This is a genomic window from Paraburkholderia podalyriae (assembly GCF_014397785.1).
Lineage (GTDB): Bacteria > Pseudomonadota > Gammaproteobacteria > Burkholderiales > Burkholderiaceae > Paraburkholderia > Paraburkholderia podalyriae.
Map to the genome: position 1 here is coordinate 55775 of NZ_VZQQ01000007.1, position 56360 is coordinate 112134.

The following is a 56360-nucleotide window of genomic DNA, read 5'->3' on the forward strand; positions in this document are numbered from 1 at the left end:
CACGTGCGTGCCTTCATCGTTCGCGGCGGCGGCGCGGACTATCACGACCAGGCCGGCGGACACTGGATCGACGATCACATCGCAACGCCGATGGCGCGTTATCCCGAGTATCGCCAGAGCCGCCAGTCGTTCGGCATCAACGTGCTCGGCACGCTGGTCGTCGAGATCGAAGCGAGCGACGGCACGGTGGGCTTCGCGGTGACGACCGGCGGGGAGATCGGCGCATTCATCGTCGAAAAGCATCTCGCGCGTTTTCTCGAAGGGCAACTCGTGACCGACATCGAGAAGATGTGGGATCAGATGTACTTCGCGACGCTGTACTACGGGCGCAAGGGCATCGTGCTCAACACGATTTCCGGCGTCGATCTCGCGCTGTGGGATCTGCTCGCGAAGGTTCGCAAGGAGCCCGTATATCAACTATTGGGCGGCCCGGTGCGCGACGAACTGGTGTTCTACGCGACCGGCGCGCGACCTGATCTTGCCAGGGAAATGGGCTTCATCGGCGGTAAGCTGCCGTTGCAGCACGGTCCCGCGGAAGGCGACGACGGACTCAGGCAGAACCTCGACAAACTCGCCGACATGCGTTCGCGCGTCGGCGACGACTTCTGGCTCATGTATGACTGCTGGATGAGCCTCGACGTGCGCTATGCGACGCGGCTCGCGCAAGGCGCGCACGAATACGGCCTCAAATGGGTCGAGGAATGTCTTCCGCCCGACGATTACTGGGGTTACGCCGAACTGCGCCGCAACGTGCCGCGCGGCATGATGGTGTCGACCGGCGAGCACGAGGCGACGCGCTGGGGCTTCCGGATGCTGCTGGAGATGGAGTGCTGCGATCTGATCCAGCCGGACGTCGGCTGGTGCGGCGGCATCACCGAGATGATCAAGATTTCCGCGCTCGCCGATGCGCACAATGTGATGGTGGTGCCGCATGGGTCGTCGGTGTACAGCTATCACTTCGTGCTCACGCGTCATAACTCGCCGTTCGCCGAGTTTCTGATGATGGCGCCGAAAGCCGACGAAGTCGTGCCGATGTTCAATCCGCTGCTGCTCGACGAGCCGGTGCCGGTGAACGGGCGCATGAAGGTGCCGGACACGCCGGGCTTTGGCGTGCGGCTCAATCCGGACTGCGCGCTGGTGCGGCCTTATCAGCATTGAACGTTTTGAACGTGTGCCGAACGGCGAACCCCCGCAAAGGAGACTAAGGTGCTGCTCAAGGACAAAGTCGTGATCGTCACCGGCGGCTCGCGCGGCATCGGACGCGCGATCGCGGTGGCCTGCGCCCGCGAAGGCGCGGACGTGGCGATCAACTACTGGGGCGACAACGACGCATCGTATGGCCGCCGCTCGGCGGTCGCGGAAGTGGTCGGCGAAATCGAGGCGTTGGGCCGGCGCGTGATCGCGGTGGAGGGTAACGTCGCGGCGCGCGAAACCGGTCAGGAGCTGGTGCACCGTACCGTCGACGCGTTCGGCAAGCTCGACGTGCTCGCGAGCAATGCCGGTATCTGCCCATTCCACGCGTTTCTCGACATGCCCGCGGACGTGCTCGAATCGACGGTCGCGGTCAATCTGAACGGCGCGTTCTTCGTGACGCAGGCCGCCGCGCAGCAGATGAAAAAGCAGGGCACCGGCGGCGCGATCGTCGCGACGAGTTCGATCAGCGCATTGGTGGGCGGCGGCATGCAGACGCATTACACGCCGACCAAGGCCGGCGTGCATTCGCTGATGCAGTCGTGCGCGATAGCATTGGGGCCGTTCGGCATCCGCTGCAACTCGGTGATGCCCGGCACGATCGCCACTGATCTGAACGCCGAAGACCTCGCCGATGAAGCGAAGAAGGCTTACTTCGAGAAGCGCATTCCGCTCGGTCGCCTCGGGCATCCCGACGACGTCGCCGATTGCGTCGTGTTCCTCGCGTCGGACCGCGCGCGCTATGTGACGGGCGCCGCGCTGCTGGTCGACGGCGGCCTGTTCGTGAACCTGCAATGAGCGACGCGCGATGCGGGCGTCAATTGACCGTGGCGGGCGTGGTCGGCGTGCCGGGGGCGGCGGCCGGATTGTCGCGCGTGAGGTTGCGCGAGAAGCCGCGCAGCAGCTCGATCAGACGCAGCGCCGGCTCCGCGAGCGGCTCTTCCTTGCGCGTGAGAATGCCGAAACCCGCGAGGCTCTTGCCGATTTCGAGCGGCAGCGCGACCAGCAGGCCGCCGCGCACATGATCGCGCACGACCGACTCCGGCAGCATCGCGACCGCATCGTAATTCTCGAGCAATTGCAGCGTCGCGAAGATCGACGCGCATTCAGTCAGATTGACCGGCGTGGCGAGCCCCGCGCGCGCGAGTTCTTCCTCGAACAGCACGCGCGCCGGACTCGTGACCGGTTGCGCCACCCACGGCCACGCAACGAGTTCGCGCAACGTGATGCGGGCGCGCCGCGCGAGCGGATGCACGGCACGCACGACGAGCAGCAGCGTTTCGCGCGCGAGCGGCTCGAACGTGAAGTCGTTGTGCTGCAAAGGACTGGTCAGACGCCCCAGCGCGAGGTCGACCTCGCGGCGATGCAGCAATTGGACGACCTGGTCGCTCGTTTCGCCGAGGATGCGCACGTTGAGCAGCGGGCTTTCGGTCTTCAGCACGGCGACCGACATCGCCAGCAGATCGGGCGCGGCGCCCATGATCGCGCCGACGGTCAGCTGTCCGTGACCGCCGCGGCGTTTGACGTCGAGGTCTTCGGCGAAGCGTGTCAGCTCGGCGAGGGCACGGCGCGCGTAAGCGAGCGTGACGACGCCGAGCGGCGTCGGCGTCATGCCGCGCGCGTTGCGCTCGAACAGCAGGAAGCCGAATGCTTCCTCGATGTCGCCGAGCATGCGGCTTGCGCTCGGTTGCGCGACGTTGACGGCCTCCGCGGCCTGGTGCAGGTTGCGGGCGTCGTCGAGCGCGACGAGCAGGGCGAGATGCTTGAACTTGAGACGATTGACGAGGGCGACGGCGGCTGAATGTTGGCTCATGGTGCCAGTGTGGGGGCCAGTGCGATTCGGTTTGTGGATCGCCCAATCCCAACAACGGATTGAGAGGCTATCGACGCAGGAATTATAGTTCGTTGAATGGCGCGACAGGAGACAGGCCGCAATGGAGACAATCGCTTTCCGGATGGTGCTCAACCCCGGCATGCGCGAAGAATACGAACGGCGTCACGCGCAGATCTGGCCCGAGCTCGTTGACGCGTTGCACAACGCGGGCGTGCGCGACTACCGGATTTTCTTCGACCCCGACACGCATCATCTGTTCGCGCTGCTGTCGCGCACCAGCGATCACACGATGGACCAGTTATCGCAACTCGACGTGATGCGCAAATGGTGGGATTACATGGCTGACATCATGCAGACCGCGCCGGATCATACACCGCTGTCGCAGACGCTCGAACCGGTCTTTCATCTCAGTCATTGAGTCGCGCTGAACCCAGCTTGACCCCGCGACGACGCACGAACCTCGAAACGCTTTTCACCCGAACAAGGTGCCGCATGCAGGTTGTCGATTCGCATATCCATCTGTGGGATCTGAAGACGCATCGCTATCCGTGGCTGGAGAACCCGGGCGTGTCGTTCGTCGGCGATGCGCGCGATCTGAAGCACGACTACCTGCTCGACGATCTGCTCGGTGAGGCGGGCGACATCGACGTGCTAAAGCTCGTGCACGTCGAGGCGAATCACGATCCGGCCGATCCTGTCGAAGAGACGCGCTGGTTGCAGTCGATTGCGGATCGCAAAGCTTCGCGCGGCATGCCGAATGCGATCGTCGCGGGCGTGGATCTGTCCGCGCAGAACGCGCCCGCGTTGCTCGAAGCGCATGCTTCGTTCGCGAATACGCGCGGCATCCGGCAGATTCTGAACGTGCACGACAATAAGCTGTTCGATTACGTCGGCCGTCATTACATGCGCGAGTCGCAGTGGCGCGAGCATTTCGCGTTGCTGCGCCGGTACGATCTGTCGTTCGATCTGCAACTCTATCCGTCGCAAATGCAAGAGGCGGCCGCGCTCGCGCGTGCCCATGCGGACACGCTGTTGATCGTCAATCATGCCGGCATGTTCGTCGATCGTCATAGCGTGGCCGGTTACCGGGCGTGGCGCGAAGGCATGCGCTTGCTCGCGGCATGTCCGAACATCGCGGTGAAGATCAGCGGGCTCGCGATGTTCGATCATCACTGGACCGTCGAAAGCCTGCGGCCGTACGTGCTCGAAACGATCGATACGTTCGGCGTCGAACGCGCGATGTTCGCGTCGAACTTTCCGGTCGACCGGCTGTTCGGTTCGTACACGGATTTGTGGAGCGCGTATGCGGCGATCGTCGCCGATGCGAGCGAGGCTGAAAAAGACGCGCTGTTTCGGCGTAACGCGGAACGCTATTACCGAATCTGACGCCGCGCGCGCACGGACCAAGAACCATAGAAGCAACCGCTCAGGAGACACGCAGTGCAGCCATCCCATTCCGCGGTGCCGCGACTCGAGTTGCGGCACGCGAGCAAATCCTTCGGCCGGGTGCGCGCGTTGTCCGACGGCGATCTCGTGCTGTGGCCAGGCGAGGTGCATGCGCTGCTCGGCGAGAACGGCGCGGGCAAATCGACGCTCGTCAAAATTCTCGCCGGCGTGCATCAGCCCGATGCCGGCGAGTTGCTGGTGAACGGCGAGCCACGCCGCTTCGCAACACCGGCCGAAGCACGCGACGCCGGGCTTGCGGTCATCTATCAGGAGCCGACGCTGTTCTTCGATCTGTCGATCGCGGAGAACATCTTCATGGGCCGGCAGCCGGTCGACCGCTTCGGCCGCATCCAGTACGACACGATGCATCGCGAAGTGGACGGATTGCTGGCGTCGCTCGGCGTCGAGCTGCGCGCGGATCAACTGGTGCGTGGTCTGTCGATCGCGGATCAGCAGGTGATCGAAATCGCGAAGGCGTTGTCGCTGAACGCGAGCGTGCTGATCATGGATGAACCGACGGCCGCGTTGTCGCTGCCCGAAGTCGAGCGGCTCTTCGCGATCGTGCGCAGGCTGCGCGAACGCGACGTCGCGATTCTGTTCATCACGCACCGCCTCGACGAAGTGTTCACGCTGACGCAGCGCGTGACGATCATGCGCGACGGCGCGAAAGTCTTCGACGCACTAACCGCCGATCTGACCACCGACGCGATCGTCGCCAAGATGGTCGGCCGCGATCTGGAAACGTTCTATCCGAAGGCCGATTGCACGCCCGGCGACGTGCGTCTGTCGGTGCGCGGCCTGACGCGCATCGGCGTGTTCAAGGACGTCTCGTTCGACGTGCGCGCGGGCGAGATCGTCGCGCTCGCGGGCCTCGTCGGCGCGGGACGCAGCGAGGTCGCGCGTGCGATCTTCGGCATCGATCCGCTCGACTCCGGCGAAGTATGGCTGGCCGGCAAGCGGCTCGACACCGGCAAGCCCGCGGCCGCGGTGCGCGCTGGGCTCGCGCTGGTGCCGGAAGATCGTCGCCAGCAAGGGCTCGCGCTCGAACTGAGCATCGCGCGCAATGCGTCGATGACGGTGCTCGGCCGGCTCGTGCGGCATGGCCTCGTTTCGACGCGCAGCGAAACGCAGCTCGCCAACAAGTGGGGCACGCGTCTGCGCCTGAAAGCGGGCGACCCGAGCGCGCCGGTCGGCACGCTGTCGGGCGGTAACCAGCAGAAGGTCGTGCTCGGCAAGTGGCTCGCCACCGGCCCGAAAGTGCTGATCATCGACGAACCGACGCGCGGCATCGACGTTGGCGCGAAAGCCGAGGTGTATGGCGCGCTGGCCGAACTCGTGCGCGATGGCATGGCCGTGCTGATGATTTCGAGCGAGCTGCCCGAAGTGCTCGGCATGGCCGATCGCGTGCTCGTGATGCACGAAGGCCGCATCAGCGCGGAAATCGCGCGCGCCGACGCGAACGAGGAGCGCATCATGGGCGCCGCGCTCGGTCAGGGACTCTCACCATTGGGACGTGCAGCATGATGCGCCATTCGACCCATCCCGCGCCGGTGCGGCAATCGCTGCCCAAGCGTTCCGCCGCTTCGTCGGGCGGTCTCGTCGCGAACATCGCGAAGAGCCGCGAAACCACGTTGTTCGTCGTGCTGATCCTGCTGATCGTGGGGACCGGGCTCGCGAAGCCGCAGTTCCTGAATCTGCAGAATCTGCGCGACGTGCTGCTGAACGTGTCGATCATCGGTCTGCTGACGGCCGGCATGACCGTCGTGATTCTGATGCGGCATATCGATCTGTCGGTCGGCTCGACGGTGGGTGTCAGCGCATACGCGGTGGGGAGCCTGTACGTTGCGTTTCCGCATATGCCGGTGCTCGTCGCGCTGGCCGCGGGGCTCGCGATCGGGCTCGTCGCGGGCGGCATCAATGCGTTGCTGGTCGCGGTGGGGCGCGTGCCGTCGCTGGTCGCGACGCTGTCGACGCTGTATATCTTTCGTGGGGCCGATTACGCGTGGGTGCACGGCGGCCAGATCAACGCGACCAGCCTGCCCGACGCGTACTCGCGGCTCGCGACCGGCACGCTGCTCGGCATCCCGACGCTCGCGCTGATCGCGATCGTCGTACTTGCCGGCCTGTCGGTGTATCTGAAGCAGTTTCGCGGCGGTCGCGAGCACTACGCGATCGGCTCGAATCCAGAGGCCGCGCGGCTCGCGGGCGTGAACGTCGAGCGGCGCGTGATGTCGGGCTTTCTGCTGTCCGGCGCGATTGCGGGCTTTGCCGGCGCATTGTGGCTCGCGCGCTTCGGCACCGTCGATGCCAGCACCGCGAAGGGCATCGAATTGCAGGTCGTCGCGGCGGCGGTGGTCGGCAGTGTCGCGATTACGGGCGGCGTCGGCACGATCCTCGGCGCGACGCTCGGTGCGCTCGTGCTCGGCGTGATCAGCATCGCGCTCGTCGTGCTGCACGTGTCGCCGTTCTGGGAGCAGGCGATCCAGGGCGCGCTGATCGTTGCCGCGATCGCCGCCGATACGCTGCTGGCCCGCTCCGTCGCCAAACGCATGATGAGGAAACGCGATCATGGCTAAACCCGATTCCGCGCTGCTCACGCGCAAGCGCGAAACGCCGCTGCAATGGGAAGTGTTGCTGGTGATCGTGCTGATCGCGTCGCTGGTGCTGGGGCGCTGGCTGTCGCCGGTGTTTCTGAGCGGCGCGAACCTGAGCAACGTGCTCGCCGATCTGACCGAGATCGCGCTGATGGCGCTGCCGATGACGCTGATCATCGTCGCCGCCGAAATCGATCTGTCGGTCGCGTCGGTGCTGGGCGCATCGAGCGCGTTGATGGGCGTGCTGTGGCACATGGGCCTGCCGATGCCGGTCGTGATCGTTCTGGTTCTGGCTGCGGGCGCGTTGGCGGGTCTGCTGAACGGACTCGTGATCGTCAGGCTGAACCTGCCGTCGCTCGCGGTCACGATCGGTACGCTCGCGCTATTTCGCGGTCTCGCGTATGTGCTGCTCGGCGATCAGGCGGTCGCGGATTTTCCGGCCGCTTATACGGCGTTCGGCATGAACACGCTCGGGCCCACGTTCATTCCGTTGCCGTTCGTCATCGTGATCGTCGCCGCCGTGCTATTCACCGTGTTGCTGCAAGCCACCGCGTTCGGCCGCAGCCTGTATGCGATCGGCGCGAATCCGACCGCCGCCGCGTTCTCCGGCATCGAGGTCGCGAAGATCCGCTTGCGCCTGTTCGTGCTGTCGGGTCTCGTCAGCGCGCTCGCCGGCATCGTCTATACGTTGCGTTTCACGAGTGCGCGCGGCGATAACGGCGAAGGCTTCGAGCTGTCGGTGATCGCGGCGGTGCTGTTCGGTGGCGTCAGCATTTTCGGCGGACGCGGCTCGATGGTCGGCGTGCTGTTGTCGCTGCTGATCATCGGCGTGCTGAAGAACGCGTTGACGCTCGACGACGTATCGAGCGAAACGCTGACCATCGTGACCGGCGTGCTGCTGCTCGCGTCGGTGCTGATCCCGAACCTCGTCGCGCGCTGGCGTGCGGCGCGCGACCGGCGTTTCATCGCGAAGTCCGCCGCCGCGTCTTCTTCATCCCCGACCTAGCTTCCCCTTTCTATCCAACAACAACGCAGGAGACACTTCATGTTCAAACCTCTACGTCACACCGGTATGGCTGCGCTCTGCGCCGCGTTGCTCGCGATCAGCTGCGGCGGCGCGTTCGCCGCGGACCTGAAAAGCGGGCTGAAGATCGCGTTCGTGCCGAAGCAGATCAACAACCCGTACGAAGTGATCGCCGACGACGGCGGCCTCGCCGCGATCAAGGAATTCGGCGGCGTCGGCAAGGCGGTCGGGCCGTCGGATGCGGGCGCGTCGTCGCAAGTGTCGTACATCAACACGCTGATCACGCAGCGCCAGGACGCGATCGTGATTGCCGCCAACGATGCGAACGCGGTGGTGCCCTATCTGAAGAAGGCGATGGGCCAGGGCATCAAGGTCGTTACGTTCGACTCCGATACCGCGCCGGAAGGCCGCCAGCTGTTCGTCAATCAGGCGAACGCGGAGGGCATCGGCCGCGGCCAGGTGCAACTGGTGGCGAAGCTGATGGGCGGCGAGGGCGAGTTCGCGATCCTGTCGGCGACGCCGAACGCGACGAACCAGAACACGTGGATCAAGTGGATGCAGGAGGAGCTGAAGAAACCGGAGTACTCGAAGATCAAACTCGTCAAGATCGCGTACGGCAACGACGACGATCAGAAGTCCTTCGTCGAAACCCAGGGTTTGCTGCAGGCGTATCCGAACCTGAAGGCGATCGTCGCGCCGACGACGGTCGGCATCGCGGCGGCGGCGCGCTATATCTCGTCGTCATCGAGCAAGGGCAAGGTCGCGGTGACGGGGCTCGGCACGCCGAACCAGATGCGCGCGTTCGTGAAGAACGGCACCGTGACCGCATTCCAGTTGTGGGATCCGAACGAGCTCGGCTATCTCGCCGCGTACGCGGCGGCGTCGCTCGCGTCGGGCAAGATCACGGGTAAGGAGGGCGAAACGTTCGACGCCGGCAAGCTCGGCAAGCGCACGATCGGCGCGCAAGGCGAGATCATTCTCGGACCGCCGACCACGTTCGATGCGAGCAATATCGACAAATACAACTTCTAGCGCGAGCTCGAGCGGCAACGCAGGCTGTCCGCATCAGCGCCGCTGGCGGCGCGCGGACAGTCGGCACATCGCCGTGAGCTTTCGCGTGCGGTCCGCTTAGCGGCGGATCGCAAAACGCCGCGCATAAGCGGCGGATGGCGAGCCGCTTCCCCACACTTCGCCATCGATCAATTCGCGTGTCACATCCTCGCGCGGCACCGCCACGTTCACGCGCGCGGCAGCCTCGCGATACAGCTGTGTCTGGTTGATGCTCGCGGCGATCGCTTCGTAATCGTTGCGCGCATCGACGATTCCCCAGCGCTCGAACTGCGTGAAGAACCACGCGCCTTCGAATGGATGCGGATAGTTGACCGCGCCGTCGTCGAAGAAACGCATCGGCAGGCGGCGTGGGTTCACCGGGTCGAGCGGGTCGCCGAGCCGCGCGGCGATCAGCGTCTCGTCGATACCGATGTAATCGGGCCGCGCGAGCCAGCGCGCGATCTCGTCGCGATGTCCGGCACCATCGAGCCAGCGGCACGCTTCGAGCATGGTCTGCACGAGCGCGCGCGTCGTGCGCGGATGCGCGTCGACGAAATCGCGTCGGCAGGCGAGCACCTTGTCGGGATGCTCGGGCCATATCTCGCTCGAATCAGCGATCGTTCTGCCGACGCCATGCGCCTCGGCCATCGCATTCCACGGCTCGCCGACGCACAGGCCGTCGAGCCGGTCTTCGGCGAGCGCGGCGACCATCTGCGGCGGCGGAATCGCGACGCTGTCGATGTCGCGCAACGGGTCGACGCCTTGCGCCGCGAGCCAGTAGTACAGCCACATCGCGTGCGTGCCGGTGGGGAAGGTGTGCGCGAACACCGGCTTGCGACCGAGCGTCGCGAGCGCCTCGCGTAAGGTGCCACCCGAGGTGCGGTGCTTCGCGAGCGCATCGGCGAGCCGATTCGACAGCGTGATCGCCTGGCCGTTGCGGTTCAGTACCATCAGCACGGCCATGTCGGTGCGCGGGCCGCCGAGGCCGAGCTGCACGCCGTACACGAGGCCGTAGAGCGTGTGCGCGGCATCGAGATCGCCCGATAGCAGCTTGTCACGCACGGCGGCCCACGATGGCTGACGGCACAGTTCGAGCGTCAGTCCATGCGCGTGGCCGAACTCGAGCAGCTTTGCGGCGATCAGCGGCGCCGCGTCGGACAACGCGACGAAGCCGAGCCGCAGATGGGTCTTTTCAGGCGGCCCCGCAAAGGGCGCCGCGGTGACGGGAGTGGCTGGATTCATGAGCGCATCATTTGAGCGAGCCGGCCGACGCGACGACCTCGCGCGCGACCTCGGCGAGTTTGACGCCCTGGTTCATCGCGCGTTTGCGCAGACTCGCGTAGGCGGCCGGCTCGGTGAGTTTCTGCTGATCCATCAGCAGGCGTTTCGCGCGATCGATCAGCTTGCGCTCGGCCAGTTCGTTTTCGGCCTGCGCGAGCCGCTCGCGCAATTGCGACTCCTGCGCGAAACGTGCGAGCGCGACTTCGAGAATCGGCGCAAGCCGTTCCGTCGCGAGGCCTTCGACCAGATACGCGGTGACGCCGGCGTTGACCGCTTCGCGGATCAATTGCTGGTTCGCGTCGTGGCTGAACATCAGCACAGGGCGCGGCGCGGTCGCGTGCATCACGGCGAGCTGTTCGAGCGTATCGCGCGACGGCGACTCCGTATCGATGATGATGACGTCGGGCCGCTCGTCCTGCACCGCGCGATGCAGCGCCTGCGGCGATGCGGTGCCCGCGAGCATCTCGCAACCTGACAGGGCGAGCGCGTCGCGCAGATCGCCGATGGGTTTGTCGGTGTCGGTGACAAGAAGAACACGCAGCATGGAGTCGGTGGAAAGGACAACTGACTCCTGATAAAGCAATAGCTATGCCAGTCCCAGTGCGGCGGGGCTTGGCGAGGCTTGTCGGAGGTTGCGCGCGCGAATGGCGCGGACTGATCGGGCTTATTGCGGGCGATGGCTGCGAATCATCGACGAAAGCGGCAATGTGGTCCCGCGGTTCGCGCTGCACCGGCGCGGGGCATGCAAGACCGCAGACGCCCGATGCACCGAAGCGGCGCATCGCGTGCGCCGCGGCCGATGCCTCAAAGCCAGCGCGAATCACTGCGCGGCGAAAACAGCAACGTCAGCGCCATCATCGCGGCGATGCAGCCGGCGAGGAGCGGGTGGTCGAACACAGGTGCGCAAAAGCGCGGGTGGGGAGGATTTGGGGTGTTTGGGCGGTCGGGGAAGACGCCGATTTCGCGCGCTGACACGGCGAGGCTGACGGACCGGCTTGATGCGGAAAGCGTAGTCGGGAGGTATTGCGCGAGTCTGAGGGCCTCGCGCTTACGCCTGTAGTTCGGGCGGCCTGCCCGCGTCACCTGCACGAGGGTACGCGGCGCGGCGCCGTTACCGCTGCTTACCTCCGCCGCGCCCCATGCTGCGCCGGCCGTGGCGCACCGCCACCGCTCGAACGCTCGTCCTTGTGGCGGAAATTGATCCGCCCCTTGGTCAGGTCGTAGACCGACAATTCGAGCGTTACGCGATCCCCCGCGAGAATACGGATATGGTTCTTGCGCATGCGTCCGGACGCATAAGCGCCGACCACCACGCCGTTGTCGAGCGTCACGCGGTAGCGGCTGTCCGGAAGCACTTCGTCGACGATACCGTCAAGTTCAATCAGTTCTTCTTTCGCCATGCATAACTCCTGGTCGATGGGATAAAGGGGAAATCGGCCGCGGGCCATTGCGAGCGGCGCGACTGTGGATTCGTTGAACAAGCAGCGGCGCCCGAAAGCACGCTGCGCGACATGAGTGACGCGCCGATGACGCCGCTCAAAGATCGGCGACCGATTGGCCGCTCACCTCGCCGTCGATCAGCCGTTCCGCATGCGCCATGCACGCGATGCGCGCCTTGCCCATGCCGTCGAACGGAAACAGATACTGCAGGCGAAACACCCGGCCGTCGGCCGCCGGATTGGCGCCGACGCGGCAGATGCGCACCGACGCGTCGTAGCCGGCGCCCGGATTGCGGGTCGGTTGCGCGCCCGCGGGGCGGCGCGGATAAACGAGCGGGTGAATTTCGTAACCCTTGTAGGTCTTGATGGCTGGAATCATGAAAAATGTGTCCTGTATTGCGAGGTCCGCGCGCCGCGTGAATGGCGCCGCTTCTGAAAGCGCACCTTCGACGCGTTGCGACGAGAACCGGCGACGCAGCACCGATGGGCGCGCCGCGACAAAATGGTTGGCACAGGCCTGCTAGACCTGGCGGGCTCAATGACAATGGCTCGAGCGGTCGCGCGAAAACGCGGATTCGACCGAAACGCCGAAGCGGCGCGTCAATTCGCGCGCCGTACGCATGATGCTGAGCCGCTCGGTGTACTTCTCGCGACGGCGAATGCATGCGGCGCATTGCCGGAGTGACGGGACCGCCGATAAGCGGCGGTCGAACTGTCGGGGGTGGTGCGGAGATGCCGGTTTGAGACTGCCTGGTGCTGCCAGTGCTATATGGGTGCGAGGTGCAACTATTGCAACATAATGCCTGAAATAGGACTGATTGGATAGTGCAAACTTCAGCGCGCGGCCAGAACGCCCGGCTGGCGGGGCTTCGCGGCGAACACGACGACTCTTTATCGCATGAAAAGAATGCGCTAGCGAGGTAGACGAAATTCCCTTCGGCGTTGATTCGCGGCGCCAGCGCGAGGCCGCTACAATGGCGGCTTCCTGAATTGCGGACCGAGCGCGCGCGCCGGCGTCCGCTGCGGGCGCCTCGCAGCGTCGTCATTCGCTAGCGCGCGCCGCCTTCATCGAACCTCGCGTTTTTTCCATGCGCAACCCGAACGTGTCTCCTGTCAAAGACTTGCTGCTGAAGCGCTACGCGCCGATCGCCGACGGCATCGCCGCGCTGCTCTATCCGTGCGCCGAAGTGGTGATTCACGACCTGCGCGATCAGACCGTCGCGTATCTGGTGAACAATCTGTCGCGGCTCGAGGTGGGTGCGCCGTCGGTGCTCGACGACGCGCACTTCGCGGCGCGCGGCCAGACCATCGGTCCCTACGAGAAACTGAACTGGGACGGCCGCCGCATGCGCTGCGTGAGCAACATCCTGTTCGACGACGACGGCAACCCCGCCGGCATGCTGTGCGTGAACTTCAACATCGCGGTGTTCGAGGACGTGCGCTCGACGCTCGATCTGTTCATCAAGGGCGGCACGATGACCGAGGCGGCCGCCGACGACCTGTTCCGCGACGACTGGCAGGACCGCATCAACACCTATCTGCACACGTGGTTGCGCGACCGGCAGATCGGCATCAATGCGCTGACGCGCGAACACAAGCGTGAAATCGTCGAGGCGCTGCACGCGCAGGGCGCGTTTCGCGGCCGCAGCTCGGCCAACTACGTCGCCGCGGTGCTGACGATGGGCCGCGCCACCGTCTACAAGATCCTGAAGCAGATGAAAGAGGGCGGCTAATCTCGGGCGCGCCGCGCCTGCAAATGCTTCGATGCCGCCCAGAATGAGGACATACACGATGCGCTACCGACACTACAAAGGCGGCATTTACGAACTGGTTTGCGAGGCCACGCTGGAATCGGATCAGACGGTCACGATGATCGTCTACAAGGCGGCCAATGGTACGATCTGGACCCGTCCAGCGACGGTATTTTTCGAGCGGGTGGAGCACGAAGGCGTCGAGGTGCCGCGCTTTGCGCCGCTCGATGAGTTCAACAACGAGGCAGACGCGTCCCACGCGGGCTAACGTACGCTGCCGAAACCACAGGAACAGGAAAACCGAATGCGTCTTTTGCTTGCCATCATTCTGCCGTGGTTGCAGTTTTTCACGATCGGCCGTCCGTTTGCGGGCATCATCTGCCTGCTTCTTCAGATCACGCTGATCGGCTGGGTGCCGGCGGCCATCTGGTCCGTGTATGCGCTGAGCCAGTACAACACGGACAAGAAAATCGCCCGAGCAATGGGCAACGGGCGCTAGGACGCGGCGCCGAAGCCGTCTGCGAGCGGGGCGCCTGGCCCTCTCGCTCGCGCTCCCACTTACCGTGCCGGTATCACGACCGCATCCGGCACTTCGATCACCAGGTCGGTTTCCGCCATCGCCACGCACGGCAGGATATAACCGTCCGCCTTTTCCTCGCGGCTCACGCCGGGCCATTCAATCGAGTAGCGCACCCGCCCGGATGTCACGCGGCACAGGCATGTTCGGCACGTGCCGTTGCGGCACGAACGCGGCAAACGCAGATTCGCGAACGCGGCGGCTTCGAGAATCGTCAGCGAATCGGGCGCTTCGAAGCTCTGGCCGAGAGGCTCGACGCGAACCACAGGCGGGCGGGTGGGGACGGACATCGTATTGATCAGTGGCTGGGTGCGCGACACTTTACACGGGATCGGATGCGGGCAAGACGAATCGCGAGCGAGCCTGAAATGCCCGTTCGACGAGTCGGATTCGCGCAGCAGAAAGTAAAACTTGCACCTGGGCCGAACTCGTCTAAAGTGAATCAATTCACCTCCGCGTGGCGCGAACTGACTATGCCGCGTTCAGGTGACGGCCCGCGTCGACTGCATTGGACAAGGAGGAAAGAGCGGCGGACGCGACAGCAAGCAATCAGCGCGCCCATTACCCGAGCGCATCGTGCGCGCACTCTTCCAGGTGACTCCCATGCAAATCCATTTTCCGAACGAAGCGCCTGAATATTCAGGTCGCGAACTTACCCTGGCGTTTCCGGCAATGGTCGATGGGCAAAGGGTGGAGTGCATGATTACCGCGGAAGCGCTTGAAGATCATTTCGGCGCGGCGTCTTCCCGGCTGGAGGACATGATCGTCGCGTTCGACACGCACCGGCCGCGCATCGAGGCCGCCACGCGCCGGCTGTTGTCGGAAACGCGCGCCCGGTGTCTGGTGCTAAGAAGCGGTTACGTGCGTTTTTATGAGGCGAACTCAAACGATCCGCCGCAGCGTCCGATCCTTGAACACCAGATGGTGCGCGATCGCCGCGAGCGCATGTAGTCCGATTACCCAATAGAAGACGTTGCCGAGCCACTCGTGTGCGTCCTTCAGGAGCGGCCGCGCGATCGAATCCGCACGGATCAGCGTGAAGCCGATGTCCGTCCATGCGAGCGACACCGGCCGCCCGCCCGCGTTGACCATCAGCATACCGAGCAGTGGCTGCGCGAAGATGAACACGTAGAGCGCGAGGTGCGCGGCGCGCGCGAGAAAAGCAAGCAGCCGGTTGCTTTCCAGTTCCTCCGGCGCGCCGGCCCACAGTCTCCATAGCAGCCGCAACACGGCCAGCCCGAGCACCAGCGTGCCCGCCCAGTAATGCACGCCGGTCCACAACGCGCGACTGTCGGAGCCGCGCGGGCCACGGATTTCGATGGCCAGATACGCTAGCGCGACCAGCACAAAAGTCACCCAGTGGAAAAAGATCGCGGGTTTCGTGTAACGGTCCGTGGTGCGGTGATATGAGGACATGGCGGCTGGGGCGACCGGTCTATCGCGACCCGGTCTATCGCGACCCGGTCTATCGTCGTTCGAAAGATCGGATGATAAACGCTCCCCGAGCCCGACGACACATTCGACCACCCCGCCGCGCGAGCTCCGGTGCTCACTCGCTGCCGAGATAGAAATACCGGAACAGGAAAATCGCCGCGATGATCCACACGACCAGCTTCACCTGGCGCGCCTGGCCCGTCAGCAGCTTGAGCCCCGCGTACGAGATGAAGCCGAACGCGACGCCGTTCGCGATCGAGTAGGTGAACGGCATCATCAGCGCGGTCAGCGCGGCCGGCACGACTTCGGTCGCGTCGTCCCACGGCAGGTCGAGCATTTCGCGCAGCATCAGGCACGACACGTATAGCAGCGCGGGCGCGGTCGCATATGGCGGCACGACTTCGGCGAGCGGCGCGAAAAACAGCGCCGCGACGAACAGCACGGCGACCGTGATCGCGGTCACGCCGGTACGGCCGCCGGCCTGCACGCCCGACGCGCTTTCGATATATGCCGTCGTCGACGACGTACCGAGCATCGAGCCGGCGAGAATCGCGGTGCTGTCCGCGAGCAGCGCGCGGTTCAGCCGATGCATCTTGCCTTCCACCAGCAGCCCCGCGCGGTTCGCGACGCCCATCAGCGTGCCGGTCGCATCGAACAGCTCGACGAGGAAGAACACCAGCACCACGTTCAGCACGCCGCTCGACAGCGCGCTGCGGATATCGAGCTAGAACAGCGTCGGCGCGATCGACGGCGGCGCGGACACGATGCCGTGAAACTGGTTGCCGCCGAAGAAAAAGCTCAGAATCGTCACGCCGACGATACCGGTCAGGATCGCCCCGCGCACACGCATATGATCGAGCGTGACGATACCGAAGAAGCCGATCGCGGCGAGTACGACGTGCGGGTCATGCAGATTGCCGAGCGTGACGAGCGTGGCCGGATTGCCGACCACGACGCCGGCCGACTTCAGCGAAATGATCGCGAGAAAGAGGCCGATGCCGCCGGTGATCGCGATCCGGATCGAGTGCGGAATGCCCTTGACGATCACCTCGCGCACGCGGAACAGCGTGACGATCAGGAACAGGCAGCCGGAAATGAACACCGCGCCGAGCGCGGCCTGCCACGTGTAGCCCATGCCCTTCACGACCGTGTACGCGAAGTACGCGTTCAGGCCCATGCCGGGCGCGAGCGCGATCGGGTAATTCGCGTACAGACCCATGATCAGCGACGCGAGCGCGGCCACGAGGCAGGTCGCGACGAACACCGCGCTCTTCGGCATGCCAGCGTCTCCGAGAATCGCCGGGTTCACGAAGATGATGTAGGCCATCGTCAGGAAAGTGGTCGCGCCGGCCAGCACTTCGGTGCGCAGGTTGGTGTCGACGGCGTCGAAACCGAAGTAGCGTTTGATCGAGTCCATGTGGCGGGTTTTCTCTCTTTCGTCGTTCAGACAGTGTTTTTGTGATCGAGGCGGTGACCGCGCGGCGGCGTTACGGCGGAATTGTAAGCACGAATGGCGGTGCCCCGACGCCCGCGGCGGCGCCAGCGGGCCGCCCAGGCCCGTCAGGCGGGCGGTTTGCGGTGCGACTGGGGCGCCTGCGCATCACCGCGCGGCGCCTGACGCGCGAGCCAGCGATCGAGTTCGCCAGCAAACACCTTGCCATCGCGCGCGCTGAAGGCGGCCGGCCCGCCCGTATCGACGCCGCTCGCGCGCAACTGGTCGAGCATCGAGCGCATGCGCAGACGTTCTTCGATCGTGCCGGGCGTGTACCAGTTGCCGCGTGGATCGAGCGCGTGGGCATTTTTTGCCAGCACGGCGGCGGCGAGCGGGATGTCGGCGGTGATCACGAGGTCGCCCGCGACCACGCGCTCGACGATCAGCTGGTCGGCGGCGTCGAAGCCGGACGGCACCTGGATCGCGCGGATCAGCGGCGACGGCGGCACGCGCAGGAACGCATTGGCGACCAGCGTCAGCGGCATGCTGGTCCGGCGCGCCGCGCGATAAAGCATGTCCTTGACGACGGCCGGGCAGGCGTCGGCATCGACCCAGATTGGCATGGTGGGGTTCCGGCTGAGTGCGGCTGGTTTGCTGCGTGGGAGTTGGAGGGACCGGATGATAGCTTGCCGCGGCGCAAGCCGTGCCCATGCCTCCCCCGGTGGGCGGCATTGAGACTGCGACTACGCATGCCGGGCGCGCTTTACTGCACTGCGGTCGGGGCATTGCCTCGCTGCTCGCGCTGTTGCGCAACGATGCGGGCCGCCCGCTGCGCGTTCTCAGGATAGTTGACCCAGTCCAACGGGTCGTAGCCGGCGGCGAGCCATTCGACGAGCTCGGCGCGGACCTGGGCGCGCGTTTTCGGCGCCGACGGGTCGGCGGGCTGCGTTACCGCTTGCGCGTAGACGGTGCTGATACCCATGGCGGCCAACAGCGCGCCGAGTCCAATGCGGGAAGACAGTTTCATGGCGGGCTCCTGCGGAGCGGAAAAACAGCCGGACCCGGTGGATTTTCGGTGCGCGCCGGGTAAGGCGGTACAAAATATCGTCCGATCACGCCGATGGCTTGTTGAAGCGTTCGATCACCGCGCTCACCAGATCGATCGGCAGCGGAAACACGATCGTCGAGTTCTTGTCGGCGGCGATCGTCGTCAGCGTCTGCAGATAGCGCAACTGCATCGCCTGCGGTTGCCGCGCGAGCATCTGGGCCGCTTCGAGCAACTGCTTCGACGCCTGCAACTCGCCTTCCGCGTGAATCACCTTCGCGCGCCGTTCGCGCTCGGCTTCGGCCTGACGCGCGATCGCGCGGATCATCGTTTCATTGATATCGACGTGCTTGATCTCGACGATCGACACCTTGATGCCCCACGCGTCGGTTTGCGCGTCGAGCACCTTCTGGATGTCGGTGTTCAGCTGCTCGCGCTCCGACAGCAACTGGTCGAGGTCGTGCTTGCCGAGCACCGCGCGCAGCGTCGTCTGCGCCAGCTGGCTGGTCGCCTCGAAGTAGCGCGCGACCTGGATCACCGCCTTCTCCGGATCGACCACGCGGAAATACACGACCGCGTTGACCTTCACCGACACGTTGTCGCGCGTGATCACGTCCTGGGTCGGCACATCGAACACGACGGTGCGCAGATCCATGCGCACCACCTGCTGGACGATCGGAATGATCAGCACCAGCCCGGGCCCCTTGACCTTCCAGAAGCGGCCGAGCATGAACACGACGCCGCGCTCGTACTCGCGAAAAATCCGCACCGACGACGCAATCAGCGCGACCACCAGCAGGAGCAGGATGCTGCCGAAGCCGAATGTGAAGCCGATCATGAGCGTTCTCCTTGTAAGGCGTCGACCGACGTAACGGGCACCACGGTCAGCGTGAGGCCATTGCGCGCTGTCACGCGCACGCTCTGACCCGGCGCGGCCGGCGTGGTGCTCGAGACGCGCCAGCGCTCGCCGTGCACGCGCGCCCAGCCGGCCAGCGGGCCGGCCGCCGCGGGTTCCGGTTCGGGCAGCAAGCCGCCGTCCAGCACCACGCCGACGCAGCCGATCAGCGCCTCCGAGCCCGTCACGACCGGCCGCCGCCGCGCGCGCAGCGCGAGCCGCGATACGCCGAGCACGAACGTGACGCTGAACACGACGACCGCGGCGATCAGCGCCAGCGGGATGCCGAAGCCGGGGACGTCGGTATCCATCAGCATCATTGCGCCGACCACGAACGCGACCACGCCGCCGAAGCCGAGCGAGCCGAAGGTCGGCAGGAACGCTTCGCCGATCAGGAAGGCGATGCCGAGAAAGATCAGCCCGAGGCCGACGTAGCTGATGGGCAGCATCTGCATCGCGAACAGGCCGAGCAGCAGGCTGATCGCGCCGACCACGCCGGGCAGCACGAAGCCCGGATTCGCGAATTCGAAGAACAGGCCGTACATGCCGAGCATCAGCAGAATCAGCGCGACGCTCGGATCGGTGATCACGGCGAGAAAGCGGCTGCGCCAGTCAGGTTCGAGCGTGATCAGCGGCGCGTGCGCGGTGTGCAGCGTGACGCTGCCCGCGCTCGTGACGTACGTGTGGCCGTCCAGCTGGCGCAGCAGGTCCGGCACGTCGCGCGCGACGATATCGACGACGTGCTGCGCGAGCGCTTCCTCATCGGACAGGCTCACCGCTTCGCGGACCGCGCGCTCGGCCCAGTCGGCGTTGCGGCCGCGCATCTGCGCGAGGCCGCGGATGTAGGCGGCGGCGTCGTGGACCTGCTTGCGCAGTTCGGTCGATTGGGTGTCGAGCGGAAGCGCGCTGGCGGGTTCGGACGAAGCGTTGGCTGACGAAGCTGCGGGCGCGGACGCGCTGCCGGGCAGCGTGCGCATGTCCGGCAGTCCCGGCGTGCCCGAGGTGCCCGGCGGCGCGCCGCCGGCGGGCGGCTGGTTGCCGCCGATGCCCATCTGGATCGGAGTCGCGGCGCCGAGATTGGTGCCCGGCGCCATCGCCGCGATATGGCTCGCGTAGACGATGTAGGTGCCGGCGCTCGCGGCGCGCGCGCCGCTCGGCGCGATGAAGGTCGCGACCGGCACCGGCGACGCGAGGACCGCCTTGATGATCTGCCGCATCGACGTATCGAGGCCGCCGGGCGTATCGAGTTGCAGCACCGCGAGTTGCGCGCGCTGGGTGGCCGCGCGCTGCAAGCCACGCACGATGAAATCGGCGCTGGCCGGCCCGATCGCGCCGTTCACCGGAATCACGACGACGCTGTTCGCGGCCGCGGCGCCGACGTTGGCTGCGTTGGCCGCATTGGCCGATCGCAGCGGCGCCAGCGCTTCGCGCGTCGCGAAGCCGAATGCGCATAGCACGCCGAGCACGGCGATGCCGCGCATCAAACGGCCCACGATGCCGCCGCGGATAAGCGGCCTGCGCGGACCGGACTGCCGGAGCGGAAGACGGGGAGTCGTGTTCATCGCTGAGGGCCGCCGCGCCTGCCGGTGCGAACCGGCGGCGCGGGCCGATACCTCGATCAAGGCTGGCCGGGTGCCGCTTAAAGCTTAGTCCGATTCGGCGCGTCGCGTGAGATCGAACCCCGTGGCCCGGGCCGGTCGATAGTCGGTCGGCCGCATGCCGGTCCATTTACGGAACGCGCGATGAAACGCGCTCGGCTCCGCGAAGCCGACGGCGTTCGCGATGTCGGCGATCGTGCGTTGCGTGCGCTGCAGCTCGGCGATTGCGATGTCGCGCCGCAGCGCGTCCTTGATCGACTGATACGTATGGCCCTCCTGTTTCAGATGGCGCCGCATCGTCGCCTCGGCAACGCGCAGGCGCGCGGCCATCTGATCGGCCGCGGGCCAGCCCGACATCGGCAGCGCGCGCAGCGTCTTGCGCACGCGCGCGGCGAGCGAACCCGCATTGCGGTACTTGACGATGAAGCTGCCCGGCGCGTCACGCAGAAACGGGCGCGCCGAGCGGGTGGACTGGATCACCGGCAGTTCCACAAACGCAGGGTCGAGATCGACGTACGACTCGGATTCGTCGAAATACAGGTCTTCGCAGAACATCAGCCGGTATTCGTGCGCGGCTGGCGGCGCGGCGCAGCGAAAGCGCGCTTCGAGCAACGGAATGCGCCGGCCGACGAGCCAGCACACCAGCCCGTACACGAGGATGAAATACGTCGCGTAAGCGAACATCGCCGGCTTGCGCGTGCCCGCGCGTTCGACGAACTTCAGACGCACGCGCCGCGCGTCGGTGTCGATCGTCGCGCCGAGATCGTCGAGCACGAGCCGCATGAAGCCGACCGCGCGCGCGAGCGCCTGCGCGCCGTTGCGCGCGCCGAGCGCCATCTGCGTCATCGCGATGAAGCTGCCGCTTTTCATCGGATGCGAGTCCTGGCCGAAGAACTCGTCGTCGAGCGCGCGTGCGATGCCGGCCCACAGCGCGCCGTATTGCGCCGACGACACACGGCTTTTCGGCGACGCGAGCATCGGCGCGGCGATGCCGGCCGCGTCAGCGAGCGCTCGCGCATCGAGGCCGCGCAGCTGCGCGAGCGCGAGCGTTTCCTCGACGAGACTGACGGAGATCGTGCCTTTGTCGCTTTTCATCGGGATTCGGTTTCTCTTGCAAAAGCGCTCAGCATGAGTCGCTCGTAGTTGATGACGCGGCGGAAAATGACCGGCAGTTATGCACATGCATGGTAGCAGCATGGCAAAAGCGCTCAGCAACAATGAGCGGAGCGAGCATCGAGTGGCGCGAGCCGCGTGCCTACACTTGCCGCATCACCGCGATCGCCAGCACGGCCGCGAGCACCCCACGAGGACGCAGTCATGGACAGCTTCTACACCGACGAACAACGGATGATCCGCGACGCCGCGCGCGACTTCGCGACCGAATGTCTGGCGCCGCACGCGGCCCAATGGGATCGCGACGCGCAACTGCCGGCCGAGGTCGTCGCGCAGATGGGCGAACTCGGCTTCCTCGGCATGATGGTGCCGGCCGAGTGGGGCGGCTCCTACACCGATTACGTCGCCTACGCGCTCGCGCTCGAAGAAATCGCGGCCGGCTGCGCCGCCTGCGCGACGCTGATGAGCGTGCACAACTCGGTCGGCTGCGCGCCGATCCTGAACTTTGGCAGCGCCGCGCAGAAAGACCGCTATCTGCGCGAACTGGCCAGCGGCCGCACGATCGGCGCGTTCTGCCTGACCGAGCCGCAGGCGGGCTCCGAGGCGAACAATCTGCGCACCCGCGCGGCGCTGCGCGACGGGCAGTGGATTCTGAACGGCAGCAAGCAGTTCGTGACCAACGGCGCGCGCGCCGGTCTCGCGATCGTGTTCGCCGTCACCGATCCCGAGCGCGGCAAGCGCGGCCTGTCCGCCTTCATCGTGCCGACCGCGACGCCGGGCTTCGACGTCGGCCGGCCGGAGCACAAGCTCGGCATCCGCGCGTCCGACACCTGCCCGATCTCGCTCGATCGCTGCGCGGTGCCCGAGGCCAATCTGCTCGGCGAGCCGGGCGAGGGTCTGCGCATCGCGCTGTCGAATCTGGAAGGCGGGCGCATCGGCATCGCCGCGCAGGCGGTCGGCATCGCGCGCGCCGCGTTCGATGCCGCGCGCCGCTACGCGAGCGAGCGCGAACAGTTCGGCAAGCCGCTGAAGGGCCACCAGACGATCGCGAACATGCTCGCCGACATGGCGACGCGCCTGAACGCCGCACGCCTGCTGGTGCATCACGCCGCACGGCTGCGCTCGGCGGGGCGGCCGTGTCTGTCGGAGGCGTCGCAGGCGAAGCTATTCGCGTCGGAGCTGGCCGAGCAGATCTGCTCGAACGCGATTCAGATTCATGGCGGCTACGGCTATCTGGAGGACTATGCGGTGGAGCGCCACTATCGCGATGCGCGTATCACGCAGATTTACGAAGGGACGAGCGAAGTGCAGCGGATGGTGATCGCGCGCCACGTTTGACGGCGGCGCTCGTGCCAGCCGTTTGGGCGCAAAATAGCCTGGCCGCCGATGTCTCGTTGAGGCACCGCAGCGGCAACCCGGCGAAAGCCGCCGGCAACAGAAAAAGACCGAGCGAAACAGGAGACGACGATGACAGCAGCGAAAGCCTTTCTCGATGCGCGTGATCTACTAGTGCGCCATCGCACCGACTACGAGCGCGCGTACCGCGAATTCGCGTGGCCGGCACTCGACGAGTTCAACTGGGCGCTCGACTACTTCGACGCGATCGCGCGTGACAACGACAACCCCGCGCTGTGGATCGTCGACGATCCTTCGAGCGACGGCCTGCGGCTGTCGTACGCGCAGATGTCGGAACGCTCGTCGCGGATGGCGAACTTTCTGCGCGGCGCGGGCGTCGGTCGCGGCGACCGCGTGCTGCTGATGCTGCCGAACCGCGTCGAGCTATGGGACGTGATGCTCGCCGCGATGAAGCTCGGCGCGATCGTGCTGCCCGCCACCACGCAGCTATCCGCCGACGACGTGCGCGACCGCGTGCAGATCGGCGGCGCGAAGTTCGTCGTGGTCGACAGCGCGGAGTCGGGCAAATTCGATGCGCTCGACGTGCCGCTCACCCGCTTGTCGGTCGGCGCGCCGCGCGACGGCTGGATCGATGTCGCCGCCGCGTACGAGGCCTCGCCGCATTTCACGCCAGACGGCGTTACCCACGCCAGCGATCCGCTTCTGCTGTACTTCACGTCCGGCACCACGTCGAAGCCGAAGCTCGTCGAGCATACGCATCAGAGCTACCCGGTCGGACATCTGTCGACGATGTACTGGATCGGTCTGCAGCCGGGCGACATCCATTGGAACATCAGCTCGCCGGGCTGGGCCAAGCACGCGTGGAGCTGCTTCTTCGCGCCGTGGAACGCGCAGGCCTGCGTGTTCGTGTTCAACGTCCCGCGCTTCGTGCCGCAAGACACGCTCGCCGCGCTCGTGCGCTTTAACGTGACCACGCTGTGCGCGCCGCCGACCGTGTGGCGCATGCTGGTGCAGGAGCGGCTCGGTGACTATCCGGTGAAGCTGCGCGAGATCGTCGGCGCGGGCGAGCCGCTGAATCCGGAGGTCATCGAGCGCGTCAGGCACGCGTGGGGCATCACCATCCGCGATGGTTACGGCCAGACCGAAACGACCTGCCAGATCGGCAATTCACCCGGTCAGCCGGTCGTGCCCGGCTCGATGGGCCGTCCGCTGCCGGGCTACCGGGTCGAACTGCTCGACGCCGACGACCAGCCGGTAGGCGAAGGCGAAATCGCGCTGCCGCTCGTCGAACGGCCGCTCGGCCTGATGAGCGGCTACGCGAACAACGCCAACGCCACCGCGCAGTCGATGCGCAACGGCTTTTATCGCACGTCGGATGTCGCGCTGCGCCGCGACGACGGCTCCTACGTGTACGTCGGCCGCTCGGACGATGTGTTCAAGTCGTCCGACTATCGGCTCAGTCCGTTCGAACTCGAAAGCGTGCTGATCGAGCACGAGGCGATCGGCGAGGCGGCCGTCGTGCCAAGCGCGGACGCGTTGCGTCTGTCGGTGCCGAAGGCGTTCGTCACCGTGCGTCACGGCTACGAAGCCGGTCCCGAACTCGCGCGCGCGGTGTTCGCGTTCTCACGCGAAAAACTCGCGCCGTACAAGCGGATTCGCCGCCTGCAATTCAGCGAACTGCCGAAGACGATCTCCGGCAAGATCCGCCGCGTCGAGTTGCGGCGCCGCGAAATGGAGCGCGCGGCCGAGCCCGCGCGTCTGCCCGACGAGTACTGGGAAGAGGATTTTCCCGAGTTGCGTTGATTATCTTTATTCCTCGCTATTGCCGTTTGGCGGCCCCGGGTTGAATCGCACGCGTTGAATTCGAGCTTCGGATTCAACGCGTCGGGGCACCGTTTTCTCATCACAGGAGTTTCAGCATGAGCACCCTTGCTTCGAACGAGACCCGCCGCGACGTTGTCACCGAGGTTGCCACCGTCAAACTGCTGATCGACGGCGAGTTCGTCGAATCGAAGACGAACGAGTGGCGCGACATCGTGAACCCGGCCACCCAGGCGGTACTCGCGCGCGTGCGGTTCGCGACCGTCGCGGAAGTCGACGCGGCGGTGCGCGGCGCGCACGCGGCGTTCAAGACGTGGAAGGACACGCCGATCGGCGCGCGCATGCGCATCATGCTGAAGTACCAGGCGCTGATTCGCGAGCATCTGCCGCGCATTGCGAAGACGCTGTCGGCCGAGCAGGGCAAGACGATTCCCGATGCCGAGGGCGACATCTTCCGCGGTCTGGAAGTCGTCGAGCACGCGTGTTCGATCGGCACGTTGCAGCAGGGGGAATTCGCCGAGAACGTCGCCGGTGGCGTGGACACCTACACGCTGCGCCAGCCGCTCGGCGTATGCGTCGGCATCACGCCGTTCAATTTCCCCGCGATGATCCCGCTGTGGATGTTTCCGATGGCGCTCGTGTGCGGCAACACCTTCGTGCTGAAGCCGTCCGAGCAGGACCCGCTGTCGACGATGCAACTCGTCGAGCTTGCGCTCGAAGCCGGCGTGCCGAAGGGCGTGCTGAACGTCGTGCACGGCGGCAAGGAAGTGGTCGATGCACTGTGCACGCATGAACGGGTGAAGGCGATTTCGTTCGTCGGCTCGACGGCGGTCGGCACGCACGTGTATCGCCTCGGCAGCGAGCACGGCAAGCGCGTGCAATCGATGATGGGCGCGAAGAACCACGCGGTCGTGCTGCCCGACGCGAATCGCGAGCACACGCTCAACGCGCTCGCCGGCGCCGCGTTCGGCGCGGCCGGGCAGCGCTGCATGGCGACCTCGGTGGCGGTGCTGGTCGGCGCCGCGCGCGAATGGTTGCCCGAGCTCGTCGCGAAGGCGAAGACGCTGAAGGTCAACGCGGGTCACGAGCCGGGCACCGATGTCGGCCCGGTCGTGTCGCGCGCCGCGAAACAGCGCATTCTCGGTCTGATCGACGCCGGCGTGAAAGAGGGCGCGACGCTCGCGCTCGATGGCCGCGACGTGAACGTACGCGGCTACGAGCAGGGTAACTTCATCGGCCCGACGGTATTTATCGATGTGACGGCCGACATGGACATCTACCGCACCGAAATCTTCGGGCCGGTGCTCGCGGTGCTCAACGTCGCGACGCTCGACGATGCGATCGCGCTCGTCAACGCCAACCCGTTCGGCAATGGCGTTGGCCTGTTCACGCAAAGCGGCGCGGCGGCGCGCAAGTTCCAGAGCGAGATCGATATCGGCCAGGTCGGCATCAACATTCCGATTCCGGTGCCCGTACCGTTTTTCAGCTTCACCGGTTCGCGCGGCTCGAAGCTCGGCGATCTCGGGCCGTATGGCAAGCAGGTCGTCCAGTTCTATACGCAGACGAAGACGGTCACCGCGCGCTGGTTCGACGACGATACCGTCAACGATGGCGTGAACACGACGATCCGCCTGCATTGATGGCACACACGGAGACGACACCATGAAAATAGGCTTTATCGGACTCGGCCACATGGGCGCACCGATGGCGCTGAACCTGCTGAAGGCGGGCCACGCGCTCAACGTGTTCGACCTCAGCGTAGAGGCCGTGCGCACGCTCGTCGACGCGGGCGCGCAGGCGGCTCGCTCGCCGCAGGCCGCCGCGAGCGATGTCGACTGCGTGATCACGATGCTGCCCGCCGCGGCGCACGTTCGCAGCGTGCTCGTCGCGGACGACGGCATCCTCGCCGGCATCGCGCCGGGTGTGCCGATCATCGACTCGAGCACGATCGACCCCGCCAGCGTGAAAGCGTTTGCCGAACTCGCCGCGGCTCAGGGCAACAGCTTCGTCGACGCGCCGGTATCCGGCGGCACGGGCGGTGCTGCGGCGGGCACGCTGACCTTCATGGTCGGCGGCAGCGCAAGCGCATACGAGCAGGTCAAGCCGGTCCTATCGGCGATGGGAAAAAACATCGTGCATTGCGGCGATACCGGCACCGGCCAGGTCGCGAAGATCTGCAACAACCTCGTGCTCGGCATCTCGATGGCGGGCGTCGCGGAAGCGATGTCGCTCGGCGAGGCGCTCGGTATCGATACCAAGGTGCTCGGCGACATCATCAATACGTCGACCGGGCGCTGCTGGAGTTCGGACACATATAACCCGATGCCGGGCGTGATCGACACCGCGCCGTCGTCGCGCGGCTACAGCGGCGGCTTCGGCACCGACCTGATGCTGAAAGACCTCGGCCTCGCCACCGACGCCGCGCGCAGCGTGCGTCAACCGGTCTACCTCGGCGCGCTCGCGCAGCAGCTTTATCAAACCCTGAGCACGAACGGCGCGGGACGTCTGGACTTTTCGGCGGTGATCAAGCTGTATCGCTCGCGCGAGCGCGGCGGTGGCGGGGAGGGAGGCGCGCAATGATCGACCTCGATTACGCCGACGACGGCGCCGTCGCATTGATCACGCTGAAACGGCCGCCCGCGAACGCCTTCACACCCGACGGCCTGCTGCAGTTGCAGCGCAGCGTCGAGCAGCTCAACGCCGATGCGCGCGTGCGCGCGCTCGTCATCACCGGCGACGGCCCGAAGTTCTTCAGCGCGGGCGCCGATCTGAACACGTTCGTCGACGGCGATCGCGAAGTCGCGCGCATCGCGGCGGCGCGTTTCGGCGCGGCGTTCGAAACCCTGCAGAACGCGCGGCCCGTCGTGATCGCGGCGCTCAACGGCTTTGCGATGGGCGGCGGTCTCGAATGCGCGCTCGCGTGCGATATCCGCATCGCGGAGCAGCATGCGGTGCTGGCGTTGCCGGAGACCGCGGTCGGCCTGCTGCCGTGCGGCTGCGGCACGCAGACGCTGCCGTGGCTCGTCGGCGAAGGCTGGGCCAAGCGGATGATTCTGACCGGCGAGCGCGTCGATGCGGCGATCGCGCTGCGCATCGGCCTCGTCGAAGAAGTGGTCGAGCGCGGCGCCGCGCGCGAAGCCGCGTTGAAGATGGCGCAGCGCGTCACCGGTTTGAGCCCGCAGGCGGTCAGCTTCAGCAAGACGTTGATTCATCAGGCGCGGCATGGCGTGCCGCGCGCCGCCGCGCTCGCGCTCGAACGGGAGCGTTTCGTCGATCTGTTCGATGGCGCGGATCAGCGCGAGGGCGTCAACGCGTTCCTCGAAAAACGCGCGCCACGCTGGCAGATCGACCATGCAGCGCCGCAGAGCCAGCGATGAGCGCCCCGGGCGCGTGCGGCATTTCCTGAATTCGCCACGGCACCGGGACGCGCATCCGTTGGTGGGGCCGCGCGCCCGCCTGGAGCGCGTCCGATCTTAGGTCTGCCTGGCATCGTGACGTCCAGCGTCCTGCCATCAGCCGCCCGGTGCCGATTGTGGTCTGGCGCACACAGACTACGCGCGCCAATTGACATCTTTCCGGACGCAATCTTAGATAGATAGTTCAGCCCGTCCCGACTGGCAAAGCCTGCTCGCAGCCCTCATCACGGGCGCTCGTCCGACCTGCGGTGCGTTCACGTCACCGTTTCGCGCATTCCAGTGCTCTTGATCGATCAGGAGGCAATGCGTATGGAAAAGCCGTCAGATGAGAATCGCCGCTCCAGAACTTCCGGCGATGAGTCCGATTCCCGCGTCGAACAGGGCCCGCATCCACAAAAGCTGATCCTCACCACGCTCGGCGCAATGGTGGTTCTGGTGGGCAGCGGTGCCTACTGGTGGCTGACCTTTTCGCATCGCGTGCCGGATGCGCATTGCCTTGTGCCAGGCATCGAGTGCGTTCAGAAGCTCGTCGCGGTGATGGAGGAGGTCAGCGACGTCGATCGCACCGCCAGCATGGGCGAGAGCTGGGCGCTTGCGCTGCTGGTCACGGCCTTTACGTTCGTCGTGTTCTATGTGCACATTTGCCGTGCGGAAGAAGAGCGGGCGCGGACTGTCGCGGAGCGTAAATCCGAAGAGAAGAAGCGAATCGCGCAAGAGCAGGGCGAATCGGCTCCCGACATCATCTCCCGCTCGAAAGGCGTGGTCGACGGCCAGTACGATCCGTCGATCGAAGAGATTGCAGCGGAGGTCGAGTGATGAGCACTTCCATCGATGCGATGCTGGCCGACCTGGAGATCATCAGCGCGCTGGTGATGTCCATCGTGGTGCCGACGAAAAACACCGACGGGTCGAATTTCACGACCCCGATCTCGCTGATGGTCAGGCACCATCTGGTCGGCGGGCGCTCGCCGCTTGCCGATCGCGACGTGCGCGGTCTCGTCGACAGGCTCAAGGACTGCGCCGGCGCGCTGTGCAAGGTCGGATCGGGCAAGAAACTGCTCGCCGACCCGCAGTTGATGCAGGGCATTCCAGCCGCGCCTTATCAGGCGAATCAGTTCTATGTCGAGTTGCTAACCGCGGTATCGCTCGGCCTTTACTTCCTCGGCGTGCCGATCGGCGAGCCGTGGGATCTCGTGCAGACCTGGGCCGACGAGGAGGGCGGCGGACTGCCGAACGGCATCTGCGTGGCGAAGGCGATCGGCGACATCGTGCGCTCGTCGCGCAAGTGGCATCCCACGCTGCCGGCGCAAGCCGATGTGAACGAGCGCGCCAGGCGCAGGGCGTCGACGGATCCGATCGTCCATTCGTTCTTACCAATGATCCTGTTTCGCGATCTGATCCTGTGGGGCGGAGGGCAGCCGGAACCGCACAATTCGGGGCTGCCGGAGCATCCGTCGATTCGCAGCCAGACGGCGACCGGACCCACCGAAGGGGACGAGTCGGATGAGCGGTCGCTGCTCGTACCGTCGATCCATGCGTTGGGGCGCTGTTACGAAGTGTTGCAACTACAACTGTATCTACGGGCCGGTTATCCGATTTACTATGCGGTGCCAGAGGACATCCTGAGGGCCGAAATACTGCGCTCGTGCGCGGCGGGAAAATCGACCGAGGACTGCTGGGAAGACATGTGCGCGTTCCTGCGGGAAAAGATCTTCCGCGGCAAGCTGCCCGACGCCGCCACTCTGCAGAAGCAGTGCGTCTACGTGATCGAGCGGACCAAGCCGCCCGCGTGCTTCATCAATCACGATGCGGGGCTCCTGACCTTCGAAGGCATCGATCTCGACGGGGCAAATCGGGAGCTGCCGCTGCCGGCGAGCTACATGCTCGACGAGCGCAGAGAGCGCTACCGCAAGAGAGTACTTTCGTTCAAGCCGGCGGATGACGAAGCTCCGCTGAGGAATCTGTTGAACGGGGCAAGGAACAAGGAACTTTTCAGGCATATCTTTCACGGCTCGAAAGACAATCATCCCGACCCGGCTCACGGCAACGATGCCGCCAACGATGCCGCGGAGGACGCCGTCACGGTGAGGTGACGACGCACTGGGACTCGGGAACGGGAAATGCTAGCATTTTTCACGTTACTCCGACGCGGATCGCATATGGCGAAGCGATCCGCGCCCATTACCCGGCGCGGCGCGCCGTGCGTTGGCTGTTTCGTTGCAACGCCAGCAGGCAACTCCACAGTCAAACCTAGCAGGAAGGCACCATGGACAGGAATCGTGCAGAAGGTACAGCGAAGGAACTGAAGGGCTCCGTCAAGGAAGCGATCGGCAAGGTCACCGGGAATCGCGCGAAGCAGGCCGAAGGAGCGGCCGAAAAAATAGCCGGCAGGATACAGGCGCGAATCGGCGAACAAGCTGAAGAGGTACGAGAGCGTGTGAAGAGTTAGCGCGCCGCGGATTCACGTACTCCCCGCTTCATCTGCCCGGTTTCGGGCGCATTACTTCCGGTACGCAAGCCGTGCGCTGACGCACCGGTGCGTAGCGCCACGCACGTCGTCGGTGCCCGTCACGTCGCGCCCTCGCTCGCGCGGCGCTCGACACACGCGTCGCATCGATTTCTGATACGGTCAAAAGTCAGCCAGCGCGCTGTTTGCGCCGGACCGCATCGCCCATTCGAGGACGCTTCATGCTGGGATTCGACGTCGGCGCGGCCAGGAAAGTCTGGACCGCGTTTCTGATTGCGCTGCTGTTTCTGGTCATCTATTTCGCGTCGACGACAGTGCTCGTCGTCGTGTTCGCGGTGTTCTTCAGCTATCTGATGTTCCCGATGGTGGCGCTGGTCGAACGCGTGAGGCCGCGCCGCGTGCCGCGCGTCGCGTCGATCGCGTTCGTGTTCGTCGTCGTGGTCGGGCTGATCGCGGTGGTCGGTTCGGTGTTCGGCGTGGAACTGCAGGATCAGGCAACGCGTCTCGTCACGCAGTTGCCCGCACTGCTGCGCACCGGCGTGCCGAACCGTCTGCCACTGCCGCATTTTCTCGAACCGCTGCGCGAGCGGATCGTCGATTTCGTGCGCAGCCAGATCGAGACGGGCTCCGACAAAGCCGTGCCGTTGGCGCGCAGCCTCGGGCTCGGTGTCGTCCATGCGGCGAGCAACCTGATCTATCTGGTGCTGATTCCGATCCTGAGCTTCCTGCTGATCAAGGATGGCGAACGGATGCGCGACGCGTTTCTCGCGTTGCTGAACAAGCGGCATCGCGTGCTGTGGAACGAGATCGTCGACGATCTGAATGTGCTGCTGTCGAAGTACGTGCGCGCGCTGCTGTTTTTGTCGCTCGCCACGCTGTTTAGCTACGGCGTCGCGTTCTCGCTGCTCCGCGTGCCATACGCGTTTCTGCTCGCGGTCAGCGCGGGGCTGCTCGAATTCGTGCCGTTCGCGGGGCCGCTTGTCGCGGTGGCGATCACGCTCGTGGTCGCGGTGTTCAGCGGCTACCCGCATCTGTTGTGGCTGGTGATTTTTATCGGCCTGTATCGGCTGTTTCAGGACTACGTGCTCAACCCGTATCTGATGAGCGAGGGCGTCGAGGTCAGTCCGTTTCTGGTGATCGTCGGACTGCTCGCGGGCGACCAGCTTGGCGGCGTCGCGGGGATTTTTCTCGCGGTGCCCGTGATCGCGACACTGAAAATCGTGATCGGCCGGGCGCGCGTGTTTTACTCGTCGTCGCACGAGCAGGGCGAAGCCGCGCGGCGCGCGCTGACGGGCAGCAACGACGACGAAGCGTAGCGCGCGGTTTTTGTTGTTGTTCGAAGTACGCCGCACCGCTCATGCCGCGCGCCACGCGGGCGCACGCTCAGTCGTCGATCGTTTCGTGGACCGCGACCGCGCCCTGTTTCCAGTAGCTGGCCGCGCGAATCCGCGCCCTGTCGACGCCGCGCTCGCCGCACAGATGCTGACGCACCGCGCGGATCGTCGCGGCTTCGCCGGCGGCCCACACGTAGCCTTCACCGTTCTCTGGCAGCGAGGTGTCGCGCACCGCTTGCAACAGCGCTTCGCCGCGCGTGCCGGTGTGGATGTCGGCCTGGCTGCGATAGCACCAGACGAGGTGCAGCCCGGCCTGGGTCGTGAACTCGAGGCGCGCCGACGGATCGGCGACTTCGATCATCGCGGTAACGCGCGTGCCGGCCGGCAACTCTTCGAGACGCCGCGCGATCGCGGGCAGCGCAGTATCGTCGCCGATCAGCAGATGCCAATCGAAGCCGGTCGGAATCATCAGCGAGCCGCGCGGGCCGCCGACGCCCAGATACTGACCCACCTTCGCCTGTGCGGCCCACGTCGCGGCCGGACCCGCATCGTGCATCGCGAACTCGATGTCGAGCTCGCGGGCGTCGCGATCGAAACGGCGCGGCGTGAAATCGCGCGCGGTCGGCCGCTTGCCTTCCGGGAACACCGGGCCGTCAGGGCCGGCTTGCGGCAGCGCCGGTTGGTCGGCGCCGGGCTCGGGGAAAAAGACCTTGATGTGGTCGTCGAACGACGCGGAGACGAAGTCGTGCAGATCGTCGCCGGTAAAGGTCACGCGAATCAGGTGCGGCGTCAGCGCGCGCACCCGCTTGACCTGCAGCAGACGAAACTTCAACGGATGCCGCACGCGATGCACGGCGAGATCGGGGCGCTTGGATTGTTCTTGCATCAGGGTGGTGCTCCGGTTCGTTTCGGGAGGACGCGCGGGTTGTCTGGTGGACGAGCGCGCGCTGTCAGGCGGTGGGCTCGCTGTCGTTGCCGGCCTTTGCGGCGTCGTCGTGGCCGGCTTCGATTTCGTTGGCCGCGCGCATCAGGATCGCCGCGATGCGGCGCTGCTCGTCGGCCGGCGCGTTGTCTCGGCGCAGCAGCGCGTTCTTCAGTGTGCGGCGCGCTTCGTTCAGCTCGGGCACCCAGCCACCTTCGCTGACATCGGCCGGCGCTTCGCCGGCAAACGCGCGCCGCACCGAATCCATCTTGCGTGCGATCTGCGACAGTCGCGCGAGCATCAGCTCGACGCGCTCGCGGTTCGCGGCCAGATATTCGCGGCCCGCATCCGCCAGCTGATAGCGCTTGCGATTGCCTTCGAGCTGCACGGTCACGTAGCCGAGCTCCTCGAGATAGGTCAGCGCCGGGTAGACCATGCCGGGGCTCGGGCTGTAGAAGCCGTTGGAGCGCGTTTCGAGTGCCTTGATCAGCTCGTAGCCGTGACTCGGCTGCGTGTCGATCAACGACAGCAAGAGCAGTTGCAGATCGTCGGAGCTGAATTTGCGGCCGCGCGGGAAGCCTTCTCGGTCGCCGCCGAAGCCGCCCGGAGCGCCGCCGAAACCACCGTAACCGCCCACGCCGCCGGGACCGCCATGACCGCCATGACCGCCATGACCGCCGAAGCGTGAGCCGCGGCCGCCGAAGCGCCGCTCGTGATGGCGGCCGAACGAGTGAAGCAACACGTGGAGCAGGAAGCGGTGCCGGGTATCGGGCGATACGGAGGCGGCAGGGCCGAAGCCGGCGTGACAACGCTCGCGCTCGCCGCGTGCGCTGGAAAAATGATGAGGATGACGCATCTCGGTGCCGGTGAATGTCGTAAGATGCATCTTAAGATATATATCTTAAGATAGTCTGTCAAACGCTTTTTTGCGCTGCGTCACGCAGCGACAGACACAGACGACATCAAGTGGGCGGCGCGGCGGCACGCGCGTTAACTGACGCGGGGTACGCGGTGCGCGCCGTGTTGCGCGACCAAAGCAAGGCGGCACCGTGATCGGACGGTGCTGGAGGAACTGCTGAGCCGCTTCAATGCGCGCCCGCCGCATCCGGCCCGCCGCCGCCCTTGGCCGGCCGCGTGATCCAGATCAGCGGAATGATCAGCACGAAGATGATCGCCGAGACAAAGAAGACGTCGTTCAGGCCCATCATCGCGGCCTGCGTGCTCACGGTGAAATCGAAGAGCGCATTCGCCGATTGCGTATTGAGATGCAGCACCGACTGCGTGGTGTCGATCTGCTGCGCGAACAACGGATTGTCGATCGACGCCTGCTCGGTGAGCCGCGCATGATGCAGTATCGTGCGGTTGTTCCATGCGGTACCCGCGATCGACGTGCCCACCGCGCCGCAGAACACCCGCACGAAATTCGACAGCCCCGCCGCCGCAGGAATCCGGCCCTGCGGCTGGCCGGACAGGATGATCGCCGTCAGCGGCACGAAGAACAGCGCCATTGGAATACCTTGCAGCAGCGTCGGCAGCACGAGGTGCCACGTGTCGATCTCGATCACGTACTTCGAGCGCATGTAGAACACGATCGCGAAGCCGACGAACGCAACCGTCGAGATCACGCGCGCGTCCGAGCGCGGCAGCACGCGGCCGAGCACCGGCGCAAGAATGATCGCGAAGATGCCGAGCGGCGCGGTGACGAGACCGGCATCGACCGAGCGGTAGTTCAGATACTCCTGCATCCATTGCGGCAGCAGCACGAGGTTGCCGAAAAACACGCCGTATGCAATCGAAATCGCAATCGTGCCGCCGAGGAAGTTGCGCTGCTGAAAGAGCCGCAGATCGACGATCGGATGCTCCTCGGTCAGCTCCCATACGAGGAAAAACGCGAAGCTGATCAACGCGACGAGGCCGAGAATCGAGATGACCGGCGACGAGAACCAGTCGAGGTCTTTGCCTTTGTCGAGCATGATTTGCAGAGACGCGACCCATGTGATCAGCAGACCGAGGCCGACCACGTCGATCGGCGGACGGCGCGTCGGCGATTCACGGGTGCGGTAGATCATCCACGTGACGCTGGCCGCGAACACGCCGACCGGAATGTTGATGTAGAAGATCCAGGACCAGCTGTAACTATCCGTGATCCAGCCGCCCAGCAGCGGGCCGGCGATCGGGCCGACGGTGGCGGTCATCGCCCACAGCGCGAGCGCGGTCGACGATTTCTCTTTCGGATACGAGCCGAGCAGGATCGCTTGCGACAGCGGAATCAGCGGGCCGGCCACCGCGCCCTGGAAAACCCGCGCGAGCAGCAGGATAGGCAGCGTCGGCGCGATGCCGCACAGCCACGAGGCGAGCACGAAACCGAGAATCGCGCCGACGAACAGCTTGACCTGACCGATGCGCTGCGTCAGCCAGCCGGTCAGCGGAATCGCCACGGCGTTGGCCGCCGCGAACACGGTGATGACCCACGTGCCTTCGTCGACCGACACGCCGAGGTTGCCGGAAATGGTCGGAATCGCGACGTTCGCAATCGACGTGTCGAGCACGTTCATGAACGTGGCGAGCGCGACCGCGAACGTCGCGAGAACCAGTCGGCCGCCTTCGAGAGGCGCGGGCGGCGAGGGTGGCGCGGGAGGCTGAGGCGGCGGCGACGCGGAATCAGGCGCGGCGTTAGGCTGGCTCAAACGGTGTTCTCCGGATGTGTTGCAGCGGACAGCGCGGACGGTGTGGGGACGAACGGCGAGGACGCGCGATTCGCAATGCATGGTAAGCGCGGGGTGCCGCGCACAACGCGCCCCTGCGGCGGGCCCTCGATGCGCAAAAGCATACCTGCAATCGCCGGCCGGCGTCGGTCACAGCCGCAGCACATGCCGCTTCCGCCGACGCGAACGCGGCACGCGGCGTATGCTCGCGGCTAAGGCTGAGTCGCCCGGGCCGGAAACACGAAACTACGGAAAAAAGGACACCACCATGAGCTGGCAGCAATTCGAACACGGCTGGCGGCGTGCGCCGCAAAACGCATCGCAGCGTACGTCGAACGACCCGCGCGCCACGAGCCTCGTCGTGCTGATGCACGGCGTCGGCAGCAACGCACGCGATCTGATGCCGCTCGCCGACGTCTGGAGCGAGGACCTGCCCGGCACGGCGTTCGTGTCGCTCGATGGCACCGATCCGTTCGACGGCGGCTTCGGCGGCCGCCAGTGGTTCAGCCTGCGCGATGTCAACGAGGCGAACCGCGAGGCGCGCGTCGCCACCGCCTATCAGGCGCTGCGCCGCGTGCTCGATGCCGAACTCGCGCATTGGCAGTTGTCTTTCGACCGGCTTGCGCTCGTCGGCTTCTCGCAAGGCTCGATGATGGCGCTGCATCACGTCGCGTCGAGCGCGGAGGGCGCGGCCGGCGTCGTGGCGTATTCGGGGCGGCTCGCCTCGCCGATCGTGTCGTCGAACCGCGCGACGCCGCTCACGCTGGTCCACGGCGAGGACGACCAGGTGATCCCGGTGCGCGAACTCGAATTCGCGGCCGACGCCCTCCACGAGGCCGGCTATCCGGTCGACGCCTACGTGCTGCCCGGCGTCGGCCACACCATCACTGCCGACGGCATCGCGCTCGGCCGTACCGCGCTGGAACGCGCCTTGGGCGCGCTGTCGCGCGGTTGACACAACCTCAATAGAAAGTCGGCCTAAAGATTCTGATGGGCTTGCCGTCATATGGGCAATAGCTTGAAAATCACCCCGCCGCGCGGGAAGCGCAACGCCCCGCCGGGCGTGTCGCGCGGCTTCGGGGCACCGGGGGCGCATTTCCAGACCGCCCAGACGGCGGATAACGACACATCAGAGCCTATGGCCAGACCGACGCCGCATTACCCGCTCTTCGAGCGACTGTTCCGCCATTCCGTGGCGGTGGATCTCGGCACGGCCAACACGCTTATCTATACCGACGACGGCGGCATCGTGCTGAACCAGCCATCCGTCGTGTGCTTCGAGAAGCAGCCCGCGAGCGGCGCGAAACGCATCGCCGCGATCGGCGCCGAGGCGCGCCAGCTGCTCGGCCGCGTGCCGCTCAATCTCGAAGCGGTGCGGCCGATGCGCCACGGCGTCATCGCCAATTTCTCCGCCGCCGAACACATGATCAAGCAATTCGTCGACATGGCGCGGCCGCGCTCGCTGTTCAGCCGGCGCGCGGCATTCACGCTGTGCGTGCCGGGCTCGGCGACCCATGTCGAGCGCCGCGCGATCCGCGAAGCGGCCGAGGCGGCCGGCGCGTGGAAGGTCAGCCTGATCGGCGAATCGCTCGCATCCGCGCTCGGCGCGGGCCTGCCGGTGCGCGACGCGACCGGCTCGATGGTGGTGGACATCGGCGGCGGCACCACCGAGGTCGGCGTGCTCGCGCTGGGCGGCACCGTGTATAGCGGCTCGGTGCGCGTCGGCGGCGACAATTTCGACGCGGCGATCGTCAGCTACGTGCGCAATCTGTACGGCGTGCTGCTCGGTGAGCAGACCGCCGAGCATGTGAAGAGAAACATCGGCTCGGCCGTGCACGACGTGCCGCTCGAGCAGATGAACGCGACCGGCCGCAGCGTCGACGACGGCCTGCCGCGCACGGTGCAACTGAGCAATCGCGATATCGCCGAGGCGATCGAAGGGCCGCTGCGTCAGGTGATCGGCGCGGTCAAGCGCGGGCTCGAAATGGCGCCCGCCGAACTCGTGACGGACATCGCGCACAACGGCATCGTGCTGACCGGTGGCGGTGCGCTGCTCAGCAATCTTGGGCGGCGTTTGAGCGAGGAAATCGGCCTCGACGTGTACGTCGCCGACGAACCGCTGACCTGCGCGGTGCGAGGCGCGGGCGCGGCGGCCGCTGCGGGCTGGGTGGACGAGGTTGGGGGCGCGTGAGCGGTGCGCGTGCCAGCGCTGATCCAGCACGCACCTGAGCATTCGCGCGCCGATGCCGCGCTGTCCGTCTATCACCCGTGAATCAATCCGTTCCCGCTTCGTCGCTGTCGTCATCGCCATCCTTCATCGATCTACGCAGCGGCTTGCGCATGCCTTACGTCGAAGCCGGCGAAGGTGAGTTGCTGCTGTTCGTGCACGGCTCGCTGTGCGACTACCGCTACTGGCAGCCGCAACTGGCTGGTCTATCCAAGCGCTATCGCTGCGTCGCGGTAAGTCTCACGCATTACTGGCCAGTGACCGATAGCGCGACGAACCTGCCGTTCAGCTGGAGCGACCACGCGGACGAGGTGGCCGAGTTCATCGCGCGTTTCGGCGCCGGGCCCGCGCATGTGGTCGGGCATTCGCGTGGCGGCTGCGTCGCCTATCATTTCGCGCGACGCCGTCCCGAACACGTGCGTACGCTGACGCTCGCCGATCCCGGCGGCCCGCTGCGGATCGCCGGACGTCCACCCGCGAGCCTGCCCGAGACGGTCAACGCATTACGCGCGAAAGCGGCGCAGCTGATCGAAAGCGGCGAGGTCGAAGCGGACTTGCAACTGTTCGTCGATTCGGTGAGCCGCCCCGGCTTCTGGGCGATGAGCACGCCGGGTTTTCGCCGCATGGCGACCGACAACGCGCACACGCTCGCGCGGCAATTCCACGATCCGCTGCCCGCGTACGTGCCGGAGGACGCGGCCGACCTGCGCTGCCCGGTGCTGCTGATCGACGGCGAGAAGAGTCCCGACATGTTCCACCGCACGGTGACGGCGCTGCAGGGATGGTTGCCGGATGCGCGTCGCGAAACGGTACGCGGTGCGTCGCACGGCATGAACCTCGCGCATCCGTCCGCGTTCAATCGTTACGTCGATGAATTCATTCAGGCGATCAGCGCGCGCTAAAGCAGTGAAGCGGATCGCCCGTTGACCGCGTCAGGCCTTGCGATGAGCGTCCTTGTCGAGCGCGAGTTCGGCCGCCTCGCCGACGAGCCCGTGATAGTACAGATGCACGCCGATCGCGAGCGAGTCGTTGCGAATTTCGTGGAACGCCTTCCACGCCCTCACCGGTTCCTTGAACAGCAGATAGTGAGCTTCCTGCGCGATCAGATCCGCGACCTCATGCAGGCCGTGTCCATGCAGCACGTCGACCAGCGTGTCGAGGCTGCGATGCGTGCGCGCGTCGGTGCGCGGATACAGCATGTGCAGCACCGCGACGTCCTGCGCCTTCAGCGCCGCCGACAACGCGACGACGATATCCTGATGATTGAGCGCGGTGACGGAATGGTCTTCGGTATGGACGTGATCCGGAAACAGCGTTTCGAGAGAGGCATTCATTTGTGTCGTTCCTGCTTTTCTGTGTGATCAAAAAAGCCCGCTTCGAATCGCGGGCCGCAAGCATCAATGCACGGACTCAGTATCGCAGATGGATCCAAACGGGCGCAGTGTGCCGGCAGCAAAACATTGTTGCAGCCGGTGTTCTGACTTTCATGCAACTTTCATCGGGTTCGATGCACGCATGCGTAACGCTGAAGGGGAGCAAGCGCCGCGAGCCGACAACGAATGTTGCGCACACCGACATGGATTGTTGCCATCAATCGACGCAATCAACGACACGTCGCCCCGTAGAATGCGCAGCGGAGCCTGAGCATGCCCGTACTTCTTCGAGAGCGCCGTTGTCGCGCCTCGCAGTACGGCCGCGAGGCATGCCGGCAAGTGTGCGGTATCAAGCAAAAGGAAGACGTAGATGAATTCGAAGTCACACGCAACGCTGAGCTTCTCAGACAGCGACCAGACCATCGATCTGCCGATCTATCAGGGCTCGCTGGGCCCCGACGTCATCGACATCCGCAAGCTGTACGGTCAGACCGGCAAATTCACGTACGACCCGGGCTTCATGTCGACGGCGGCGTGCAACTCCGAAATCACGTATATCGACGGCGACAAGGGCGAGCTGCTATACCGCGGCTATCCAATCGACAACCTCGCGCAGAACGCCGACTTCCTCGAAACCTGCTATCTGTTGCTGAAGGGCGAACTGCCCAACGCGCAGCAGAAAGCCGAGTTCGTGAACACCGTCACGCAGCACACGATGGTGCACGAGCAGATGCATTTCTTCTTCCGCGGCTTCCGTCGCGACGCGCACCCGATGGCGATTCTGGTTGCCGCGGTCGGCGCGCTGTCGGCCTTCTATCACGACTCGCTCGACATCACGAACCAGCAGCATCGCGACGTATCGGCGATCCGCATGATCGCGAAGCTGCCCACGCTGGTCGCGATGGCCTACAAGTACAGCGTCGGCCAGCCGTTCGTGTATCCGAAGAACGATCTGTCGTACAGCGCGAACTTCATGCGCATGATGTTCTCGAACCCGTGCGAAGAGTACGTGGTCAACGACGTGCTGGTGCGCGCGCTCGACCGCATCCTGATCCTGCACGCGGATCACGAGCAGAACGCGTCGACGTCGACCGTGCGTCTCGCCGGTTCGTCGGGGGCCAATCCGTTCGCGTGTATCGCGGCGGGTATCGCGTGTCTGTGGGGCCCGGCGCACGGCGGTGCGAACGAAGCCGCGCTGAACATGCTGGAAGAAATCGGCTCCGTCGACAACATTCCTGAGTTCATCAAGCAGGTGAAGGACAAGAACTCGGGCGTGAAGCTGATGGGCTTCGGCCACCGAGTGTACAAGAACTACGACCCGCGCGCGAAGCTGATGCGCGAAACCTGCTACGAAGTGCTCGAGGAGCTGGGTCTGCACGACGACCCGCTGTTCAAGCTGGCAATGGAACTCGAAAAGATCGCGCTCGAAGACGAATACTTCGTGTCGCGCAAGCTGTACCCGAACGTCGACTTCTACTCGGGTATCGTGCAGCGCGCGCTGGGCATCCCGACGTCGATGTTCACGTGTATCTTCGCGATGGCACGTACGGTCGGCTGGATTGCGCAGTGGAACGAAATGATCGCCGATCCCGAACAGAAGATTGGTCGTCCGCGTCAGCTGTTCATCGGCGATACGCTGCGTGAAGCGAAGCCGATCGCGAAGCGGTAACAGGCCGGATAGACGCCCGATAACGCATTGATTCGAGCGCCCCGACCCACGGCTCACGAGGCCGTGGGTTTTTTGCGTCCCGCGCCATGCTGCCTGCATGTCCCGTGCCACCGAAAACGCCGTAAAAAACGGCAGAAAAAGTCGAAACTCCGATGCGATAAGTTCGTCTCACGCGCACAGAGCCTCTACAATCGGATGCGCCGGGCATCCGGGTGCCGCGCCACCCGGCGGCAAATCCCAGGCGAGACCCGAAGTGCAACTGAACACAGCAGCGAATCCATAGGAGCGAGCGACCTTGATACAGCAGCCAGAAGCCCTCGGCGGGCTGACCCACTCGGGCGGTGTCGATCATCGCGACGCCGAGCAGGACGGCGTCTTCATCCCGACGGAAAACCTCAACGTCGCGAGCGCCACGCAGCACGTGCTCAAGTCGGGCGACACCTTCATCGTCAACGATCCGCTCGGCGACATCACCGGCCACGACGATGGCCTGTTCGTCAACGACACCCGTGTGATGTCGCAACTGCGCCTGACCTTCGGCGGCCGCGCGCCGTCGCTGCTGTCGGGCAGCGTCAGCAGCGACAACACCACTTTCACCGCGCACCTGACCAACCGCCCGCTGCCGCCGCTCGGCGGCAGCAGCACGCCCGAAGGCGTGATCCACGTCGAACGCGTGCGCGTGCTGTCGGGTACCGTGCTCAACGAGGCGATCGAACTCACGAACTACGGCACCAGCGATGCGACCGTGCCGCTATCCATTTCGTTTTCCAGCGATTTCCGCGACATGTTCGAAGTGCGCGGCCTGAAGCGCGACAAACAGGGGCGCATCCAGCCCGCGCGGATCGAGAATCAGGAGGTGCTGCTCGGCTATGTCGGTCTCGACGACGTGGCGCGCAACGTGCAGATCGCGTTCTCGCCGCAGCCGGACAAGCTGTTCGCCGACCGCGCCGACTACACCGTCACGCTGCCCGCGCAGGCCTGCGTGTCGATCTATCTGTCGGTGGCGGTGCACGTCGTGCCGATGACTGGCAAGCCCGGCGCCGGCGTGTCGCAGCCGGTGCATGCGCTGAGCGAAGCGCACATGTCGCAGATCGACGCCGAGCGGCCGCGTGTCGGCCGCGCGGCGGTACGCGCAGCATTGGTCGACGCGCATCTGGTGATGCGCGAGCGACGCCGCGTGAGCGCGCGCGTGCGTTCCAGCAACCCGCTGTTCAACGCGTGGATCGATCGCTCGTTCGCCGACCTCGGCCTGCTGACGACGGATCTCGCCACCGGCCCGTACCCGTATGCGGGCATCCCGTGGTTTTCGACCCCGTTCGGCCGCGACGCGGTGATCACGTCGCTGCAGACGCTGTGGGTGCAGCCGCATCTCGCGGCCGGTGTGCTGCGCTTTCTCGCTGAGCACCAGGCGCGCGAGAATTCGCCGTTTCGCGACGCCGCGCCGGGCAAGATCATGCACGAGATGCGCAAGGGCGAAATGGCCGCGGCCGGCGAAGTGCCGTTCGCGCTGTACTACGGCGGCGTCGACACCACGCCGCTTTTCATCGTGCTGGCTGGCGCCTACGCGGCGCGCACCGGCGACCTCGCGATGATCGACGAATTGTGGCCGGCGCTCGAACGCGCGGCGCAATGGGTCGCGGGCGTATGCGACAAGAACCGTCATGGGCTGCTCGATTATCAGCGCGAATCCGATGGCGGCCTGGCGAATCAGGGCTGGAAGGACAGTCACGATTCGGTGTTCCATGCGGACGGGCGCTTCCCCGACGGGCCGATCGCGCTCGTCGAAGTGCAGGCCTATGCGAGCGCCGCCTTCGACACGATGGCTCACTACGCGAAGCTGCGCGGCCTGCGCGACGAGGCCGCGCAATACGCGGAGCGGGCGAAGAAGATCCGCCGCTGCGTCGAGGACAAGTACTGGATGGACGAGGTCGGCTTTTACGGCATCGCGCTCGACGGTCATGGTGAGCTGTGCCGCGTGATGGCATCGAATGCGGGGCATCTGCTGGCGTTCGGTCTACCCACGCGCGAGCGCGGCGAAGCGGTGGTGCGGGCGCTCGACTCGACGCTGTTTCATACCGGCTGGGGCGTGCGCACGCTGGCCGCGAGCCAGGCGCGCTTCAATCCGATGGCGTATCACAACGGCTCGGTCTGGCCGCACGACAACGCGCTATGCGCGCGCGGGCTGTCTCGCTACGGCGGCAAGCCGTCGGCCGTGAAGCTGCTGCAGGCGCTGTTTCAGGCCGCGGTCAATTTCGACATGCGTTTGCCCGAACTGTTCTGCGGCTTCCCGAGACGCCGCGGCGAGCCGCCCACCGCCTATCCGGTCGCGTGCTTGCCACAGGCATGGGCGGCGGGCTCGCCGTTCATGATGCTCGAGGCATGTCTAGGCATCACGATCGATGCCGAGCGCCGCGAGGTGCTGATCGAACAGCCGATGCTGCCCGAAGGTATCGACTGGCTGGAGGTTAGCGATCTGCGGGTCGGGGATGCGTCGGTGTCGATTACGTTCCGCCGGATTGGCGACAAGGTGGTGGCGTCGGCGGAGCAGGGCGATGTGAGGGTGGTGGCGTTGCTTTGACGCTGCGCGCGTTGGCGGCACGTTATCTGCTTGCCGGCACAGTCGATACATCCGGTGACGAGTCAGGCGGCTTGATGGTGGTGCCGGGACTTTTACCCTCACATCTGGGAGGACGGGTGCATTCAGCACGACGACTTGGGGTATGGCTGCTATCCACGGCGGCGTTGGGTTCAACCGCGGTATGGGCGAACGACATTCAGTGTGCAAGCACGCAGCAACCCGCTGAGCGCGTCATTTGCGATCACGCGATCCTGAACAACGAGTACGACGATATCTTCGCGCAGCAACAGGCTCTGCTGCGCAGCGGCAAACTTTCGGCTGCACAGCTAGTCCAGTGGCGGCAAGCGCGAAACGCCTGTGTCGACGTGCACTGCGTGGATGGCGTGTTTGCGCAGTGGAAGACGATGGCCCGGTCTGTCGACACGGTTCCTCAGGCGGCCGCGCCTGTCCTCCCGGCTTCGGAAACGGCGATGGCGCCGGTCGGTCCCCATCCGGACGCGCCTCCTGTTGCATCCGCACCTGAAGCGTCGCAGGCCTTTCAGGCCTCGCCGACATCGGAGGCTTCTCTGGTACGCCAAGGCAGCGCCGCAGGCGTTGCGCTTCCGCAGCCGGTTGCGCCGGAGGCGTCTGCGCCCGTGGCTGCGTCGGCGGCTCCGGGCGAGCGCGAATCCCGTGGCATGGCGGGCACGAGTGGCGGCCTGATCGTAGGCCTGCTCGTCGCGATCGGAGCCGGTGCGTTCTTCGCGCTTCGCAACCGCGGCAGAGCGACCGCAAAAAAGATGCAAGGCAAGGACGTGCGATAAACAGCGTGTTCGAAAACTGAGCCGTCGCGCACATTCGCTGCGTTGCAACGCGACCACCCGGTGGTAACATTTGTTGTCATTTCCCACCCCGGCGCCGCCCGACCTCGACATGCCAGACAGCTTCGACCAGCTCGTCGCCCTGATCCGGGCGCGCTTTCCCGAACTGAGCCCGCAGTTCCAGATGGGAGCGGGCTTCCTGCTCGATCACCCCGACGAGGTCGCGGTGTCGTCGATGCGCAAAGTGGCCGAGCGCGCGCAGGTGCAGCCCGCGTCGCTGGTGCGGCTGTCGCAGCAATTGGGTTTTCCCGGCTGGAACGAATTGCGCGATCTGTTCGTCGCGCGGGTGCGCACGCGGCCCGAGCCGTTGACGAGCCGGGCGCGCTCGATGGTCAAATCGAAAGATGCGCTCGCCAACAATCTGCTCGTCGCGCAGCAGCACAATCTAGAAACGACCGCCGCGCATAACGGCCGTGTGATCGTCGAGGCGGCGCGGGTGTTGCGGCGCGCGCCGCACGTGCACGTGGCGGGCTTCCGATCGTGCTTCCCGGTGGCGTTCGGCCTCGTCTATGGCTACCGGCTGTTTCGTTCTTCGGTGTCGCTGCTCAACGGCGAGGCCGGCACGCTCGAAATGCAGCTGCGCACGATCGAGCGCGACAGCGCGACCGTCGTCATCAGCTTTGCGCCGTATTCGATCGAAGCCGCGCGCGTCGCCGAGGCCGCGCTCGAAAAAGGCAGCAAGCTGATCGCAATCACCGACAGCGCGGTGTCGCCGATCGCGCTGAACGCCGACAAGGTGCTGATCTTCTCGCACGAAAGCCCATCGTTCTTTCCCTCGCTGGTGGCCGCCACCGCGATCGCCGAGGCACTGGTCGCGCATCTGCTCGCGCTCGAAGGCGCGGACGCGCTCGAGCGACTCGCGCTCGCCGAGCAATCGCTGCATGCGAAGGGCGCGTACGTGCCTTGAGCGTTGGCGCAAGCGCGCCGCGCTCGATCCGGTGCGGTTCGACATCATTTGACAACAAATGTTGTATTGACGTATAAACACGTACCGATTGTTGAATATGGGTGCGAGCCGTGGCGTCGTTGCAGACGTTCGACACATTCATCCCGTGTGCGCCGCCCGATCCGGTCCGCGCTTCGGAGCGTGCCGCCATCACCAGGAACTGAACACCATGTCCACCGTTTTCCATCGTTCTCCGAAGCACTCGTTGCCGGTGGCCGTCGCGGGCGACGGCATTGAAATCATCGACTCCATGGGCAAGCGCTATATCGACGCGTCGGGCGGCGCCGCCGTGTCGTGCCTCGGCCACAGCAACCAGCGCGTGATCGACGCGATCAAGCGGCAAGCGCAACAACTGCCGTACGCGCACACGTCGTTCTTCACGACGGAGCCGGCCGAGCAACTGGCCGACCGGCTCGTCGCGAGCGCGCCGGCCGGACTCGAACACGTGTACTTCGTGTCGGGTGGCTCGGAGGCGATCGAGGCGGCACTGAAGCTCGCGCGCCAGTACTTCGTCGAGAAGGGCGAGACGCAGCGGCGTCATTTCATCGCGCGTCGGCAGAGCTATCACGGCAACACGCTCGGCGCGCTGGCGATCGGCGGCAATGCATGGCGCCGCGAACCGTTTCTGCCGGTCCTGATCGAAGCGCATCACGTGAGCCCGTGCTACGCGTATCGCGAGCAGCGCGCCGACGAAACCGAAGAAGCATTCGCGCAGCGTCTCGCCGATGAACTCGAACAGAAGATTCTCGAACTCGGTGCGGATACGGTCGCGGCGTTCGTTGCGGAAACGGTGGTCGGCGCCACGGCGGGCGCGGTGCCGCCGGTGCGCGAATACTTTCGCAAGATTCGCGCGGTCTGCGATCGCTACGGGGTCCTGCTGATTCTCGATGAGATCATGTCGGGCATGGGCCGGACCGGCTATCTGTTCGCGTGTGAAGAGGACGGCGTGGCACCCGATATGCTGACCATCGCCAAAGGCCTTGGCGCGGGTTATCAGCCGATTGGCGCGACGCTGGTCAGCGAGCGCATCTATCAGACGATCGTCGGCGGCTCGGGCTTCTTCCAGCATGGCCATACCTACATCGGCCATGCGACCGCGTGCGCGGCGGCGCTCGAGGTGCAGCGCGTGATCGCGGAAGACGGGCTGCTGGCGAATGTGCAGGCGCGCGGCGAGCAATTGCGCGGCCGGTTGCGCGAGCACTATGCGCAGCATCCGCATATCGGCGACGTGCGCGGGCGAGGGCTGTTCGTCGGCGTCGAGCTGGTGAAGGATCGCGCTAGCAAAGAGCCGTTCGACGCCCAACTGAAACTGCACGCGGCGATCAAACGCGAAGCGTTCGCGCGCGGCCTGATGGTGTATCCGATGGGCGGCACCGTCGACGGCAAGCGCGGCGACCATGTGCTGCTCGCGCCGCCGTTCATCTGCACGGCGCGCGACATCGACGAGATCGTCAGCCGCCTGAGCGATGCGATCGGCGCGTCGCTCGCCGCCCTGTGACATTCGACCGACCGCCCTTTACGAGAACGATGATGACCGAGCGCTTGCCTCACTTCGACATGTCCGCCGCCACGCCCGAACAGAAGGCAGTGCTCGACGAAATCCTGTCTGGCCCGCGTGGCAACCTGAACGGGCCGTTCCTTGGCTGGATTCACAGCCCGGAACTCGCGCAGCACGCGCAGCGCCTCGGCGCGTTTTGCCGCTACCAGACCGGCCTGCCGCTGCGGCTGTCGGAACTCGCGATTCTGGTGACCGCTTCGCGCTGGCAGGCGCAGGCGGAGTGGCACATCCACTATCCGATCGCGCTGCAGGCGGGCATCGGCGAAGCGGATGCCGAGACGATCCGCCAGGGGCGCCGCCCTGATTTCGCCGAGGCCGACGACGCGTTGATCTACGACTTCACGAGCGAGCTATACGAGACGAAGCGGGTGTCGGACGCGACGTACGCGCAGGCGGTCGAGCGTTTCGGCCATCAGGTTATGATCAACCTGGTCGGCCTGCTCGGCTACTACGCGCTGGTCGCGATGACGCTGAACGTGTTCGACATGCGTGCATTGGAACAGCAAAGTTTGCCGTTTCCCGAATAGCATGCTGACAAACGCGCGGCTGCGCAGCCGCGCTACGCGCTAATGAAAAGCCCCGGTTGCCGAACTTCGCAACCGGGGCTTTTTACTGCGTACTGCATTAACTGCTAGCGCGCTCAGTTACCACGCTCAGTTACCGCGATACGTCGAGAACAGGCGTTGCTGCACCGTCGCGGGTGCGCCCGCGTCCGACGAACTGGCCTTCGCGCCGCCGAGATCCTGCGAACCTTGCGCCGATGCGGTGACGATCGTCGAGTCCTGGGGCACGGCCTTCGGATACGTGGTGTCGTTCTGGTTCAGGAGGCCTGCTTTTTGCGCGGCGACCAGGTCGGCGCGCACCTGAGCGCGCGTAACCGGCCCGTTTGCCTGCTGGGCGAACGACACTGCCGGAACGATAAGAGCGGATGCGACGACGACTGCGGAAAGAAGCGATTTCATGATGACCTCCGGTTTGTTTAGTGACTGGATCGGTGTAAACCCGTTTCCCGACTGGTTGAACGCAGTCTATTTCTTACGAGGCTCGCAAAAAAGCGGCATTCCGGAGAAATATTATTGCCAATTTTGAGATAACGAGGAAGGGCGCTTTTTCGCGCCGGCACCCGGAAGCGCCTATGATGAAATCCGGTCCCCGCCCGCGCCTGAACGCCGCGCGACACCAGCGACCGATGCCCGCGCGCGGACACATCCGGGCGGACCGCCGCGGCGGGCATCATGTTCGGTCGAGCAGAGTGCGCGGCCAGGCACAAACAGGAGAGCGCAATGAAGCGCAAGGCATCGGCAGTCTGGCAAGGCGGCCTGCAGAACGGCAAGGGCTCGATTTCCACCGACAGCGGCGTCCTGAAGGACACCCAATACTCGTTCTCGACGCGCTTCGCGGACGGCGTCGGCACGAATCCGGAAGAGCTGATCGCGGCTGCGCATGCGGGGTGTTTCTCAATGGCGTTGTCGGCGGAACTAGGCAAGGCCAACATCACGCCGGAGCGGATCGGCACCACGGCCACCGTCACGCTCGACAAGGACGGCGGCGGCTTCGCGATCACCGCGGTGCATCTCGACGTGACCGTGAAAATTCCGGGCGGTGACAAGGCCGCGTTCGACAAGGCTACCGCGGACGCGAAGGCGGGTTGCCCGGTGTCGAAGGTGCTGAATGCGACGATTACGATGGATGCGAAGCTCGAAACCTGAACCTCCGCAGTCACGGTCATCGCGCAACCAGGCCGGCGCAGGGCTCTGCCCACCGCCGGCTTTTTCATGACGGTTGTCGAATGCACGCATGACCCTAACGCACATAGGGCTATGGGGAGCCATTCTTGTATTATTGAATGACCAGTCATAATATGGACGAACTGACACCAACGAAGTAACAAGGTCATCGCAAGTGAGTCATTCAAAGCAAGCCGCGAAAAAACCCGGCGAAACATGTCAACGCGGCCGTCCGCGCGAGTTCGACACGGACGCCGTGCTGGCGAGCGCGAGCCAAGTATTCTGGGACCACGGCTATCACGCGACGTCGATCGACGACCTATGCAAGGCCACCGGTCTGCTGCGCGGCAGCCTGTACGGTGTATTCGGCGACAAGCACGGCATCATGCTTGCCGCACTGGATCACTACTCGGAAGGCGCGGTCGCGCGGCTTGCGCAGCGATTGAGCGCGTCCGCCGACCCCGAGCAGGCGCTGCGCGACGCCCTACTGCATTACGCACGAGTCGCCTGCGCGCTGAGCGGCCAGCGCAGCTGCTTCATCACCAATACGACGCTGGAAATGCAGCACGATGACGAAGTGCTGCGCGCGCGCGTCGCCGCGATTCAGCGTCGCATGGCGACGCTGCTCGCGGCGGCGGTGATTCGCGGTCAGGCGAGCGGCGCATTCGATTCGACGCTCGACGAAAAAGCCGCTGGCGATTTCCTGCTGTGCGTGATGCAGGGCTTGCGGGTCCTGGGGCGGGTCGCGCATCAGGAGGATGCGCTGACCGGTATCGTCGATGTCGCGATGCGCGCGCTGGTGTAGCGCCTGACGGCGCATTTTTTTTAGTTAATTTTTGAACGATCGGTCATGAAAACGCAAGCGATCAAGTCCGCTCAGGCGGCATTCGGTGGATCCGCCAGCCGCGCGGCGAGCGCAGCCGGGGTCGTGCCCGGTCCCGGCCCGGCGATGGCAGGCATGGCTGTCGCCGCCCAGGCGGCGTCGCCGCGCCAGGCGCTCGCGCTCGCCGTGCTATTCGTTGGCGCCTTTCTCGCGCCGCTCGATTACTTCATCGTCAATCTCGCGTTGCCGTCGATTCGCACCGGCCTCAACGCGAGCGACGCGCAACTGCAGCTCGTCGTGTCGGCTTATGCGTCCGCCTACGCGGTGCTGCTGATCACGGGCGGCCGGCTCGGCGATCTGTTCGGCCGCCGTCGCATGTTCATGACGGGCATGGCGGCTTTCGTGATCGCGTCGGCGCTGTGCGGCTTCGCGACGAGCGGCCACGTGCTCGTGATCTCGCGCATCATGCAAGGCATCGCGGCCGCGGTGATGGCGCCGCAGGTGCTCGCGACGATTCGCGCGGTCGTGCCGTTGCATCAGCAGACGCGCGTGATGAGCCTGTATGGCTTCGTGTTCGGGCTGTCGTCGATCGTCGGGCAACTCGGCGGCGGCGCGCTGATCACGTATCGCCCGTTCGGGCTCGACTGGCGCGTGATCTTCCTGATCAACATCCCGATCGGCATCGCGGCGTTCATCGGCACATGGAAGTTCGTGCCGGAGAACCAGCCGGCCACGCATACGGGCGTCGATCTGAAGGGCGTCGCGTTATTGTCCGCGCTGCTGTTGCTCGTCATCTATCCGATGACGCACGGCCGCGAAGCCGGTTGGCCGGCGTGGACGTTCGCGATGTTCGCGCTCGCGGTGCCGGTGTTCGCGCTGTTCGTCGCGACCGAGCGGCGCGTCGAGCGCGGCGGCGGCCATCCTCTCGTCGATCTGCAACTGTTTCGCAATCGCGCGTTCGCGCTCGGTCTCGTGCTTGCGTTCCTGTTCTACTGCAATAGCGCATTCTTCCTGACCTACGGCATCTTCCTGCAAACCGGCCTGCACTGGACGCCGCTCGCGTCGGGCATCGCGATCATGCCGTTCGCGCTCGGCTTCGTGATCGGGCCGCTGAGCTCACCGGCCGTGATCAAGCGCATCGGCGCCCACGTGCTGACGCTCGGCTTCTCGATGATGACGCTAGGCTTCGCCGTGACCGGCTGGTCGGCGACCCGATCCGCAACGCCAGATTTGCTGTTCTACGGCGGGCTGGTTTGCGCGGGTGTCGGACATGGGCTGCTGTTGCCATCGATCATGCGCATCGTGCTGCAGGAGGCGGTGCCCGAGAAGGCCGGGCTTGCATCGGGTGTGGTGTCCTCGACGTTGCAGATCGGCTCCGCGTTCGGCACCGCGGCGATCAGCGGCGCATTCTTCGGAGCGCTCGACGGTAGCGCGGCACCTGCGTCTTATGCGCACGCGTTCCAGCTGAGCCTCGCGATCAATGCCGTGCTGATGTTCGTGTGTATCGGCCTGAGCGTGCTGCTGGTGCGTCATCAACGACGCGCGCGGCACTCAGTCGCGCTCGCAGTTTGAAATTAATTCGTTGGTAATCGTTTTCATTTGTTGGTTCACTGAAAAAATCGTTCGATTTGAACGGAGCGGTATAACGAACTATCCGGCATTTACCGGCGATCTACTCGTTCACAGGTAATTCTGATTTAGGATAAACCGGCTCCTTCGGAATAACCCTTGTGCTTCGTTGCGTCACGTTTTCTAATCAGACGAAACCCCAGCGCATTTCCTACCGGCCTGCAAACGGCCAGCAGTAAGTGTTGCGTATGTGCGGTAGCGCACATAGGTGGAAAGGTCGGGAACTTTAGCCATCAGGCATGGAGGCACGTCCGACTGAAAACGGTATCAATAAAAAGCACTTGCGGCGCTTAAATTCGATTGTTAATCTGTCTTAACTTTTAGAGTGCTGATTCAACAGGGCGAAGTCGATAAACCCAGGCTCAATGACTTAATAACGCTCAAGATAGGGGGACTGAATATGCTGACCGCTACCATTGACGCATTCCAGAGCACATCCGCCGCCTTCAACGCGGGCGACGTCGTCAAACTAAAGGAAGGGGGCCCGCGCATGACCGTCACGTACGCTGGTCCGGTAGCGCTGGACCCCGGCGACTGGCTGATTTGCGAGTGGTTCGACGAACACGGCGAACTGCGCCAGGAAATGTTTGCACCGCAAGCCGTGCGTGCGGAACCGCGCTCCATTCCGGCGGGCTCGGTACAGTGGAGTCGCATCGGGCGCGCTGCCTGAGTGACAGACCTTCACGTCAATCATCCCGTTTATTGTTGTCGGCTTATCGCTCGTATCGATCGAGTCGCCCGAATCGTTTCAGCGCTTGGGTCGGTTGCGGTCGGCCTCGCGTCGCCGCACGCGCAGCATCAGCGCCGATGAAAACGCGCGCATGCTCGACAGCTTGCGTGTCGCCATCACGTCGCTCGCGAGGCTGTCAGCCGGATTGGGCTGCAGCGCCCAATACAGCGCGAGCACCCAGCCGAGCACGGTCCAGCCAAGGCAGGCGTTGAACAGCGCGAGCGTCAGCACGTCGCGACGCTTGCGTCGGTCCGCGATGATCGCCGGCAGAAAATACAGCGCCAGCGCGAACGCCGCGGCGATGGCCTGAACGGCCACGTTGCCACCCATAAAAACTCCTGATGCGTGATGCATGTGGGAATTGTCGCGCGAATGGCCGCTTTGCGCCGCCTCCTTGTGCATTCCCGCTGCGCATCCCATCGCCGCAAGGGGTTCAGCGCTGCACGCATCGGGACTATGATGATCATTTCGACCGAACAGCACCTCACGGACCCGATCATGATCACAGACGATACGACCCGCCAGGCTCAACTCAACCCTGAGACGCTACGAGAATTCGTCGAGCGCAAGTGGGACGACGAGATCGTGCCCGCGCTGACGGACTACATCGCGGTGCCGGCCAAGAGTCCGGCGTTCGATCCGGACTGGGCAAAGCACGGTTATCTGGAGCGCGTGATCACCGACGCCGCGCACTGGGCCGAGCAGCAACCGGTGCGCGGCCTGAAGCTCGAGGTGGTCCGCCTGCCGGGCCGCACGCCGGTGATCTTCTTCGAGACGGCCGCGACGCGCTCGGGCAGCGACGAAACCATCGTGCTGTACGGCCATCTCGACAAGCAGCCCGAGTTCGACGGCTGGCGCCACGACCTCGGTCCGTGGACGCCGAAGTTCGAAGACGGCAAGCTCTACGGGCGCGGCGGCGCGGACGACGGCTACGCGATCTACGCGAGCCTGACGGCGCTTGCCGCGCTCGATGCGCAGGGGGTCGAGCGTCCGCGCTGCGTCGGGCTGATCGAAACCTGCGAGGAGTCGGGCAGCTACGATCTATTGCCCTACGTCGACGCGCTGCGCGAGCGGCTCGGTAACGTCGGGCTCGTCGTGTGTCTGGACTCGGGCGCGGGCAATTACGATCAGCTGTGGCTGACCACGTCGCTGCGCGGGCTCGTCGGCGGCGATCTCGAAGTGCAGGTGCTCGACGAAGGGATTCACTCGGGCGTCTACGGCGGCATCGTACCGTCGAGCTTCCGCATCATGCGGCAGCTGTTCGACCGTCTGGAAGACTCCGCGAACGGCTCGCTGCTGCCGAAGGGCTTCCACTGCCCGGTGCCGGCCGATCGTCTGCGCGAAGCGGAGGCCGCCGCAAAAATCCTCGGCGATGACGTCTGGAAGAAAATGCCGTGGGCGTGCGGCCAGGACGGCCGCCAGGTGTTGCCCACTACGACCGATCCGCGCGAGGCGCTGCTCAATTCGACGTGGCGTCCGTCGCTGTCGGTGACGGGCGCGGCTGGCTTGCCCGCGCTCGCCGACGCCGGCAATGTGCTGCGTCCGCGCACGGCGTTCAAGCTGTCGCTGCGTCTGCCGCCGACCATCGAAGCGGACAAGGCGGTCGCCGAACTGAAGGCGCTGCTCGAATTCGATCCGCCGTACAACGCGAAGGTCACGTTCAAGCCGGATGCGGGCGGGGCGAGCGGCTGGAGCGCGCCGGAGGTCGCGCCTTGGCTGGCCACCGCGCTCAACGACGCATCGCGTCGGCACTTCGGCGCCGACGCCGCCTACATGGGGCTTGGCGGCACGATCCCGTTGATGAACGTGCTCAAGGCGGGCTTCCCGAAGTCGCAGTTCATGGTGTGCGGCGTGCTCGGGCCGAAGTCGAACGCGCATGGGCCGAACGAGTTCCTGCACGTGCCGTACGGCAAGAAGCTGACGGCCGCGGTTGCCGAGGTGATCGCCGCGGCGCCTTGAGCTTCGTCCCGCCGGTTGATTTCCTCCGTTCGAACCACACCGACACGCTGAATGACCGACTCCCAGACTGCCCAAGCCACCACGTCCCGGATTCCGGCCGATCAACTGCATGCCTACGTCAGGGCGATCTGGGAGCGAGCGGGCAGTGCGCCGCGCGAAGCGGAACTGGTTGCCGATCACCTGGTGGCCGCGAATCTGACCGGACACGACTCGCACGGCGTCGGCATGATCCCGCGCTATGTCGAGTCGCTCGCCGACGAGCAATTGCAATTGAATCGGCACGCCGACGTCGTGAAAGACGCGGGCGCGGTCCTGACCGTCGAAGGCGGCAAGGGCTTCGGCCAGGTGATCGCGTTCGAGGCGATGGAGCGGGGCATCGAGCGCGCGCGGCGGCTCGGCATCTGCGCGGTGGGCTTGCGCGGCGCGCATCATATCGGCCGCATCGGGCATTGGGCCGAACAGTGCGCACACGCCGGGCTGGTGTCGTTCCACTTCGTCAACGTGGCGGGCGATCCGCTCGTCGCGCCGTTCGGCGGCGCGGACCGGCGCATCGGCACGAATCCGTTCTGCGCCGCTTATCCGCGGCCCGGCAAGCCGCCGCTCGTGCTCGACTTCGCGACCAGCACGATCGCATTCGGCAAGACGCGCGTCGCTTATAACCAGGGCAAGCACACACCACCCGGCGCACTGATCGATCACGAAGGCATGCCGACGCTCGAACCGAAAGTCATGCACGAAGCGCCGTTCGGCGCGCTGACGCCGTTCGGCGGATACAAGGGTTTCGGGCTCGCGGCGATGTGCGAGATTTTCGGCGGCGCGCTGTCGGGTGGCTTCACGACGCATGCGGACACGCTCGGCACCACGCACGCGATCATCAACGGCATGCTGTCGGTCATCATCGATCCGGCCGCATTCGACGCGCCCGACGCGCAAGCCGAAGCCGATGCGTTCGTCGCGTGGGTGAAGGCGTCGCCGCTCGCGGCGGGCACCGCGCGCATCTACGAACCCGGCGAACCCGAGCGCGTGACGCGCGCGCAACGCGAGGCCGCCGGCATTCCGATCGACGCGGCCACATGGAAGCAAATCCACGCTGCGGCGCGCGCCGTCGGCGTCAGCGAAAACGAACTAGCGGGATGGCCGGCGCGCCTGCGCTGACGCGCGCGTCGAAAAAGGCTCAGGCGATCAGCCTGAGCTTGCGCCTATCGAGCAGCCAGCGCTCGAACTCGATGGCGGGCATCGGCTTCGCATACAGGAAGCCCTGTACGTAATCGACGCCGAGCCCCTTCATGAAGGCTTCTTCCGCTTCGGTTTCGATCCCTTCGGCGACCACCTGGAAATCGAGCTCCTGCGCGACCGCGACCATCGAGCGCACCAGCGCCTGGGCCTTCAGGTCCGCGTGGATCGAGCGCACGAAGCTGCGGTCGAGCTTGATCACGTCGAGCGGAATGCGGCCGAGCTGCGACAGCGACGAATAGCCGGTGCCGAAGTCGTCCAGATGCACCTGCGCGCCGAGCTGGCGGAACTGCTTGATCAGCTCGATCGCGGCCGCTTCGTTTTCGATCAGGCAGCTTTCGGTCAGCTCGAGGTCGATCAGGCACGGATCGAGGCTCGCGTGCTGCAAGGCCTCGGTGAAATGACGGACCACGGCTGTATCGGTCAGCTGTCGCGCCGACACGTTGATCGCGACGCGCAGGTCGTAGCCGGCCGCCTTCCAGCGGGCCGCCTGTTTGGCGGCGGTTTCCATCACCCAGCGGCCGAGCACGCCGATCAGTCCGGATTCCTCGGCATAGCGGATGAATTCCACCGGCATGATCTGCCCGCGCTCCGGCGAGTTCCAGCGCACCAGCGCTTCCGCGCCTTGCACGGCGCCCGTGGCGAGGTTCAGCTTCGGCTGATAGTGCAGTGCGAGCTGGCCCTCGTCGAGACCGCGGCGCAGATTCGTATCGAGCCACATGAACTCGGCGACGCGGCGGTTCATGTCCGGCGAGAACACGCGATGGGTGCGCTTGCCTTCGTCCTTCGCGACGTACATCGCGGTGTCGGCCGAGCGGATCAGTGATTCGAGGCTGTCGCCATGCTCCGGCGAACGCGCAATGCCGATCGAGCAGCCGGTATAGACCTCGACGAGCCCGACCGCGAACGGCATGCGCATCCGGTCGAGAATGCGCTGCGCGGTGTTTTCGAGCTGATGCGCAAAGCCCTTCGCCGCGAGCACGATGAATTCGTCGCCGCCGAGCCGCGCGAGCGAGTCGCCCGGATTCAGGCAGTTGCGGATCGCGTCCGACACGTCGCAAATCAGCCGGTCGCCGAACACGTGGCCGTAGTGATCGTTGACCTTCTTGAAGTTGTCGAGATCGAGAAACAGCACGCCGACGGTTTCGCCGGGCGCGGCCTGTTCGATCGCGATCTGGATGCGCTGCTGGATCGCGTTGCGATTGGCGAGGCCGGTGAGCGGGTCGGTCGTGGCCTGCTCGATCAGGCGGTCCTGCGCGAGCCGTTGTTCGGTGATGTCGGTGCCCGAGCAGATCAGGAACTGGTCTTCGATGCCGCTGCCGC

Annotated in this window: 55 protein-coding genes and 1 pseudogene (2 of these 56 running past the window's edge); 36 read left to right on the plus strand and 20 right to left on the minus strand. The window is 65.4% G+C overall.

What is annotated here, in order from left to right; all coding sequences use genetic code 11:
* Both rhmD and lra1 read left to right on the plus strand, forming a co-directional pair.
* A protein-coding gene (gene rhmD / locus F6X42_RS10110) for an L-rhamnonate dehydratase (protein ID WP_187634077.1) crosses the window boundary here: on the plus strand, positions 1-1158 show its 3' portion. Its footprint begins 21 nt before the window's first position; only the last 1158 of its 1179 coding nucleotides appear in the window; its start codon lies beyond the left edge, outside the window; it ends in the stop codon at positions 1156-1158.
* Between the two features lie 48 nt (positions 1159-1206).
* A complete protein-coding gene (gene lra1 / locus F6X42_RS10115; RefSeq protein WP_187634078.1) occupies positions 1207-1989 on the plus strand; it encodes an L-rhamnose 1-dehydrogenase Lra1 in 783 nt (260 codons plus the stop codon).
* A gap of 19 nt (positions 1990-2008) precedes the next feature.
* On the opposite strand, the gene F6X42_RS10120 is transcribed toward lra1, so the two are convergent.
* Positions 2009-3004: a LysR family transcriptional regulator gene (locus F6X42_RS10120; protein ID WP_187634079.1), complete on the minus strand. Its 996-nt coding sequence runs from the start codon at positions 3002-3004 to the stop codon at positions 2009-2011.
* 121 nt (positions 3005-3125) lie between these two features.
* Between F6X42_RS10120 and rhaM the strand changes: the two genes are divergently transcribed.
* From rhaM to rhaS, 6 genes are all read left to right on the plus strand, one after another.
* Positions 3126-3443 carry an L-rhamnose mutarotase gene (gene rhaM, locus F6X42_RS10125; RefSeq protein WP_187634080.1) on the plus strand — a complete coding sequence of 106 codons (318 nt, stop codon included), beginning with the start codon at positions 3126-3128 and terminating at the stop codon, positions 3441-3443.
* 74 nt (positions 3444-3517) lie between these two features.
* Positions 3518-4411, plus strand: coding sequence for an amidohydrolase family protein (locus F6X42_RS10130; RefSeq protein ID WP_187634081.1), 894 nt, complete (start codon positions 3518-3520; stop codon positions 4409-4411).
* A gap of 54 nt (positions 4412-4465) precedes the next feature.
* Positions 4466-5995, plus strand: a complete 1530-nt coding sequence (locus tag F6X42_RS10135; RefSeq protein ID WP_187634082.1) for a sugar ABC transporter ATP-binding protein — start codon at positions 4466-4468, stop codon at positions 5993-5995.
* Complete coding sequence (locus tag F6X42_RS10140; protein WP_187634083.1) at positions 5992-7047, plus strand: ABC transporter permease; 1056 nt, start codon at positions 5992-5994, stop codon at positions 7045-7047. Before F6X42_RS10135 ends, F6X42_RS10140 begins: the two co-directional genes overlap by 4 nt.
* Positions 7040-8071: an ABC transporter permease gene (locus F6X42_RS10145; RefSeq protein ID WP_187634084.1), complete on the plus strand. Its 1032-nt coding sequence runs from the start codon at positions 7040-7042 to the stop codon at positions 8069-8071. Before F6X42_RS10140 ends, F6X42_RS10145 begins: the two co-directional genes overlap by 8 nt.
* Positions 8072-8110: 39 nt before the next feature.
* Entirely contained in the window at positions 8111-9121 is a 1011-nt protein-coding gene (gene rhaS / locus F6X42_RS10150; RefSeq protein ID WP_187634085.1) for a rhamnose ABC transporter substrate-binding protein, read from the plus strand.
* A gap of 96 nt (positions 9122-9217) precedes the next feature.
* On the opposite strand, the gene F6X42_RS10155 is transcribed toward rhaS, so the two are convergent.
* The 4 genes from F6X42_RS10155 to F6X42_RS10170 form a co-directional block, all read right to left on the minus strand.
* Positions 9218-10381 carry a CmpA/NrtA family ABC transporter substrate-binding protein gene (locus tag F6X42_RS10155; RefSeq protein WP_187634086.1) on the minus strand — a complete coding sequence of 388 codons (1164 nt, stop codon included), beginning with the start codon at positions 10379-10381 and terminating at the stop codon, positions 9218-9220.
* Between the two features lie 7 nt (positions 10382-10388).
* Positions 10389-10964, minus strand: a complete 576-nt coding sequence (locus F6X42_RS10160; RefSeq protein WP_187634087.1) for an ANTAR domain-containing response regulator — start codon at positions 10962-10964, stop codon at positions 10389-10391.
* Positions 10965-11541: 577 nt separating this feature from the next.
* Entirely contained in the window at positions 11542-11820 is a 279-nt protein-coding gene (gene infA, locus F6X42_RS10165) for a translation initiation factor IF-1 (RefSeq protein WP_027196184.1), read from the minus strand.
* Positions 11821-11956: 136 nt separating this feature from the next.
* Positions 11957-12238, minus strand: coding sequence for a hypothetical protein (locus F6X42_RS10170; protein ID WP_187634088.1), 282 nt, complete (start codon positions 12236-12238; stop codon positions 11957-11959).
* Positions 12239-12947: 709 nt separating this feature from the next.
* On the opposite strand from F6X42_RS10170, the gene F6X42_RS10175 reads away from it, so the two are divergent.
* From F6X42_RS10175 to F6X42_RS10185, 3 genes are read left to right on the plus strand one after another with little or no spacing between them, the layout of a single operon-like run.
* Positions 12948-13592: a helix-turn-helix transcriptional regulator gene (locus F6X42_RS10175; protein WP_187634089.1), complete on the plus strand. Its 645-nt coding sequence runs from the start codon at positions 12948-12950 to the stop codon at positions 13590-13592.
* Between the two features lie 43 nt (positions 13593-13635).
* Entirely contained in the window at positions 13636-13878 is a 243-nt protein-coding gene (locus F6X42_RS10180; protein WP_246530035.1) for a DUF1653 domain-containing protein, read from the plus strand.
* A gap of 36 nt (positions 13879-13914) precedes the next feature.
* Positions 13915-14109 carry a YqaE/Pmp3 family membrane protein gene (locus F6X42_RS10185; RefSeq protein WP_187634091.1) on the plus strand — a complete coding sequence of 65 codons (195 nt, stop codon included), beginning with the start codon at positions 13915-13917 and terminating at the stop codon, positions 14107-14109.
* 59 nt (positions 14110-14168) lie between these two features.
* Here F6X42_RS10185 and F6X42_RS10190 read toward each other — a convergent pair whose 3' ends face one another.
* Positions 14169-14477 (minus strand): 2Fe-2S iron-sulfur cluster-binding protein, encoded by a 309-nt coding sequence (locus F6X42_RS10190; RefSeq protein ID WP_187634092.1) that lies wholly within the window; start codon positions 14475-14477, stop codon positions 14169-14171.
* A 313-nt stretch (positions 14478-14790) separates the two neighbouring features.
* Here F6X42_RS10190 and F6X42_RS10195 point away from each other — a divergent pair, with 313 nt between their 5' ends.
* Complete coding sequence (locus F6X42_RS10195; protein WP_187634093.1) at positions 14791-15138, plus strand: DUF1488 family protein; 348 nt, start codon at positions 14791-14793, stop codon at positions 15136-15138.
* Here the strand turns inward: F6X42_RS10195 and F6X42_RS10200 are convergent.
* From F6X42_RS10200 to F6X42_RS10230, 7 genes and pseudogenes are all read right to left on the minus strand, one after another.
* Positions 15070-15603, minus strand: a complete 534-nt coding sequence (locus F6X42_RS10200) for a cytochrome b (protein ID WP_187634094.1) — start codon at positions 15601-15603, stop codon at positions 15070-15072. The two genes, F6X42_RS10195 and F6X42_RS10200, sit on opposite strands and share 69 nt — an antisense overlap.
* Positions 15604-15736: 133 nt before the next feature.
* Positions 15737-17038, minus strand: a pseudogene (locus F6X42_RS10205) (NCS2 family permease).
* A gap of 143 nt (positions 17039-17181) precedes the next feature.
* Positions 17182-17676: a YaiI/YqxD family protein gene (locus F6X42_RS10210; RefSeq protein WP_187634095.1), complete on the minus strand. Its 495-nt coding sequence runs from the start codon at positions 17674-17676 to the stop codon at positions 17182-17184.
* Positions 17677-17816: 140 nt separating this feature from the next.
* On the minus strand, positions 17817-18080 hold the full coding sequence (locus tag F6X42_RS10215) for a DUF4148 domain-containing protein (RefSeq protein WP_187634096.1): 264 nt from the start codon (positions 18078-18080) through the stop codon (positions 17817-17819).
* Positions 18081-18165: 85 nt separating this feature from the next.
* A complete protein-coding gene (locus tag F6X42_RS10220) occupies positions 18166-18936 on the minus strand; it encodes a slipin family protein (RefSeq protein ID WP_187634097.1) in 771 nt (256 codons plus the stop codon).
* Positions 18933-20555, minus strand: coding sequence for an NfeD family protein (locus tag F6X42_RS10225; RefSeq protein ID WP_187634098.1), 1623 nt, complete (start codon positions 20553-20555; stop codon positions 18933-18935). The genes F6X42_RS10220 and F6X42_RS10225 overlap by 4 nt, the downstream gene beginning before the upstream one ends.
* 84 nt (positions 20556-20639) lie before the next feature.
* Positions 20640-21686 carry an AraC family transcriptional regulator gene (locus F6X42_RS10230; protein ID WP_187634099.1) on the minus strand — a complete coding sequence of 349 codons (1047 nt, stop codon included), beginning with the start codon at positions 21684-21686 and terminating at the stop codon, positions 20640-20642.
* Positions 21687-21908: 222 nt separating this feature from the next.
* Here F6X42_RS10230 and F6X42_RS10235 point away from each other — a divergent pair, with 222 nt between their 5' ends.
* From F6X42_RS10235 to F6X42_RS10275, 9 genes are all read left to right on the plus strand, one after another.
* Entirely contained in the window at positions 21909-23042 is a 1134-nt protein-coding gene (locus F6X42_RS10235) for an acyl-CoA dehydrogenase family protein (RefSeq protein WP_187634100.1), read from the plus strand.
* Positions 23043-23171: 129 nt separating this feature from the next.
* Entirely contained in the window at positions 23172-24863 is a 1692-nt protein-coding gene (locus F6X42_RS10240) for an AMP-binding protein (RefSeq protein ID WP_187634101.1), read from the plus strand.
* 116 nt (positions 24864-24979) lie between these two features.
* A complete protein-coding gene (locus F6X42_RS10245) occupies positions 24980-26521 on the plus strand; it encodes a CoA-acylating methylmalonate-semialdehyde dehydrogenase (protein ID WP_187634102.1) in 1542 nt (513 codons plus the stop codon).
* A gap of 22 nt (positions 26522-26543) precedes the next feature.
* Positions 26544-27461 carry a 3-hydroxyisobutyrate dehydrogenase gene (gene mmsB / locus F6X42_RS10250; RefSeq protein ID WP_187634103.1) on the plus strand — a complete coding sequence of 306 codons (918 nt, stop codon included), beginning with the start codon at positions 26544-26546 and terminating at the stop codon, positions 27459-27461.
* The gene (locus F6X42_RS10255; protein ID WP_187634104.1) at positions 27458-28258 is read left to right on the plus strand and encodes an enoyl-CoA hydratase; all 801 of its coding nucleotides are present in this window, start codon (positions 27458-27460) and stop codon (positions 28256-28258) included. Before mmsB ends, F6X42_RS10255 begins: the two co-directional genes overlap by 4 nt.
* A 348-nt stretch (positions 28259-28606) precedes the next feature.
* The gene (locus tag F6X42_RS10260; RefSeq protein ID WP_246530036.1) at positions 28607-29113 is read left to right on the plus strand and encodes a hypothetical protein; all 507 of its coding nucleotides are present in this window, start codon (positions 28607-28609) and stop codon (positions 29111-29113) included.
* Positions 29113-30390, plus strand: a complete 1278-nt coding sequence (locus F6X42_RS10265; RefSeq protein WP_222945540.1) for a hypothetical protein — start codon at positions 29113-29115, stop codon at positions 30388-30390. Before F6X42_RS10260 ends, F6X42_RS10265 begins: the two co-directional genes overlap by 1 nt.
* A gap of 173 nt (positions 30391-30563) precedes the next feature.
* Positions 30564-30746: a CsbD family protein gene (locus tag F6X42_RS10270; protein WP_187634106.1), complete on the plus strand. Its 183-nt coding sequence runs from the start codon at positions 30564-30566 to the stop codon at positions 30744-30746.
* 239 nt (positions 30747-30985) lie between these two features.
* The gene (locus F6X42_RS10275; RefSeq protein WP_187634107.1) at positions 30986-32080 is read left to right on the plus strand and encodes an AI-2E family transporter; all 1095 of its coding nucleotides are present in this window, start codon (positions 30986-30988) and stop codon (positions 32078-32080) included.
* Positions 32081-32147: 67 nt separating this feature from the next.
* Here F6X42_RS10275 and F6X42_RS10280 read toward each other — a convergent pair whose 3' ends face one another.
* From F6X42_RS10280 to F6X42_RS10290, 3 genes are all read right to left on the minus strand, one after another.
* Positions 32148-32984 carry a siderophore-interacting protein gene (locus tag F6X42_RS10280; RefSeq protein WP_187634108.1) on the minus strand — a complete coding sequence of 279 codons (837 nt, stop codon included), beginning with the start codon at positions 32982-32984 and terminating at the stop codon, positions 32148-32150.
* A 64-nt stretch (positions 32985-33048) separates the two neighbouring features.
* A complete protein-coding gene (locus tag F6X42_RS10285; RefSeq protein WP_187634267.1) occupies positions 33049-33876 on the minus strand; it encodes a PadR family transcriptional regulator in 828 nt (275 codons plus the stop codon).
* A 229-nt stretch (positions 33877-34105) separates the two neighbouring features.
* The gene (locus F6X42_RS10290; protein ID WP_187634109.1) at positions 34106-35707 is read right to left on the minus strand and encodes a DHA2 family efflux MFS transporter permease subunit; all 1602 of its coding nucleotides are present in this window, start codon (positions 35705-35707) and stop codon (positions 34106-34108) included.
* A 286-nt stretch (positions 35708-35993) separates the two neighbouring features.
* On the opposite strand from F6X42_RS10290, the gene F6X42_RS10295 reads away from it, so the two are divergent.
* The 3 genes from F6X42_RS10295 to F6X42_RS10305 all read left to right on the plus strand — a co-directional run bounded on the left by F6X42_RS10295 (position 35994) and on the right by F6X42_RS10305 (position 38854).
* Entirely contained in the window at positions 35994-36680 is a 687-nt protein-coding gene (locus tag F6X42_RS10295; protein ID WP_187634110.1) for an alpha/beta hydrolase, read from the plus strand.
* Between the two features lie 183 nt (positions 36681-36863).
* Positions 36864-37916: a rod shape-determining protein gene (locus F6X42_RS10300; RefSeq protein ID WP_187634111.1), complete on the plus strand. Its 1053-nt coding sequence runs from the start codon at positions 36864-36866 to the stop codon at positions 37914-37916.
* Positions 37917-37993: 77 nt separating this feature from the next.
* Positions 37994-38854, plus strand: a complete 861-nt coding sequence (locus F6X42_RS10305) for an alpha/beta fold hydrolase (protein ID WP_376776344.1) — start codon at positions 37994-37996, stop codon at positions 38852-38854.
* Between the two features lie 30 nt (positions 38855-38884).
* On the opposite strand, the gene F6X42_RS10310 is transcribed toward F6X42_RS10305, so the two are convergent.
* Positions 38885-39286 carry a hypothetical protein gene (locus tag F6X42_RS10310; protein ID WP_187634113.1) on the minus strand — a complete coding sequence of 134 codons (402 nt, stop codon included), beginning with the start codon at positions 39284-39286 and terminating at the stop codon, positions 38885-38887.
* Between the two features lie 409 nt (positions 39287-39695).
* Here F6X42_RS10310 and gltA point away from each other — a divergent pair, with 409 nt between their 5' ends.
* From gltA to F6X42_RS10340, 6 genes are all read left to right on the plus strand, one after another.
* Complete coding sequence (gene gltA, locus F6X42_RS10315) at positions 39696-40994, plus strand: citrate synthase (RefSeq protein WP_187634114.1); 1299 nt, start codon at positions 39696-39698, stop codon at positions 40992-40994.
* 298 nt (positions 40995-41292) lie between these two features.
* Positions 41293-43572 (plus strand): amylo-alpha-1,6-glucosidase, encoded by a 2280-nt coding sequence (locus F6X42_RS10320; protein WP_187634268.1) that lies wholly within the window; start codon positions 41293-41295, stop codon positions 43570-43572.
* Positions 43573-43688: 116 nt separating this feature from the next.
* Positions 43689-44375 carry a lysozyme inhibitor LprI family protein gene (locus F6X42_RS10325; RefSeq protein WP_187634115.1) on the plus strand — a complete coding sequence of 229 codons (687 nt, stop codon included), beginning with the start codon at positions 43689-43691 and terminating at the stop codon, positions 44373-44375.
* 109 nt (positions 44376-44484) lie between these two features.
* Positions 44485-45339 (plus strand): MurR/RpiR family transcriptional regulator, encoded by an 855-nt coding sequence (locus tag F6X42_RS10330; protein WP_187634269.1) that lies wholly within the window; start codon positions 44485-44487, stop codon positions 45337-45339.
* Between the two features lie 208 nt (positions 45340-45547).
* Complete coding sequence (locus F6X42_RS10335) at positions 45548-46876, plus strand: aspartate aminotransferase family protein (RefSeq protein WP_187634116.1); 1329 nt, start codon at positions 45548-45550, stop codon at positions 46874-46876.
* A 32-nt stretch (positions 46877-46908) separates the two neighbouring features.
* Complete coding sequence (locus tag F6X42_RS10340) at positions 46909-47463, plus strand: carboxymuconolactone decarboxylase family protein (protein WP_187634117.1); 555 nt, start codon at positions 46909-46911, stop codon at positions 47461-47463.
* 126 nt (positions 47464-47589) lie between these two features.
* Here F6X42_RS10340 and F6X42_RS10345 read toward each other — a convergent pair whose 3' ends face one another.
* Positions 47590-47898: a DUF4148 domain-containing protein gene (locus F6X42_RS10345; protein WP_187634118.1), complete on the minus strand. Its 309-nt coding sequence runs from the start codon at positions 47896-47898 to the stop codon at positions 47590-47592.
* A 321-nt stretch (positions 47899-48219) separates the two neighbouring features.
* Here F6X42_RS10345 and F6X42_RS10350 point away from each other — a divergent pair, with 321 nt between their 5' ends.
* From F6X42_RS10350 to F6X42_RS10365, 4 genes are all read left to right on the plus strand, one after another.
* Entirely contained in the window at positions 48220-48645 is a 426-nt protein-coding gene (locus F6X42_RS10350; protein ID WP_187634119.1) for an OsmC family protein, read from the plus strand.
* A gap of 193 nt (positions 48646-48838) precedes the next feature.
* Positions 48839-49468, plus strand: a complete 630-nt coding sequence (locus tag F6X42_RS10355) for a TetR/AcrR family transcriptional regulator (RefSeq protein WP_187634120.1) — start codon at positions 48839-48841, stop codon at positions 49466-49468.
* Positions 49469-49513: 45 nt separating this feature from the next.
* Positions 49514-51058, plus strand: a complete 1545-nt coding sequence (locus F6X42_RS10360; protein WP_187634121.1) for an MFS transporter — start codon at positions 49514-49516, stop codon at positions 51056-51058.
* Positions 51059-51515: 457 nt separating this feature from the next.
* A complete protein-coding gene (locus tag F6X42_RS10365) occupies positions 51516-51785 on the plus strand; it encodes a YodC family protein (protein ID WP_187634270.1) in 270 nt (89 codons plus the stop codon).
* Between the two features lie 78 nt (positions 51786-51863).
* On the opposite strand, the gene F6X42_RS10370 is transcribed toward F6X42_RS10365, so the two are convergent.
* Positions 51864-52175, minus strand: coding sequence for a superinfection immunity protein (locus F6X42_RS10370; RefSeq protein WP_187634122.1), 312 nt, complete (start codon positions 52173-52175; stop codon positions 51864-51866).
* A gap of 168 nt (positions 52176-52343) precedes the next feature.
* On the opposite strand from F6X42_RS10370, the gene F6X42_RS10375 reads away from it, so the two are divergent.
* Together F6X42_RS10375 and F6X42_RS10380 are read left to right on the plus strand one after the other, a co-directional pair.
* The gene (locus tag F6X42_RS10375) at positions 52344-53804 is read left to right on the plus strand and encodes a M20 family metallopeptidase (protein WP_187634123.1); all 1461 of its coding nucleotides are present in this window, start codon (positions 52344-52346) and stop codon (positions 53802-53804) included.
* Positions 53805-53855: 51 nt separating this feature from the next.
* Entirely contained in the window at positions 53856-54959 is a 1104-nt protein-coding gene (locus F6X42_RS10380; RefSeq protein ID WP_187634124.1) for a malate/lactate/ureidoglycolate dehydrogenase, read from the plus strand.
* 19 nt (positions 54960-54978) lie between these two features.
* Here F6X42_RS10380 and pdeR read toward each other — a convergent pair whose 3' ends face one another.
* Positions 54979-56360 carry the 3' portion of a cyclic di-GMP phosphodiesterase gene (gene pdeR / locus F6X42_RS10385; protein WP_187634125.1) on the minus strand. It continues 622 nt past the right edge of the window, so only the last 1382 of its 2004 coding nucleotides appear in the window; its start codon lies beyond the right edge, outside the window; its stop codon occupies positions 54979-54981.

Excerpts from the sequence above, each read along its gene's own strand:
- F6X42_RS10130 (WP_187634081.1), top strand. The coding sequence starts at position 3,518 with ATGCAGGTTGTCGATTCGCATATCCATCTGTGGGATCTGAAGACGCAT.
- F6X42_RS10160 (WP_187634087.1), bottom strand. The coding sequence starts at position 10,964 with ATGCTGCGTGTTCTTCTTGTCACCGACACCGACAAACCCATCGGCGAT.
- F6X42_RS10270 (WP_187634106.1), top strand. The coding sequence starts at position 30,564 with ATGGACAGGAATCGTGCAGAAGGTACAGCGAAGGAACTGAAGGGCTCC.
- F6X42_RS10330 (WP_187634269.1), top strand. The coding sequence starts at position 44,485 with ATGCCAGACAGCTTCGACCAGCTCGTCGCCCTGATCCGGGCGCGCTTT.
- F6X42_RS10200 (WP_187634094.1), bottom strand. The coding sequence starts at position 15,603 with ATGTCCTCATATCACCGCACCACGGACCGTTACACGAAACCCGCGATC.
- F6X42_RS10375 (WP_187634123.1), top strand. The coding sequence starts at position 52,344 with ATGATCACAGACGATACGACCCGCCAGGCTCAACTCAACCCTGAGACG.
- F6X42_RS10335 (WP_187634116.1), top strand. The coding sequence starts at position 45,548 with ATGTCCACCGTTTTCCATCGTTCTCCGAAGCACTCGTTGCCGGTGGCC.
- F6X42_RS10180 (WP_246530035.1), top strand. The coding sequence starts at position 13,636 with ATGAGGACATACACGATGCGCTACCGACACTACAAAGGCGGCATTTAC.
- F6X42_RS10245 (WP_187634102.1), top strand. The coding sequence starts at position 24,980 with ATGAGCACCCTTGCTTCGAACGAGACCCGCCGCGACGTTGTCACCGAG.
- rhaS (WP_187634085.1), top strand. The coding sequence starts at position 8,111 with ATGTTCAAACCTCTACGTCACACCGGTATGGCTGCGCTCTGCGCCGCG.
- F6X42_RS10295 (WP_187634110.1), top strand. The coding sequence starts at position 35,994 with ATGAGCTGGCAGCAATTCGAACACGGCTGGCGGCGTGCGCCGCAAAAC.
- F6X42_RS10230 (WP_187634099.1), bottom strand. The coding sequence starts at position 21,686 with ATGAAAAGCGACAAAGGCACGATCTCCGTCAGTCTCGTCGAGGAAACG.
- F6X42_RS10255 (WP_187634104.1), top strand. The coding sequence starts at position 27,458 with ATGATCGACCTCGATTACGCCGACGACGGCGCCGTCGCATTGATCACG.
- F6X42_RS10240 (WP_187634101.1), top strand. The coding sequence starts at position 23,172 with ATGACAGCAGCGAAAGCCTTTCTCGATGCGCGTGATCTACTAGTGCGC.
- gltA (WP_187634114.1), top strand. The coding sequence starts at position 39,696 with ATGAATTCGAAGTCACACGCAACGCTGAGCTTCTCAGACAGCGACCAG.
- F6X42_RS10235 (WP_187634100.1), top strand. The coding sequence starts at position 21,909 with ATGGACAGCTTCTACACCGACGAACAACGGATGATCCGCGACGCCGCG.
- F6X42_RS10265 (WP_222945540.1), top strand. The coding sequence starts at position 29,113 with ATGAGCACTTCCATCGATGCGATGCTGGCCGACCTGGAGATCATCAGC.
- F6X42_RS10360 (WP_187634121.1), top strand. The coding sequence starts at position 49,514 with ATGAAAACGCAAGCGATCAAGTCCGCTCAGGCGGCATTCGGTGGATCC.
- infA (WP_027196184.1), bottom strand. The coding sequence starts at position 11,820 with ATGGCGAAAGAAGAACTGATTGAACTTGACGGTATCGTCGACGAAGTG.
- F6X42_RS10340 (WP_187634117.1), top strand. The coding sequence starts at position 46,909 with ATGACCGAGCGCTTGCCTCACTTCGACATGTCCGCCGCCACGCCCGAA.
- F6X42_RS10155 (WP_187634086.1), bottom strand. The coding sequence starts at position 10,381 with ATGAATCCAGCCACTCCCGTCACCGCGGCGCCCTTTGCGGGGCCGCCT.
- F6X42_RS10220 (WP_187634097.1), bottom strand. The coding sequence starts at position 18,936 with ATGATCGGCTTCACATTCGGCTTCGGCAGCATCCTGCTCCTGCTGGTG.
- F6X42_RS10140 (WP_187634083.1), top strand. The coding sequence starts at position 5,992 with ATGATGCGCCATTCGACCCATCCCGCGCCGGTGCGGCAATCGCTGCCC.
- F6X42_RS10215 (WP_187634096.1), bottom strand. The coding sequence starts at position 18,080 with ATGAAACTGTCTTCCCGCATTGGACTCGGCGCGCTGTTGGCCGCCATG.
- F6X42_RS10225 (WP_187634098.1), bottom strand. The coding sequence starts at position 20,555 with ATGAACACGACTCCCCGTCTTCCGCTCCGGCAGTCCGGTCCGCGCAGG.
- F6X42_RS10145 (WP_187634084.1), top strand. The coding sequence starts at position 7,040 with ATGGCTAAACCCGATTCCGCGCTGCTCACGCGCAAGCGCGAAACGCCG.
- F6X42_RS10310 (WP_187634113.1), bottom strand. The coding sequence starts at position 39,286 with ATGAATGCCTCTCTCGAAACGCTGTTTCCGGATCACGTCCATACCGAA.
- F6X42_RS10370 (WP_187634122.1), bottom strand. The coding sequence starts at position 52,175 with ATGGGTGGCAACGTGGCCGTTCAGGCCATCGCCGCGGCGTTCGCGCTG.
- mmsB (WP_187634103.1), top strand. The coding sequence starts at position 26,544 with ATGAAAATAGGCTTTATCGGACTCGGCCACATGGGCGCACCGATGGCG.
- F6X42_RS10280 (WP_187634108.1), bottom strand. The coding sequence starts at position 32,984 with ATGCAAGAACAATCCAAGCGCCCCGATCTCGCCGTGCATCGCGTGCGG.
- F6X42_RS10195 (WP_187634093.1), top strand. The coding sequence starts at position 14,791 with ATGCAAATCCATTTTCCGAACGAAGCGCCTGAATATTCAGGTCGCGAA.
- F6X42_RS10170 (WP_187634088.1), bottom strand. The coding sequence starts at position 12,238 with ATGATTCCAGCCATCAAGACCTACAAGGGTTACGAAATTCACCCGCTC.
- F6X42_RS10300 (WP_187634111.1), top strand. The coding sequence starts at position 36,864 with ATGGCCAGACCGACGCCGCATTACCCGCTCTTCGAGCGACTGTTCCGC.
- F6X42_RS10350 (WP_187634119.1), top strand. The coding sequence starts at position 48,220 with ATGAAGCGCAAGGCATCGGCAGTCTGGCAAGGCGGCCTGCAGAACGGC.
- F6X42_RS10275 (WP_187634107.1), top strand. The coding sequence starts at position 30,986 with ATGCTGGGATTCGACGTCGGCGCGGCCAGGAAAGTCTGGACCGCGTTT.
- F6X42_RS10120 (WP_187634079.1), bottom strand. The coding sequence starts at position 3,004 with ATGAGCCAACATTCAGCCGCCGTCGCCCTCGTCAATCGTCTCAAGTTC.
- F6X42_RS10210 (WP_187634095.1), bottom strand. The coding sequence starts at position 17,676 with ATGCCAATCTGGGTCGATGCCGACGCCTGCCCGGCCGTCGTCAAGGAC.
- F6X42_RS10190 (WP_187634092.1), bottom strand. The coding sequence starts at position 14,477 with ATGTCCGTCCCCACCCGCCCGCCTGTGGTTCGCGTCGAGCCTCTCGGC.
- F6X42_RS10365 (WP_187634270.1), top strand. The coding sequence starts at position 51,516 with ATGCTGACCGCTACCATTGACGCATTCCAGAGCACATCCGCCGCCTTC.
- F6X42_RS10285 (WP_187634267.1), bottom strand. The coding sequence starts at position 33,876 with ATGCGTCATCCTCATCATTTTTCCAGCGCACGCGGCGAGCGCGAGCGT.
- F6X42_RS10260 (WP_246530036.1), top strand. The coding sequence starts at position 28,607 with ATGGAAAAGCCGTCAGATGAGAATCGCCGCTCCAGAACTTCCGGCGAT.
- rhaM (WP_187634080.1), top strand. The coding sequence starts at position 3,126 with ATGGAGACAATCGCTTTCCGGATGGTGCTCAACCCCGGCATGCGCGAA.
- F6X42_RS10380 (WP_187634124.1), top strand. The coding sequence starts at position 53,856 with ATGACCGACTCCCAGACTGCCCAAGCCACCACGTCCCGGATTCCGGCC.
- F6X42_RS10345 (WP_187634118.1), bottom strand. The coding sequence starts at position 47,898 with ATGAAATCGCTTCTTTCCGCAGTCGTCGTCGCATCCGCTCTTATCGTT.
- F6X42_RS10175 (WP_187634089.1), top strand. The coding sequence starts at position 12,948 with ATGCGCAACCCGAACGTGTCTCCTGTCAAAGACTTGCTGCTGAAGCGC.
- F6X42_RS10185 (WP_187634091.1), top strand. The coding sequence starts at position 13,915 with ATGCGTCTTTTGCTTGCCATCATTCTGCCGTGGTTGCAGTTTTTCACG.